56 protein-coding genes (2 of these 56 running past the window's edge) are annotated in these 57,671 nt (G+C 42.3%); 31 read left to right on the top strand and 25 right to left on the bottom strand.

Going from position 1 to position 57,671, the window contains the following annotated elements:
• Both ACE5CV_RS10330 and ACE5CV_RS10325 read right to left on the bottom strand, forming a co-directional pair.
• Nucleotides 1–12: the start of a LytR/AlgR family response regulator transcription factor gene (locus tag ACE5CV_RS10330; protein WP_374950084.1), read on the bottom strand. Its footprint begins 720 nt before the window's first position; 12 of the gene's 732 nt are visible here — the first part of the coding sequence; its start codon is at nucleotides 10–12; the stop codon falls past the left edge of the window.
• Nucleotides 9–1,064 carry a sensor histidine kinase gene (locus ACE5CV_RS10325; protein WP_374950083.1) on the bottom strand — a complete coding sequence of 352 codons (1,056 nt, stop codon included), beginning with the start codon at nucleotides 1,062–1,064 and terminating at the stop codon, nucleotides 9–11. The genes ACE5CV_RS10330 and ACE5CV_RS10325 overlap by 4 nt, the downstream gene beginning before the upstream one ends.
• Before the next feature lie 120 nt (nucleotides 1,065–1,184).
• Between ACE5CV_RS10325 and ACE5CV_RS10320 the strand changes: the two genes are divergently transcribed.
• The 18 genes from ACE5CV_RS10320 to ACE5CV_RS10235 all read left to right on the top strand — a co-directional run bounded on the left by ACE5CV_RS10320 (nucleotide 1,185) and on the right by ACE5CV_RS10235 (nucleotide 16,276).
• On the top strand, nucleotides 1,185–1,358 hold the full coding sequence (locus tag ACE5CV_RS10320; protein ID WP_374950082.1) for a hypothetical protein: 174 nt from the start codon (nucleotides 1,185–1,187) through the stop codon (nucleotides 1,356–1,358).
• Nucleotides 1,359–1,453: 95 nt separating this feature from the next.
• A complete protein-coding gene (locus ACE5CV_RS10315; RefSeq protein WP_374950081.1) occupies nucleotides 1,454–2,608 on the top strand; it encodes a hypothetical protein in 1,155 nt (384 codons plus the stop codon).
• A gap of 98 nt (nucleotides 2,609–2,706) precedes the next feature.
• Nucleotides 2,707–3,540 carry an RteC domain-containing protein gene (locus tag ACE5CV_RS10310; protein ID WP_374950080.1) on the top strand — a complete coding sequence of 278 codons (834 nt, stop codon included), beginning with the start codon at nucleotides 2,707–2,709 and terminating at the stop codon, nucleotides 3,538–3,540.
• A 154-nt stretch (nucleotides 3,541–3,694) separates the two neighbouring features.
• Nucleotides 3,695–4,258, top strand: a complete 564-nt coding sequence (locus tag ACE5CV_RS10305; protein WP_374950079.1) for a hypothetical protein — start codon at nucleotides 3,695–3,697, stop codon at nucleotides 4,256–4,258.
• A gap of 63 nt (nucleotides 4,259–4,321) precedes the next feature.
• Nucleotides 4,322–4,609, top strand: coding sequence for a DUF4134 domain-containing protein (locus tag ACE5CV_RS10300; RefSeq protein ID WP_374950179.1), 288 nt, complete (start codon nucleotides 4,322–4,324; stop codon nucleotides 4,607–4,609).
• 59 nt (nucleotides 4,610–4,668) lie between these two features.
• The gene (locus ACE5CV_RS10295) at nucleotides 4,669–4,983 is read left to right on the top strand and encodes a DUF4133 domain-containing protein (protein ID WP_374950078.1); all 315 of its coding nucleotides are present in this window, start codon (nucleotides 4,669–4,671) and stop codon (nucleotides 4,981–4,983) included.
• 2 nt (nucleotides 4,984–4,985) lie between these two features.
• Entirely contained in the window at nucleotides 4,986–7,430 is a 2,445-nt protein-coding gene (locus ACE5CV_RS10290) for a TraG family conjugative transposon ATPase (protein ID WP_374950077.1), read from the top strand.
• Nucleotides 7,431–7,441: 11 nt separating this feature from the next.
• Entirely contained in the window at nucleotides 7,442–7,810 is a 369-nt protein-coding gene (locus ACE5CV_RS10285) for a hypothetical protein (RefSeq protein WP_374950076.1), read from the top strand.
• A gap of 56 nt (nucleotides 7,811–7,866) precedes the next feature.
• Entirely contained in the window at nucleotides 7,867–8,550 is a 684-nt protein-coding gene (locus ACE5CV_RS10280; RefSeq protein WP_374950075.1) for a conjugal transfer protein TraI, read from the top strand.
• Nucleotides 8,537–9,229: a hypothetical protein gene (locus ACE5CV_RS10275; protein ID WP_374950074.1), complete on the top strand. Its 693-nt coding sequence runs from the start codon at nucleotides 8,537–8,539 to the stop codon at nucleotides 9,227–9,229. Before ACE5CV_RS10280 ends, ACE5CV_RS10275 begins: the two co-directional genes overlap by 14 nt.
• 10 nt (nucleotides 9,230–9,239) lie before the next feature.
• Entirely contained in the window at nucleotides 9,240–9,887 is a 648-nt protein-coding gene (locus ACE5CV_RS10270; RefSeq protein ID WP_374950073.1) for a TerB family tellurite resistance protein, read from the top strand.
• A gap of 8 nt (nucleotides 9,888–9,895) precedes the next feature.
• The gene (gene traJ, locus ACE5CV_RS10265; protein ID WP_374950072.1) at nucleotides 9,896–11,098 is read left to right on the top strand and encodes a conjugative transposon protein TraJ; all 1,203 of its coding nucleotides are present in this window, start codon (nucleotides 9,896–9,898) and stop codon (nucleotides 11,096–11,098) included.
• Between the two features lie 22 nt (nucleotides 11,099–11,120).
• Nucleotides 11,121–11,741, top strand: a complete 621-nt coding sequence (gene traK, locus ACE5CV_RS10260) for a conjugative transposon protein TraK (RefSeq protein ID WP_374950071.1) — start codon at nucleotides 11,121–11,123, stop codon at nucleotides 11,739–11,741.
• A gap of 2 nt (nucleotides 11,742–11,743) precedes the next feature.
• Nucleotides 11,744–12,073, top strand: coding sequence for a hypothetical protein (locus ACE5CV_RS10255; RefSeq protein ID WP_374950070.1), 330 nt, complete (start codon nucleotides 11,744–11,746; stop codon nucleotides 12,071–12,073).
• Between the two features lie 4 nt (nucleotides 12,074–12,077).
• A complete protein-coding gene (gene traM, locus ACE5CV_RS10250) occupies nucleotides 12,078–13,178 on the top strand; it encodes a conjugative transposon protein TraM (RefSeq protein ID WP_374950069.1) in 1,101 nt (366 codons plus the stop codon).
• Between the two features lie 18 nt (nucleotides 13,179–13,196).
• Nucleotides 13,197–13,613, top strand: a complete 417-nt coding sequence (locus ACE5CV_RS10245; protein ID WP_374950068.1) for a hypothetical protein — start codon at nucleotides 13,197–13,199, stop codon at nucleotides 13,611–13,613.
• Nucleotides 13,614–13,627: 14 nt separating this feature from the next.
• On the top strand, nucleotides 13,628–14,392 hold the full coding sequence (locus ACE5CV_RS10240; protein ID WP_374950067.1) for a hypothetical protein: 765 nt from the start codon (nucleotides 13,628–13,630) through the stop codon (nucleotides 14,390–14,392).
• Between the two features lie 369 nt (nucleotides 14,393–14,761).
• On the top strand, nucleotides 14,762–16,276 hold the full coding sequence (locus ACE5CV_RS10235; RefSeq protein ID WP_374950066.1) for an SIR2 family protein: 1,515 nt from the start codon (nucleotides 14,762–14,764) through the stop codon (nucleotides 16,274–16,276).
• A 568-nt stretch (nucleotides 16,277–16,844) separates the two neighbouring features.
• On the opposite strand, the gene ACE5CV_RS10230 is transcribed toward ACE5CV_RS10235, so the two are convergent.
• A complete protein-coding gene (locus ACE5CV_RS10230; protein ID WP_374950065.1) occupies nucleotides 16,845–20,087 on the bottom strand; it encodes a hypothetical protein in 3,243 nt (1,080 codons plus the stop codon).
• 129 nt (nucleotides 20,088–20,216) lie between these two features.
• Between ACE5CV_RS10230 and ACE5CV_RS10225 the strand changes: the two genes are divergently transcribed.
• The gene (locus ACE5CV_RS10225) at nucleotides 20,217–21,578 is read left to right on the top strand and encodes a hypothetical protein (protein ID WP_374950064.1); all 1,362 of its coding nucleotides are present in this window, start codon (nucleotides 20,217–20,219) and stop codon (nucleotides 21,576–21,578) included.
• 129 nt (nucleotides 21,579–21,707) lie between these two features.
• Here ACE5CV_RS10225 and ACE5CV_RS10220 read toward each other — a convergent pair whose 3' ends face one another.
• Nucleotides 21,708–22,466: a hypothetical protein gene (locus tag ACE5CV_RS10220; RefSeq protein WP_374950063.1), complete on the bottom strand. Its 759-nt coding sequence runs from the start codon at nucleotides 22,464–22,466 to the stop codon at nucleotides 21,708–21,710.
• A gap of 144 nt (nucleotides 22,467–22,610) precedes the next feature.
• Here ACE5CV_RS10220 and ACE5CV_RS10215 point away from each other — a divergent pair, with 144 nt between their 5' ends.
• Together ACE5CV_RS10215 and ACE5CV_RS10210 are read left to right on the top strand one after the other, a co-directional pair.
• Entirely contained in the window at nucleotides 22,611–23,819 is a 1,209-nt protein-coding gene (locus ACE5CV_RS10215) for an ImmA/IrrE family metallo-endopeptidase (RefSeq protein ID WP_374950062.1), read from the top strand.
• A gap of 4 nt (nucleotides 23,820–23,823) precedes the next feature.
• Nucleotides 23,824–24,402 (top strand): P63C domain-containing protein, encoded by a 579-nt coding sequence (locus ACE5CV_RS10210; protein WP_374950061.1) that lies wholly within the window; start codon nucleotides 23,824–23,826, stop codon nucleotides 24,400–24,402.
• On the opposite strand, the gene ACE5CV_RS10205 is transcribed toward ACE5CV_RS10210, so the two are convergent.
• The 4 genes from ACE5CV_RS10205 to ACE5CV_RS10190 form a co-directional block, all read right to left on the bottom strand.
• Nucleotides 24,399–24,617 (bottom strand): hypothetical protein, encoded by a 219-nt coding sequence (locus ACE5CV_RS10205; protein WP_374950060.1) that lies wholly within the window; start codon nucleotides 24,615–24,617, stop codon nucleotides 24,399–24,401. The genes ACE5CV_RS10210 and ACE5CV_RS10205 overlap by 4 nt on opposite strands.
• A 200-nt stretch (nucleotides 24,618–24,817) precedes the next feature.
• Complete coding sequence (locus tag ACE5CV_RS10200; RefSeq protein WP_374950059.1) at nucleotides 24,818–26,482, bottom strand: DUF6035 family protein; 1,665 nt, start codon at nucleotides 26,480–26,482, stop codon at nucleotides 24,818–24,820.
• A 239-nt stretch (nucleotides 26,483–26,721) separates the two neighbouring features.
• On the bottom strand, nucleotides 26,722–26,859 hold the full coding sequence (locus tag ACE5CV_RS10195; RefSeq protein WP_374950058.1) for a hypothetical protein: 138 nt from the start codon (nucleotides 26,857–26,859) through the stop codon (nucleotides 26,722–26,724).
• Between the two features lie 66 nt (nucleotides 26,860–26,925).
• On the bottom strand, nucleotides 26,926–28,437 hold the full coding sequence (locus tag ACE5CV_RS10190) for a hypothetical protein (RefSeq protein WP_374950057.1): 1,512 nt from the start codon (nucleotides 28,435–28,437) through the stop codon (nucleotides 26,926–26,928).
• 212 nt (nucleotides 28,438–28,649) lie between these two features.
• Between ACE5CV_RS10190 and ACE5CV_RS10185 the strand changes: the two genes are divergently transcribed.
• The 3 genes from ACE5CV_RS10185 (at nucleotide 28,650) to ACE5CV_RS10175 (ending at nucleotide 32,474) form a co-directional block, all read left to right on the top strand.
• Nucleotides 28,650–29,957: a HEPN domain-containing protein gene (locus ACE5CV_RS10185; RefSeq protein ID WP_374950056.1), complete on the top strand. Its 1,308-nt coding sequence runs from the start codon at nucleotides 28,650–28,652 to the stop codon at nucleotides 29,955–29,957.
• A 7-nt stretch (nucleotides 29,958–29,964) separates the two neighbouring features.
• The gene (locus ACE5CV_RS10180) at nucleotides 29,965–31,017 is read left to right on the top strand and encodes a hypothetical protein (RefSeq protein ID WP_374950055.1); all 1,053 of its coding nucleotides are present in this window, start codon (nucleotides 29,965–29,967) and stop codon (nucleotides 31,015–31,017) included.
• A gap of 233 nt (nucleotides 31,018–31,250) precedes the next feature.
• On the top strand, nucleotides 31,251–32,474 hold the full coding sequence (locus ACE5CV_RS10175; RefSeq protein WP_374950054.1) for a YozE family protein: 1,224 nt from the start codon (nucleotides 31,251–31,253) through the stop codon (nucleotides 32,472–32,474).
• 327 nt (nucleotides 32,475–32,801) lie between these two features.
• Here the strand turns inward: ACE5CV_RS10175 and ACE5CV_RS10170 are convergent, their stop codons facing one another.
• Entirely contained in the window at nucleotides 32,802–33,083 is a 282-nt protein-coding gene (locus tag ACE5CV_RS10170; RefSeq protein ID WP_374950053.1) for a helix-turn-helix domain-containing protein, read from the bottom strand.
• A gap of 316 nt (nucleotides 33,084–33,399) precedes the next feature.
• Between ACE5CV_RS10170 and ACE5CV_RS10165 the strand changes: the two genes are divergently transcribed.
• The 6 genes from ACE5CV_RS10165 (at nucleotide 33,400) to ACE5CV_RS10140 (ending at nucleotide 41,135) form a co-directional block, all read left to right on the top strand.
• On the top strand, nucleotides 33,400–33,981 hold the full coding sequence (locus ACE5CV_RS10165) for an RNA polymerase sigma-70 factor (RefSeq protein ID WP_374950052.1): 582 nt from the start codon (nucleotides 33,400–33,402) through the stop codon (nucleotides 33,979–33,981).
• 102 nt (nucleotides 33,982–34,083) lie between these two features.
• A complete protein-coding gene (locus ACE5CV_RS10160; protein ID WP_374950051.1) occupies nucleotides 34,084–34,281 on the top strand; it encodes a hypothetical protein in 198 nt (65 codons plus the stop codon).
• A gap of 257 nt (nucleotides 34,282–34,538) precedes the next feature.
• A complete protein-coding gene (locus tag ACE5CV_RS10155) occupies nucleotides 34,539–35,654 on the top strand; it encodes a FecR family protein (protein ID WP_374950050.1) in 1,116 nt (371 codons plus the stop codon).
• A gap of 227 nt (nucleotides 35,655–35,881) precedes the next feature.
• Entirely contained in the window at nucleotides 35,882–39,181 is a 3,300-nt protein-coding gene (locus ACE5CV_RS10150) for a SusC/RagA family TonB-linked outer membrane protein (RefSeq protein ID WP_374950049.1), read from the top strand.
• Between the two features lie 10 nt (nucleotides 39,182–39,191).
• On the top strand, nucleotides 39,192–40,571 hold the full coding sequence (locus ACE5CV_RS10145) for a RagB/SusD family nutrient uptake outer membrane protein (protein WP_374950048.1): 1,380 nt from the start codon (nucleotides 39,192–39,194) through the stop codon (nucleotides 40,569–40,571).
• A gap of 9 nt (nucleotides 40,572–40,580) precedes the next feature.
• Nucleotides 40,581–41,135 (top strand): TlpA family protein disulfide reductase, encoded by a 555-nt coding sequence (locus tag ACE5CV_RS10140; RefSeq protein WP_374950047.1) that lies wholly within the window; start codon nucleotides 40,581–40,583, stop codon nucleotides 41,133–41,135.
• A gap of 51 nt (nucleotides 41,136–41,186) precedes the next feature.
• On the opposite strand, the gene ACE5CV_RS10135 is transcribed toward ACE5CV_RS10140, so the two are convergent.
• From ACE5CV_RS10135 to ACE5CV_RS10090, 10 genes are all read right to left on the bottom strand, one after another.
• Nucleotides 41,187–41,489, bottom strand: a complete 303-nt coding sequence (locus ACE5CV_RS10135) for a hypothetical protein (protein WP_374950046.1) — start codon at nucleotides 41,487–41,489, stop codon at nucleotides 41,187–41,189.
• Nucleotides 41,490–41,622: 133 nt separating this feature from the next.
• Nucleotides 41,623–42,075 carry a MauE/DoxX family redox-associated membrane protein gene (locus ACE5CV_RS10130; protein ID WP_374950178.1) on the bottom strand — a complete coding sequence of 151 codons (453 nt, stop codon included), beginning with the start codon at nucleotides 42,073–42,075 and terminating at the stop codon, nucleotides 41,623–41,625.
• Between the two features lie 198 nt (nucleotides 42,076–42,273).
• Nucleotides 42,274–44,223: a conjugal transfer protein MobC gene (gene mobC / locus ACE5CV_RS10125; RefSeq protein ID WP_374950045.1), complete on the bottom strand. Its 1,950-nt coding sequence runs from the start codon at nucleotides 44,221–44,223 to the stop codon at nucleotides 42,274–42,276.
• 12 nt (nucleotides 44,224–44,235) lie between these two features.
• Nucleotides 44,236–45,483: a relaxase/mobilization nuclease domain-containing protein gene (locus tag ACE5CV_RS10120; RefSeq protein ID WP_374950044.1), complete on the bottom strand. Its 1,248-nt coding sequence runs from the start codon at nucleotides 45,481–45,483 to the stop codon at nucleotides 44,236–44,238.
• Nucleotides 45,450–45,860, bottom strand: coding sequence for a hypothetical protein (locus ACE5CV_RS10115; RefSeq protein WP_374950043.1), 411 nt, complete (start codon nucleotides 45,858–45,860; stop codon nucleotides 45,450–45,452). Before ACE5CV_RS10115 ends, ACE5CV_RS10120 begins: the two co-directional genes overlap by 34 nt.
• Nucleotides 45,861–46,026: 166 nt before the next feature.
• The gene (locus ACE5CV_RS10110) at nucleotides 46,027–46,305 is read right to left on the bottom strand and encodes a hypothetical protein (RefSeq protein ID WP_374950042.1); all 279 of its coding nucleotides are present in this window, start codon (nucleotides 46,303–46,305) and stop codon (nucleotides 46,027–46,029) included.
• A 168-nt stretch (nucleotides 46,306–46,473) separates the two neighbouring features.
• Nucleotides 46,474–47,079: an AAA family ATPase gene (locus ACE5CV_RS10105; RefSeq protein ID WP_374950041.1), complete on the bottom strand. Its 606-nt coding sequence runs from the start codon at nucleotides 47,077–47,079 to the stop codon at nucleotides 46,474–46,476.
• A gap of 34 nt (nucleotides 47,080–47,113) precedes the next feature.
• Nucleotides 47,114–47,452: a helix-turn-helix domain-containing protein gene (locus tag ACE5CV_RS10100; protein ID WP_374950040.1), complete on the bottom strand. Its 339-nt coding sequence runs from the start codon at nucleotides 47,450–47,452 to the stop codon at nucleotides 47,114–47,116.
• Nucleotides 47,453–47,615: 163 nt separating this feature from the next.
• A complete protein-coding gene (locus tag ACE5CV_RS10095) occupies nucleotides 47,616–48,419 on the bottom strand; it encodes a helix-turn-helix domain-containing protein (RefSeq protein ID WP_374950039.1) in 804 nt (267 codons plus the stop codon).
• A gap of 135 nt (nucleotides 48,420–48,554) precedes the next feature.
• Nucleotides 48,555–49,970: an aldehyde dehydrogenase family protein gene (locus ACE5CV_RS10090; RefSeq protein ID WP_374950038.1), complete on the bottom strand. Its 1,416-nt coding sequence runs from the start codon at nucleotides 49,968–49,970 to the stop codon at nucleotides 48,555–48,557.
• Nucleotides 49,971–50,567: 597 nt separating this feature from the next.
• Between ACE5CV_RS10090 and ACE5CV_RS10085 the strand changes: the two genes are divergently transcribed.
• Complete coding sequence (locus tag ACE5CV_RS10085; protein WP_374950037.1) at nucleotides 50,568–50,693, top strand: hypothetical protein; 126 nt, start codon at nucleotides 50,568–50,570, stop codon at nucleotides 50,691–50,693.
• Between the two features lie 144 nt (nucleotides 50,694–50,837).
• Here the strand turns inward: ACE5CV_RS10085 and ACE5CV_RS10080 are convergent, their stop codons facing one another.
• From ACE5CV_RS10080 to ACE5CV_RS10055, 6 genes are all read right to left on the bottom strand, one after another.
• Nucleotides 50,838–51,557 carry a LytR/AlgR family response regulator transcription factor gene (locus tag ACE5CV_RS10080; RefSeq protein WP_374950036.1) on the bottom strand — a complete coding sequence of 240 codons (720 nt, stop codon included), beginning with the start codon at nucleotides 51,555–51,557 and terminating at the stop codon, nucleotides 50,838–50,840.
• On the bottom strand, nucleotides 51,554–52,513 hold the full coding sequence (locus ACE5CV_RS10075; RefSeq protein WP_374950035.1) for a sensor histidine kinase: 960 nt from the start codon (nucleotides 52,511–52,513) through the stop codon (nucleotides 51,554–51,556). Before ACE5CV_RS10075 ends, ACE5CV_RS10080 begins: the two co-directional genes overlap by 4 nt.
• 74 nt (nucleotides 52,514–52,587) lie before the next feature.
• On the bottom strand, nucleotides 52,588–54,003 hold the full coding sequence (locus ACE5CV_RS10070) for an alpha/beta hydrolase family protein (RefSeq protein WP_374950034.1): 1,416 nt from the start codon (nucleotides 54,001–54,003) through the stop codon (nucleotides 52,588–52,590).
• Between the two features lie 139 nt (nucleotides 54,004–54,142).
• Complete coding sequence (locus ACE5CV_RS10065; RefSeq protein ID WP_374950033.1) at nucleotides 54,143–56,716, bottom strand: ATP-binding protein; 2,574 nt, start codon at nucleotides 56,714–56,716, stop codon at nucleotides 54,143–54,145.
• Between the two features lie 247 nt (nucleotides 56,717–56,963).
• Complete coding sequence (locus ACE5CV_RS10060; protein ID WP_374950032.1) at nucleotides 56,964–57,389, bottom strand: DUF937 domain-containing protein; 426 nt, start codon at nucleotides 57,387–57,389, stop codon at nucleotides 56,964–56,966.
• A gap of 24 nt (nucleotides 57,390–57,413) precedes the next feature.
• A protein-coding gene (locus tag ACE5CV_RS10055; protein WP_374950031.1) for an SH3 domain-containing protein crosses the window boundary here: on the bottom strand, nucleotides 57,414–57,671 show its 3' portion. Its footprint extends 159 nt past the window's final position; 258 of the gene's 417 nt are visible here — the last part of the coding sequence; its start codon lies beyond the right edge, outside the window — the gene reads right to left on this strand; it ends in the stop codon at nucleotides 57,414–57,416.

Here is a 57,671-nt window from a genome sequence, read left to right as displayed (position 1 = left end):
GATAATATTCATAGATCAATAGTTAGATTTACAGCAAACAGATCGTCTTCATCATGAATCAGGAATTTATACCGCCCCTGGTAATAATTGCTGAGCCTTTTTTCAATATTCCTCAGTCCTAATCCGCCTTTAGCATAAAGATTCGTATTTCGTTTTAAATTTCGTGTTTCAAAAATCAACCGGTTTCCTTCCAATTCGAGCGATATATGGGCGGGGTGCTTTTTGTCACCCATATCGCCATGCTTCATTACGTTTTCGACCAGCGTGACTAGCACCAATGGCATAATCTTAACATCGGAAATTTTTCCTTTTCTTTTGAATCGAAGGAAAAACTGTTCCCGGAACCGCATTCGGCAAAGCTCAATAAGGTTCTCCAGTTGTGCTGTTTCCTGACTTAACGAAACGGTCATCGTCTCATCCGCGCTAACCAGGGAGTAACGCATCAGGTCTGATAAACGCGAAACACTGTTTCCTGCATCGGCAGACACCTTATATACTTCATTATGGATGAAACTTAATGAGTTAAATAGTAAATGAGGGCTGATCTGATTTTGCAGGTACGCATTTTCAACAGACATATATTTATTTTCCAATTCAAGCGTTTTTGCTCTTGACTTTAATTGCTCGATTTCCATTTCGTGATTACGATCTTTAAATCGAATCATGTAAAGCATTGACCAATAGGCAATGCTAAGTCCAATAAAGTAAATTCCCCGCCAGATATTGGTTACCGCATACAAATCATTCAGTGGAATATGTCCAGCGATTGGATGAGCAGGATCAGCTATTACACAATCAATGGAATATTTGATAATTAAATATAACGGTAATTCAATTATCGTAAGACCTATAGCAGTAAGATACGGTTTTGATGTTTTGAAAAATGCAAAATGCAATAGGATATGGGCATTGACGTAGAACAGCGTTATGTTAAGGGTATAGAATACGACAAAATTTGTTAAGCGGCCGAGTGTTCCTACGCTGAAATGTATAAACGTCAGCTCATAACTGATAAAAATTATCCAACATAAAACATGACGAAGCAAAGTACCTTTTTTGATCATATGGTTAAATCATGTCATTAAGAATTCATTCTGTACTTTCTGCATAGAGCAAATAGCTCTAAACGTAACAAAGTTGGTTAGCTCTTTCCGGCAAAATAATTTTGGTTAAAACTTTTAGCCATGAAAAACGACAAATCAAAAAAACTAAGTAAACAGATCAATACCATCTGCGATTTTAAATCACCAACATCGAGAAATGCGTTCAGCGAAACCGGGACTGATCCTACCAATGTTACGATTATCACGCTAACGACTGTTAATACGCATTTAGCAGGGCAAAAGTTAACTGCATAGAAATATTAATTTCATACAGATCTTCAATAAAGCCCCTTGAAGCGCGCTTAATGCACAATTCGAATTAACTATATGTTAACCAACACTTTTGAGATTTGCTTAGATCAGAATTATATGAACTTGAAAAATTTGTCGATTCTATTCTGAAAATCGAAGGAATCGCAACGAGCTATCCCGACTTTACAGCTAAACAGGTTGGGCTTGTAAAATCGCTATGCGCTGACCTAAAGAAGAAGTGGACACATGATCTGTTGAGCAATGCAAAGGATCAGGTGATCAAGCGTTATGTGCAATATCACCAAGCCGGCATTACCGGGCTGTCGGATAAGACCAGCAGGTATATGCCGGCTTTGGATTTAAATGAAACTATAAAAGCCGATCAGAGAACTGCTTTCCAAGAGCTGGTCACCGAACTTGAAAACCTGTTAGATTTTCTTCACCGTCAATTTTATACCTATTTTGATATAGATCACAAAACCACTATATATCACTGCGAACTTCTTAATCAACAAATAAAGTATTTCGAAGCAGCGTTAAAAGCATATCAATCTGATCAGGTACAAAAATCCTTAATCTTATGCATCCTGGCATCGGCAGAAGAGGTTGCTACAGAAGGATTGGTTGCAGGTATATCTTACCGGCAAAGCGAGCAATGCCTTAACGTCGTGCGCATGTTGCACCAAATGTTGATTTTCGGCACAAATACCACAACAGAGAAGCTTGTTTTGGACTTATACCGTCAGAACGCGAATTCGTTATATTTTTTTAATTGGCATCAGGAATTTATTGCAGATCAGCTCGCTAAATATAATGACAAAAAACAGCGAAATAATTTTTTAAACGACCAGATCAAGATACTTGCAGCAATTTTTGTACTGCCCGAAAAGGCGATACAGCCGGAACTTCCTTCAACCGATGCTTTTATATTACCATGGCTTCAAGAACAGATTAACACAGATGGAAAACATACAAGTTTTAAAGCACCATCTTTACAATTACCACTAAATTTATCTGTTCCGCAATTTGCGGTATTCATCCGGATCTGTTACAAAACAGGATGTTTCCCGGTTGAAAATATCGCAATGATCATCCGCTTTTTCACCACGAATTTTACAACGAAAAAGCAGCCGCATATCTCCCATAAAAGCTTTGGCCGTGCTTTTTACAATCTGGATCAATCAGCTGCTGCTGTTGTACGTGACTATCTGCAAAAGATGCTCAACTATTTAAATAAAACCTATTTCCCATAACTAAAGCGAAATCTATGAAAAATTGATACGCTCAGGCTTTGTTTGAAACACCCGTTTCTGTTAACAGGTGGCGAAGCTTTTAATTTAACGCGATACCGATGATAACTAAATTTAGCGATCGCCTTTATGCTGATATGAGCAGGGATCTCAATGCCCTGATGTTGGAAGATGAGCAGGTGATAAAAAGGTTGGAGAAATCGATCCATGTATGTTTAAAATCTTTGCGTAAGCTAAAAGATTACTGTAAACTGAATGACCCCGGAACACCGGGAGAAGAAATTCAATTCTTCAAAAAAATAAAGCCAAAATTTAAATCTAAACTGATATTTTATCAGTCTTTGCTTAACCTGGAGATCCGAAAGCCCATTGGAGACGGAAAGGTCGTATCAGATTATTTCACCAATGAGATAAAGATCCTTTACCATTTTTTTGAAAGCAATTTATCTTTTTATCAATATGTCAGGACTCAGGCCACTTACCTGGATGAGTACTATTTTGTTCGTGGTAACTATGACGTTCATCTGGACCCGGACCAGTGCGTTATAGATTTTGATCCTACTTTCAGCACTACGCATGATCATAAACTAGCACAGGTTTTAGCGAGCGAACTTTTGCAGGAATATCTTGAGCAGGCCATTCAGAAGATAAATCAGAAAGACGCCATCGTGCAATTGGATTCGGAATTCCGTGACTTTGATTGGAAACAGACCAAATGTGCGTTGATCGAATTGATCTATAGCTGGCATGCCACCGAGGCATTTGGGAAAAAGAGCCTGAAGAGCATTGTGAAATTTATTGAAAGATCTTTCAATGTCTCGCTTGGCAATTTCTATGACACCTATGACTGGCTGTGCGGCCGCCCAAGCCCCACGGTATATATTGACGAAATGAAGGAAGCTTTTCTGCTACGAATACAGAAAAAACTGAAATAAAATGATACCAGGAGCGGCTATAGGCCGCTTTTTTTATGAAAAAGTGAAAATAGTTGCACTCCGAGTCGGACAAACTCGGAGTAATATTGGCAGGTCTTTCCGCAATTTTGTCTTGTCGCCGGCAGCAATGGAGCTGCGGCAAAAACCAACTGTTATGCTTCACCAAATCTCATGGATCACCTATTCGGTCAGCATCATGTTATTGGCCGTCATGTACTACCTGTATGTAGGAGTGACTTTTTACAGACATGAAATCCGGACAGTATTTCAAAAATTCACCGGCAGACAGCCTGCTTTAAAAACGGCAATAACCGGAGACCTGCAAATTCCCGATTATGATATCATGGGAAAAGCACAGGCGGAGGATGTGGACTTCGTTTCCCAGGAGGAACTATCATTTGCACCTGCCGATTACCCGGATGATGCAATACCAAATGAAACCTCACCGATGGAAAATACGGGCAAGCTGATCGGATACTTTTCAGAAATGATTTCAGAGGTTAAAACCCTTATTAGAGTGATTAACGAATCCAGTGAAAGCAAAGAGAATTTCGAGATGCTTTTTCAGCTGATCATTCAAAAGTATCCGGAACTGGCCGGCACCCCCTACCAAAAGCAGATCAACGATTACCTGCTGTCAGAAGGCGCCCCGGAATTTCCGTTTTCCCTAAATGAAACCGACTTAATTAATTATTGGCTAACCGAACAACAAAATTAAACAGCTATGAAAACCAATCAAGTAAAAACAGTAATGCACAGCATCAACTGCAGGTTAAAATCAATGAGCGTGTTGATTATCCTGATCATGATCAATTTGCAAATCGCTTTCGCACAGGACGGTAACGCAGGTATCAACCAGGCAACTTCCCAGGTTAAAAGCTATTTCGATACCGGAACCAACCTTATGTATGCCATCGGTGCCATTATCGGACTGGTGGGTGCAATAAAGGTATTCAAAAAATGGAACGATGGCGAACACGATACCGGTAAGGTTGCTTCCAGCTGGTTTGGCAGTTGCATCTTCCTGGTGGTGGTCGCTACAGTTCTGAAATCGTTTTTCGGAGTTTAAAGTCGACAATGATGGGCTTCAACAAATATTGCAACTAAAAAAAGAAAGGTGATCAGGCAATGCCAGTATATCAAATCAATAAAGGGATCAATAAACCGATTGAATTTAAAGGGTTAAAGGCCCAATACATCGGTTACCTGGCGGGCGGCCTTGTCAGCCTGCTGATCCTGTTCGCAGTCATGTATATCTCCGGAATGCCGGTTTATATATGCTTTTTAACAATTACCGCTTTAGGTATAGGATTGTTCTACCAGGTATACAGGCTCAGCCATAAATATGGCCGGTATGGCCTGATGAAGCGTACCGCGCTACGATACATGCCAGGATATCTCAAATTTAATTCACGCAAACTATTCACTCGTTTAAAGAAATAATCATGGCTTTATTCACCAAAGCAGAACAGGTTTTTCCTATCTACAAAGTGGAACATAACTGTATGGTATCAGTTCAGGGTGATATAACCGTGGCCTACGAGGTCACTTTGCCCGAGATATTTACGCTTTCGGACGAAGATTATGAGACCTATCACCAGTCCTGGATCAGAGCAGTTAAGGTACTTCCAAAACACAGCATCCTTCACAAGCAAGATTACTATATCCGTAATCGGTATTCCGGCGCGCAGGGATTACCGGAGAATTTCTTAACCTCCGCCGCGGACCGACACTTTAAAGGCCGTCCGTTCCTGGATCATACCTGCTATTTAATGCTGACTAAAAAAGCAGAGGACAGGAAACAAGCGAACAGTGGCTTTTCGGGTATTATGCGTAAAAGCATTACTCCAAAACAAACGACCAGCAAGCGTGCGTTACCTGAATTTCTGGAAAAGGCCGGACAGTTTGAACGTATTCTTTGTGATAGCGGATTTATCAGGCTCAAAAAGCTGACAAACGATGACCTTACCGGGACGGCACATAAAGCCGGCCTGCTGGAGCAATATTGTTTTTTGCAAAAACAGGATGAATTGCCTATAATAAAAGATGTGCATCTTAAAGACCGGTTACAGATCGGTGACCAGCATGCGCGGTTATTTACGCTCGGGGACGCAGAGGACCTGCCCGCTTTGTGCGGCAGCCGGATTACGTACGACAAATACAGCACTGATAAAACAAAATTCCCTTTGGGCTTTGCAGCGCAACTTAACCTTTTGCTGGACTGCAACCATATTTATAACCAATATTTCTTTGTCGGAGATACCGCTAAAAGCATTAAAGAACTGGAAGCAAAGAAACTGCGCTTACAATCGCTGTCCGCCTACAGCCGGGAAAACGCGATCGGCCGGGACGCCACGAACGACTTTCTGAATGAAGCGATCAGTCAACAGCGCCTTCCGGTTAAGGCTCATTTTAATGTTTTGGCCTGGACCGACAAAACTGAAGAATTGCAGGATATTAAGAATATGGTCGGTTCCGCAATGGCGCAGATCGGCGCCAGCAGTAAGCAGGAGTCGGATGGTGCCGCACAGATCTGGTGGGCCGGTATTCCAGGTAACGCGTCCGACTTCCCTGTCAACGATACATTTGATACTTTTCTGGAACAAGCTACTTGTTTTTTAAACCTGGAAAGCAATTACCGCAGCGACCCGCCTGCAAGCGGCATTCGTTTTTGTGACCGTTTGACCGGTAAGCCTACTTATGTAGACCTTTTTGACGCGCCACGTGATCAAGGCATCACCTCCAATATGGGTATGCTGGTTTGCGGGACTTCCGGAGGCGGAAAGTCAATGACCGTAAACCATATTCTGCGGTCCCTGTATGACCAGGGCGCTCATTGTGTGACGGTAGATATCGGCGGCAGCTATAAAGGATTGTGCGAACTCGTAGGCGGTTATTACTTTACCTATGAGGAAAGTAAGCCGATCAGGTTCAACCCCTTTTATCTTCCACAAGCGCAATCGCTGGATACTGAAAAAAAGGAAAGCCTGAAAGCGCTACTGGTCACCTTGTGGAAGCAGGAAGACGAAAGCCTCCTTCGAAGCGAGTACGTAGCGCTTTCGAATGCGCTTCAGGGTTATTATCAGCATTTGGCTAAAAACAAAGAAGTATTCCCAGGATTCAACTCGTTCTATGATTATCTGCAAAGCCACTATGTTCAGATCCTGAAGGATCAGCGGGTGAAGGATAAGGATTTTGATATAGATAATTTCCTTTACGTTTTGCGCCCCTATTACCAGGGCGGTGAATTCGACTATCTGCTGAACGCCTCTGAAAACCTGAACCTGCTGGACCAAAGGTTCGTTGTTATCGAGCTGGATTCGATCAAAGACCATCCTATATTATTTCCGGTGGTTACGCTGATCATCATGGAAATGTTCCTGTCCAAGATGCGAAAGCTGGAAGGGATCAGAAAAGTTCTGACCATTGACGAAGCCTGGAAAGCCATTGCCAATTCCGGCATGGCTGGATTTATCCAGTACGCTTTTAAGACCATGCGAAAGTTTAACGGGGTGCCTAATGTGGTTACCCAGGAACTGGATGACCTGATCAGTTCCCCGATCATTAAGGATGCGATTATCAATAATGCTGATATCAAAATATTAATGGATATGCGCAAGTTCATGAACAATTTTGATAAGCTGCAGGATACGCTCGGGATGTCGGATAAGGGAAAACAACAGGTCTTATCGGTCAACAAAGATAACCGGGAGATCTACATCGATCTTGGCGGACAGGTTATGAAGGTCTTCAAGAACGAGCTATCACCGGAAGAATATTACGCTTATACAACCGAAGGAAAAGAACGTGTGAAAGTTCAGGAATTTGCTGCCCGGTATGGGAATATGGAGAAAGGAATTACAGCACTAATTGCCCATAATAAAGTATAACCAAAAATCATATGAAAAAACTGATGTTATTGATCCTGATCGGCTGTTCGCTGATCTTCATCGCATGCCATAAAACTGAAAATTCTGTCTCAGGTGTGTATGTAATGCATTTCAAAAATGAGTTCAGTATAGCCACCGACACAATTATTATTACAGCTTACAATCTAGCCGCAAGTACTTTTCAGGTGGAAAGAAGAGATGGTTATCATCGTATACGGGAGGGGAAGATTCTGGCGAAGGAATTTAAGCAGGAACACTGGATGGCTACGTTTGATAAAGAAAAGCAACGTCTTTCAGAGTCTGAGTTCGGAAAACAGATCTATTTAAATATAACCGCCGGTACGTTGTCTTTTGGCGGAACCTACCGAAAAATTAAGTAAACACTATTATATCATCATTTAAAATCGATCTGCTAACAAGCGGAAAAGGAGGTGCTATGAAAATTTTAAAAGTAACGTTACCCGTGAGCCTGGCCATTGTGCTGGTCTCCTTCAATGCAAAAAAAGCAAATGCACAGTTTGTCGTCAGCGAAGTTATTAAGTTAACGGTGACCAAGGTCATCAAAGCAATAGACCTGAAAGTGCAGCGCATGCAGAACCAAACGATCTGGCTTCAAAATGCCCAAAAAGTATTAGAGAATCAGCTATCCCGCTTAAGACTTACAGAGATCTCCGATTGGACCAGCGGGCAGCGGCAATTATACAGCGGGTATTATGATGAACTATGGAAGGTTAAGGCCACTATAGCCTATTACCAGCGCATCAAGGATCTTACCGTAAAACAGATCGCTCTTGTTACGGAGTACAACCGTGCCTGGAATTTGCTTAAACAGGATAAGCACTTCAGTCGAGCAGAATTATCGGAGATGCAAAAAGTTTATTCCGGGATACTTTCTGCAAGCGTGCAGAATCTGGACCAAATTCTTTTAGTAGTAAATCCAGGTAAAACACAAATGAGCGATGAGCAGCGCCTCGAATTGGTCAATCACGCAGGTAATCGCCTGGACGAGAACTATAGCGACCTGCATCGTTTCAATACCCAAAATCAGATCCTCAGCCTGCAGCGCAGTAAGGAAACAGGTGATACCAAAACAACACAATCGCTTTATGGAATCAATTAAGGAAATTAAAGCAAGGTCTGCCGGGATCAGGCAGCGGGCCAGGTCGCTGTTATTGTTTTCGCTTTTTTCGGCGATCAGTGCGGGGATGGCTGCTAATGCGGACGCTCAAACCTTTGCGGAATGGTTCTCACAAAAGAAAACGCAGAAGAAATACCTGTTACAACAGATCGCTGCCTTGCAGGTTTATTCCGGTTACCTCAAAAAAGGTTACGGCATCGCTTCCAATGGGTTGGGCAGTATATCAGGTTACCTTAAATCGGAGAACAGCTTGCACACGACTTTTTATAGCCGTTTGAAAACGGCCGATCCTGTTGTGAAAAACAACCCGATGGTCAAAGAGATTATGACCTGGCAACAAGATATCCTGAAGAAAACGCAGGAGATCTACGGGATCAGTGAAATGACCGCAGCAGAGAGAAAGTACTTGTCCAATGTGCGTGTTGCCGTCTTAAATGACTGCGACCAGCAGTTAAATGCATTGCAAAACGTCATTAGTGACAACAAATTAGAGATGAGTGATGCAGACCGGTTAACACTGCTGTCTAAGATCCATGCTTCCATGCTGGCTAATTATAAATTCGCCACCGGCTTTTCCGAACAGGTAAAAATATTGGCTATAAGGCGTGAGCAAGAACAGGATCAGGTTGTGGCATCGAAACGGGTTCATGGTATCAATTAAGCTAACGGTTATGAAAAAGCAATGTGGTATATATATAGTTTTCGGTCTTTTCAGTTTAGTAACTTTTCAATCAACTCCCTGTCAGGCACAAGGGCAGGAACTGCAGCAGCTATTGTTGAACATTGAAAAGCTGACCCAAATGAAAAGCATATTATCAGATATGAAAACCGGGTATCAGATCTATCAGCAGGGTTACGGAACGATCTCATCGCTGTCCAAAGGCAATTTTAACCTGCACAGCGTGTACCTAAACGGGCTGATGGCTGTCAGTCCTGGAATCAGGAATTATGGACGTGTCGCAGAGATCATCTCTATGCAGTCAACTTTAATAAGCGAATACAAAAGAAACTTTAAGCAATTCCGACAAAGCGGGACTTTCAGCGCCAGCGAAATCAACTACATGAGTAATGTCTACAATAAGCTGATAGTGGAAACCCTGGATAATATCGGGGAACTTACTAATGTCATCACCGCAAATAAACTGCGTATGTCTGACGCCGACCGGATCAAAGCCATTGACCGTATTTATGCGACCACTGCCGATAAGTTTCAGTTTCTCCGGTCATTTAACAATCAGGGAATTACGCTATCCCTGCAGCGCAGTAAAGCAACGAATGATACCCGAACGCTTAAACAGCTTTATGGTATAACTAACTAATCAATCTTATGAAAAAGACAATGATCACAACCGCAACGCTTGCGGTAACAGGGATACTTTTTCCTTTATTTTCCCGGGCGGACGGTCTTGCAACCGACATTCACGGCCTGCAGGGCACATTAGACGGCGTATATAATGATATGCTGCCCATGTGCAGCCAGTTGATCGGCGTGGGACAGGCGATAGCCGGTTTTGGTGCGCTTTGGTATATCGCGGCAAGAGTGTACCGCCAGATCGCAAGCGCAGAGGCGATAGACTTCTATCCTTTACTCAGGCCATTCGCACTGGGGCTTTGTATCCTGCTTTTCCCCACGGTTATCGCGGTCATTAACGGGATTATGTCGCCTACTGTAAGCGCTACCGGTGGTATGGTTAAAAACTCTAATGCCGCTATCGAGAAATTACTTAAGGCTAAACAAGCTGCCGTTGAAAAGACAGAAACGTGGCAGATGTATGTAGGTGAAAGCGGCAATGGCGATGAAAATCACTGGTACAAATATACCCATCCCAATGATAAGGACGGGAGTGGCAATGCAGGTGTCTTTGACAGCATAGACCAGGGTATGAAGTTCTGGATGGATAAACAATCGTATAATTTCAGGAACAGCATAAAGCAATGGATGTCAGAAATTTTGCAGGTGTGTTACGAAGCCGCCGCCTTATGTATCAATACCATCAGAACATTCTACCTGATCGTCCTGGCCATACTCGGCCCTATCGTATTAGGTTTGTCCGTATTTGACGGCTTTCAGCATACCCTGACTACCTGGCTGGCTAAATATATCAACGTTTTTCTCTGGTTACCGGTGGGAAACATTTTCGGCGCTATCATCGGGAAGGTACAGGAAAACATGCTGAAGCTGGACATCTCTCAAGTTCAGTCCGCGGGAGATACCTTCTTCAGCTCAACAGACACCGCTTACCTTATTTTCCTCATCATCGGCATCATCGGATATTTCACCGTGCCGAGCGTCGCCAACTATATCGTTAATGCAGGTGGCGGTAACGGTTTACTTCAAAAAGTAAATACGATGGTCAGTCATGCCGCTAACACTACGGTGCAGGCGGGATCTGCTACAAGCGGCAGGATGCAGCAAGGGGCATCTAATCTTTTGAGTGCACCCGGCAATTTTATGGATGGGTACAACGGGGCAGGTACCAACGACAGTAAAGCAAATCAATACCAGGAGCAAAAGCTTGCCGGTAAATAGTTCACCACTTAATCATTTAGCCATGTTCACTCATCTCAAAAATATTGACACCGCATTTAAACATATCCGGCAATTCAGCATTTTCCTGATCATCGGCAATGTGTTTACCATGTGCTTTTGCATTTACAAAAGCAATCAGGTCATTAATCAGGCGCAGAGCCGGGTTCATATTCTGTATAACGGGAAAGTATTAGAAGCCGTCGCTGCCGACCGAAGCAGCAACCTGCCTATAGAATTGCGCGACCATATCAAAACATTTCACCAGTACTTTTTTGATCTAAGCCCGGACGATAAAGCGATACATGCTAATATATCCAAAGCGCTTTACCTGGCCGACGAGTCCGCCAAAAGGCAATATGATAACCTGCAGGAATCAGGGTATTATAACAACCTGATATCTGCCAATATATCACAGGAGATCAAAATTGATAGTACAGCGCTGGACGGAAAGCAATTCCCCTATTTGTTCACCTGCTACGCGACCGAGAAACTGGTGCGATCCAGCGGTACGGTTTACCGGAAGCTGGTGACCCAGGGCGAAGTAAGGGATATCCAACTGCAAACAGATAATAATCCGCACGGCTTCCTGATCCAACACTGGCAGATACTGGCCAATCGTGACACCGTCATTCAAAACCAATAACCATGGCCAGGAAAACGCATCAGCAACCAAATCATGCAAGCGAGCAACTCGCAAAAACGATCGCTTTGAAGATTATCAAGTGGCAGTCATCACTGGCAATTACTTTGAACAAATGGTTCAATCAGTTTTCGAAAAAGCAACAGCAATGGCTGCTGATAACATTCTGTGTCCTATCGGGATGCGCTTTGACCCTATGCCTGCTTGTTCCTTACGGCAAAATGGCAATGAATAACCCGATGAAAAATGACCAGCCAATGCATATTGGACTGCCATCAAACAAACCGAACCATGCACCACTAAAGCCAACAGATTCATTAACCCTAAAAAAATAGTAACATGGAAAATCCACAGCAAACCGGCCAAACACCGGTACACACCGAAGAATTCTTAAAAAAACGCAAGTTTTATCTCGCCATACCCATTTTGATCCTGCCTTTCCTGACCATGGCGTTCTGGGCATTAGGCGGCGGGAAAGATGCCGGCAGATCAGCAAACGTTATTACTGAACGGGGCATAGACATGGCGCTTCCATCCGCCCAGTTTAAAGACCATAAGCAAAAAGATAAAATGGACATCTATCAGGCGGCAGGTAAGGACACATCAGCCACCGAAGATGGCGTCAGTAAAAGCTTCGTACAAGCGATGGGCTTTGATCCGAAATCGATAGCACCGGCTGACACCGCTGAAGTTTCCAAGATGACTTCACCTGTCAGCAATGCTGATCAACAATCCGCAAAGATCGAAGCCAAACTGGCCCAATTAAACAGGCAGCTCAACCAGCCGCAGCCAACGTCTTATACCGGTCAGGCACCCGACCCGGAGGTGAAGCGATTGCATCAAATGATGAGATCAATGAAATCCTCCGGTGGAGAAGACCCGGAGATGAAACAATTGAGCAATATGTTAACAAAAATCCAAGCCATTCAAAATCCGGAAGTGGCTAAAGCTCAAACTGCTAAGAATAGAGAAAGTGAAAATGCTTTTCGGGCGATACCTGCGATCATAGATGGCAGACAAAAAGTGAAGGATGGTGCAGCCGTCAAATTAAAATTGACCGATACGGTGACATTAAAAAATCAGCTCCTCCCAAAAGGTCATGAGCTATTCGGAGTCTGTCAGGTCTCCAACCAACGACTGTTACTGACTATTCAGAACATCCGACTGGACAAGCAGATCATCCCCGTCAACCTCACTGTATTTAGCCTTGATGGAATGCCTGGTATTCCTGCGTCAGAGGCCGAACTGGGTGGTGCGGCATCTTCCGGCGCAGACAATGCCCTTCAAAGCATGCAGTTTTTGAGCATGGATCAAAACCTCGGCGCGCAAGCGGCTGCCGGAGGTGTCAACGCTGCCAAAAGCCTCTTCAGCAAAAAGATCAAGAAAATCAAAGTAAAATTAACCGACCAATACCCGGTCCTGCTGAAAATCAACAAATAAACATTTGCAATGGACAACATGAGCAGAAAGGCGACCTGGATGGATGCCAGCATCAATTTTTATGAGCTAAAAACGCAGCTGGCTGACCTTGGTTTCCATGATCCGACAGTTGTCGATCAATTACGCAGGATCATCATTGGCAATCATCAAGGCTACCCGAATATTAAACAAACCAAGTCGGCCGACAGCGGTCAAGCTGATTTCACGCTGTTTTTTGACAGAAACAATGAAGGACAATATAGGCTCCTTTCTATTGATTGCTCAATGGGTAGCCTAATTAGTCCAGGTAGCCAACACATGCAATACTTCCAGCCGGATGTAACAGCGGAGGACGCGATGACGCTGGTGCAACTGGTCATGCTTCAGCCAGCAATTACGCGGGATCCATTTCTGCCCCTTAACCTCACAGAAACGAAACAACAAATTAATTACTAAAAACCAAAATGATCATGAACACACAAAATTTAGAATTCTTAAAGAAAAGCCTGTTAAACCTTGGATTCGGCGAACAGGTAAATGCGGCCTTAGAAAAAAACATTGATAAGAAAGTGCCTGAATTTACGCTTGCTGCCAAGCATGAATTCAACCAGCAAAAAGTGGATTACACGCTTCATTTTAAAGGGGGTGAAAACCTGGAAAACTATTTCTTCAACAAGTTCGACACTACCCTTAAAAAAGGTAAAGAAAACGAAGAAAATCAAACGTTTTATATCAACAAAGGCAATGGCGTCACTGCCAAGGAAGCCTTTAACCTGATGGAAGGACGTGCCGTTTATAAACAACTATACAACAAAGAAGGAGAAGGCTACCATGCCTGGCTGCAACTTGATAATAACAATCAAACCCAAAATGGCAATAAAGAGATCAAACGCTTTAATGAAAATTACGGCTTTGACCTGGATCCCGTTTTAAAGGGTAAAGGCATTAAAGAACTCAACACTCCGGATGGCAAGGAAAACCTTTTTCGTTCCCTGAAAAAAGGCAACACACAGCAGATCACCGTCGAACGCGGCGGTGAAGACAAAAAATACTTCATTGCCGCCAGCCCACAGTTTAAAACCGTGGACCTATTCGACCACCAAATGAAAAAGATCAAGCGCGAAGAATTGCTGCAACCAGAACAGAAAGCAAGCAAAACCCAAAAACAGGTTGAGCAGCAAAAGGAGGGCGCTCCTGCAAAAAAGCAAAGGAGTAATAAAAAAGTAACGGTTTAATAGCAAAAGGAGCCTGGTGACCAGGCTCCTTTTTTACTTTCTGGAATCTAACTGTACCACCTTGCCTGTACACACACGCATGCAACCGATAAAGAATCACATTGAGATAACGCAGGAATTAAGTGTATAAATCACTCACTGAAGCAGCTTTATACTTACAAAAAGAATTTTAGCTAAAACTATGATCAGTAACAATTCATGTCCACCACTTCATTCCGAAACTGTACGTAACCAGCGAATACTTGATAATAAATAGTTATCTATTATTTATTGTTACTCATTACAAACCCTTAATGTTTAAAATCCCGAAATATTCCAATTATTAGGGCTTTAATAGTGTTATATTAGCTTTTATTGAAATTACTCACCATGACCAAGGAATCGATCATTGAAGAAATAATAGAGGGAATATTAAGTTTTAGGATTATCCCATTCTTTGGAGCGGGAATGAGTATTCCGGCTGGAGCAGCAGACTGGCCGGGCCTGATAAACGAACTGAGGTCTGGCATCCAAACCGAGGAAACGGACTATTTGAAAGTAGCTCAATTGTATGAAGAAAAATTCGGTCGCCCCGCTTTGCTGGAAAAATTGATAAAGCTCTGTACACTACAGGAAAAATCTTCGTCCACTCTCAGAAATCATATGCGTATCCTTGTCATGAATCCACCGATAATTTATACGACTAATTATGATGATGCGCTGGAAACTGCTGGGGAACTATTAAAGCGGGATTATTACCGGATCATAGGCTTAAAAGACATTGTGAATATGCCTCATGGTGCCAGACAGATTATCAAATTTCATGGCGACTTTTCCGACCCGGATAGTATTGTATTTACCCAGCAGGATTACGACAAACGCCTGAAGATTGAAAGAAATCCACTGGATGTGTTGTTCCGGGCGCATATTCTCGGTAAAAGTGTACTTTTCGTGGGTTACAGTTTTTCTGATAAAAATATCGATCATATATACAGTCTGCATACTGAGCTTTATGGATCGCAGGCTCTGAACCGTTCTTACATTATTTCCTTTAGACCCAACCCTCAACGGGAAGCAGAATTGAGAGCTAAAAATATAATTACACTGGTACTGGACTCGCAGGATGAATTGGCAGAATTATTAAATAGAATGGGTGAAGTGGTCGCGGAAAAACGTGTAGACAGATCCTTCGATGATATGAACGCGTCCTTCGTTACCACTGTTGTTACCGATTTCGAACTATCGGATATCAGAAGAGTTTTCGAAGAGGGCAATCTTCCAGCAGAAAATTTAGCTGAAAAGCTGAGGATGTGCATTGAAATGCGCGAAATCCCTAGCGATGTTGAAAATGAAATGGTCGAATTTATCGTTAAAGTTTTAGAAGGTGATTATGACCGAGAGATCAAAAAGCAAATTGCATTTGCCTTCCATAACATTCAATTCAAAAAATCGGAAAGTGTGCTAAAGGTAGGCTTTGGGTTGATCCCGCTGACGGAATTCGACGATTGTAGGGTCAGCCTCGAAATTCCGTTTGGCTTGGATGTGTTAATGATGATCAGCATGAAGTTTGGTGACGCATTCAACGCTGACGAGAGTCGAAGGTGTATGGCTGTCGTAATTCTGACCTATTTAGAAGCATTACGAAGTGAGCATGCAAAAACCGAATTCCGCCATATAGACCGCCTTTTAGATGCCTTGAAAGAGACCGGTTATGAAGACTTTGACGAAACCGAACTGGCCGGGTTTTCACCAGAAAATGTTCAATCGTTACTGAACTATTATTTTCAGACCCATGGAAACACTCTAAAAAACCGTTTCACATTTAAGTCCTTTAGGTCAAGAAAAAGTGGTACTGATATTCAAAAGCATATGTTATCTATGTTGCCGACAAATATCTTTAAATAGCTTAACGATTTGAATAATTATAAAAAAGGCTGAATCAGGTTCAGCCTCAATCACAAATAACAGTGATTTTAACATTCCTATAAAGTGCGCGTTATTATTTAATCCAACTCTTGATAGTGTTTGCTATCTGCATCATGTTAGCGATAACTGAAATACAAAGCCAAAAAGTAGCATAACGCCTCCTTTTTGAAATGATTAAGAACTCGATCAAGGTGTCCGATTTCCTAAACTTGCCAGAACGGCAATAAAGGAGTGTACGATGCTGTTATCCTTACACCACAAAGGTAAAGTTAGAATTTCAAAGTAAAGAATCGGTCGATTTTACGATGAAGTGTGCAGGGATATTCTATCAGGAGTATGCCAAATCATTAAACATATTGTAATTGTTCATCAATATGTTGTAGATCTTCGTTCGTTTAATATTGAGTACCTAAGGGCCTAAAGTATCCATTATTTTGCCACGCTATATAGCATGGAGAGGACGATAGGATTAAAGTTCCCTCAAAACCTTTATATGATAACACCAACAAAAAGCCCGTCATTCTTTATTTCGGACTTTTTGATTTCCTTACTTAAATTGGGAAAGCTTAAAATTATCGTAAACCGACTTTAAGCTTAAATCACCCGTGGCCGCTACAAAATGACAAATCTCATCAGCGATATCTATGTTTCCTTCTTTATAAAGACGCTCTACAAATTGTTTTAGCTCATCACTCACAAACACATGAATACCGCTTTGCCTCCAGATCTTTAAAAGCAATTCACCGGGCTTCTTCAATTGATCATACGGTTTATCCAACAGATCTTTTACCAAAAAATAGGTTGAGGAAGCGTTTGTCAAATGTGGAACAGAACTTTCCAGTAATTCAAAAGCCTCATCTTCCATTTGATAAACCATATTAATCAAACGGACCAATTCATTAAGCACTTCAGCATATTTCCCGGGATCTTTCAACGCAACTTCCGCAAGGGCCTTCCATAAAATAAGTAACCTTTCCTGAGGCACGCTCCCCAACTGGCAACACACAGCGACCAACTTTTTGTACTGGGTAGGCTCTTGATGAGCAATAAGCTCCGCAATTAGCGACTTCGGATCCTCCAGGGGATTATGGCTCATATCAAAATAATCCACCAGTGCGTATTTGCAAATTTTACCTAACTCGCCGGTATCAGCCAGATATCTTTTTACCACATAATCGTTCAAGCCTGTATCCTTCAGATATTGAACGACATTTTTGTAGATAGATGTGTAGGGAGAAAACAAACTGCTTAGCGCATAATCCTTATGCAGCGGACTGGCGTCCGGAAAGATTGCCCCGAAATTTTTCTCGCACCAAGCCTTATGTGCATAAAGTATAAACGCAAAATCATAACCAAGTCCCAGCGAATAGGCCTTATCCTTTTCCGACGTCCGTGATAAATTTCGCTCTAAATAGGCAGCGACAGAGGGTGGCAACCGTTGCTCGATGCCTTCCTCCAGTTTTTGCGACCACAATCTGCTAAAATTAATGACCGCCGAAAATAGCTTGCCATCCATCGTATTCAGGTGATAATTCATAAAATCCTTTTCAATATGGTCAAGGTTCTTGAATTGCTCCAGCTCCAAAATCTGTATAGCGGTACCTGCCAAAAAATCCAGTTCATCCTGATTTAAATGATATTCACTGTCATGTTCACTTATTTCTAAAATAAAATCCGCAAGGTGATACACTACCTCCTCCGCATATCTCGCATTGGCTTCCACCTTAAAATCATCCTGACCGATCCTTGCCATAAAGGCCGCTAACAAGGGTTTCCAGTCCTGGACGCCATTGTTCTTTACTACAGTCGCGAATCCGCTAAACACGGACTTGATAAACATCAGCGGAAGCGATAACAGTCCCGGCAGATCACGGATAAACTTTTCCGGGTCACCGATGATATACTTGGAAATCAAAAGACCCAGGCCATTAACTGAAAAATCAAATTTGTCCTTCTTTTTGTGCGCTGCAAGTCTTTCAACTAACTCCTTAACCGACAATTGTTCCAGGTCATTAGCATCATCCGGCACATCGTAGCCATGAGAAAACGTTGAATAACTATCAAATTCCGGATGGGGATTATGTTCAGGGGTTAAGGCCCCGTATTTATCTAGGTATTCATTAAGAATTGTTTGCTGTTCCTCACCTTGAGGCTTTAATGCATAAAAGTATCTTTGAATACGGTAAATACGGTGTTCCTCTTTTTCCTCGTTACTGAGATGGTGACTTTCTACACGAATATTTGTTATCCACTTGAGTAGCAGTACCAGGTTTTCAACGGAAATCTGTGGCGATATATCAACCAGCAACAGGTACAATTCATGTATTGATAACTGTGCATTTAACTCATGTTTTTGCAGGTAATCCCAAAACAACGGTTCAAGCACTACGCGGTCTGTTCTGATCAGATGAAATGCGATACGTTGCAGGATTGGCGAATCCGCTTCCAGTAAAAATTCTACAAACTCTTTTTTCTCATTTGCATCCAGTACTTCACCGGATAAACTCACCATATCAATCAATTGGTAAGACCAGTCACCATATCGTCCTGCTCTTTGCTCAGAATCTTCAATAGACGGAATGCCGTCTACTTCATAACCGTTATCAATAGCCAATGATTTGAGAATATTTGTCAAATGTTTAACCAAGGCTAACCCACCCAAATTTATTACTTCTTTTAAATGCTGCTTTAAAAACCAATGGTGGCCGTCCCGGGTATTTGGGACCACCCGGTTGTTGCTAAACTTTGCGAATTTACCTTTAAGCGGCATGCCTTGGTCCCGTTTCCGGTACCCAAATGTAAAATCCAGTACGTTTAAAAGCCCCTCGGCCGACCCTGCCTTCAGGTATTTTTCAACCATATCTTCAGACAATACACTTTCAAAGGTCACATGATCTATCGGCCAGTAGTTTCCAAAAGCTATCAAAAAGTCTGCATCCTCCTTCTGAAAAATGTACGTTGGGAGATCATGAATTATCTTCGTAACCAGATAAACGGAATGTTCGTCCAAAACGACCTTGCCCCCGGCAACCGCAGATTGAAGGTCCCTGATAATCGCGACAATAACCGCCTCTTGTTTTTCATCAACCTTCCCTGCTGTATTTGCAAGGTAACGCAAAGGAAGCCACTCCGGAAACCTTAAGGTCTTGGGTTCCGATGGAAGCTTCGACATGGGCAATACTTTAAATAAACCCTGCTCATACAATGGAATAAGCCAACCTGGCTTATCCAGGGTCCTATACAACAGAAATTGATTATTCGGGTCTTTCAAAAAATAAGGCAGAGAGCCTAGCATCTCCTTAGTTGGCACATCAAATCCCGCAAGATGGGCTATTCGATCCTGAAAAGCATATTGTGAACCTAACAGTACACCCAAAACCTTCTCATACCGGGTCCATAATTTATAATACTCTTTTAGCGTCCTCGTTTTTAAACCATGACGGTGAGCGAAAGACGGAAATTGTTTGGCAATGCTGAACCATTCATCGGCCAATTGCTTATTCTCAAATCCCATCGCTACTAAAATGGAGGCATAGTTTCCACGGCCTTCTTTTGCTTCAGGATGCTCATCCGAAACTTCCTTTGGCGCGAAAATCTTTCTGAACGTCGAATCGATCTCCCGTGTTAAGTGGGCCACGAGGTTTACCTTGGAAGTTAATAAACAGTCATTATCCATGATCAGCAGCGCGTCCTGATAAAAACCGGCAGCTTCATCACTTAACTGTTTTAAACCCGCAAGTATCTTTTCCTGCTCCTTAGTTAGCTTTTTTAATCCTTTTAACATGAGCATAATTTAGGGTGATTGGTAAAGGTATCTGGTATTTACAAACAAAGTTAACGTTATAAATAATCTCTCCACTGACCAAAAATTCTACTAAGTCATTTCGTATATTGCTCCGAAACCTATATTATTCCATATATGAGGTGGCCAGAATTTCAAACCGATTTAGCCGTTGCAGCGTCAGAGGATATTTTCAAATTTGTAGCATCAGAAAAGCTGGTTAAACTAATGGATCAAACCGTTATTACCAGCGAGGTGATCGATCTTGAACCAAAAGAACAATACCCTGATGGCGGTTATATCTACAGTCCGTCCTGGTTTTCCTTTTTCATCAGCAACAGTTTTCTGCAGCTTGGCGATGAGGAAAAAAAATCATTCTTTGCAACGCTCACTGATTTCTATGGCTCATTCTCCCCAATGTACGACGGGGAAGAAAGTTTCTCTGCGAGTGGTTCCACTTTTAACTTCTTTTTCCGGCTGGAGGATGAGCAAGTCCTGATGTTTCCGCTCTCGCTGCAAACAACCGAGATCCTGTTAAAACGAACAGAGTTGATCCTGCAAATTATTTCGGGCATTGCAACTTCTATAGATGGGCAGAGGTTAACCGATATTGAAAAAGTTTATATTCAAAGTAATAAAGTCATCTACCTGGTTTTTAATGGAGAAACATTCGTCGTCAAAGACCCTTTACAGGAAGCAGCCGACCGCTATAATAAGCGGTATATGGAAAACACTGACAGGCGCGTAGCCAAGCCGGATATTATCCTTCATGAAGAAAACCTTAACAAGCGGTTTACTTTCAGCGCCAATTGGGTGCTGCAATTTGATGGCTTACATACCATGATGGTCCAGCCAAACGACGTAAGTATCTATGCCAGCATTTGCGAAAAACACCTCCAGGAGAGTAAACGGTTCTATGAGAAGACCATCATCCCACGCCACGAGAAATATTATGGCAACTTCCCGGCAATGGAAACCCAGATAGAATACTATGAATACTTTGAACTGATCACCACTGCGCTTATATTTTCGATAACAGCAATAGAAGCGCTGGTCAATTCTTTGATACCGGACAATTATACGTTTACCACAGCGACAGGGAAGGTGAGAGACAAGGCCCATATAGAACGTAATGCAAAATTGCGGGAAAAGTTAAAGGATCATCTTACCACAATTTATCAAACTGCTGACCCTGAAACGGAAGCCTGGTGGGGGCGGTTTATCAACCTGGAAGAACTCAGGAACCAAACTATCCATACAAAGCAACACCTCTCTGAAGAACGCTACAGCAAGCTGTTAGAGATGGAGATCTTTAACATCATCGGTGTCTATAAAGAAGTATTTAATTTTTACGGACCGGTCATTGCACGCGATCCCTCCTCAATGATCAACGAGTTTCCGTACAACTTTGGTTTTGACGCTGTGCGTCCTAAACTGATCAATGACGCAAACTACAGGAAGCTTTACAACAACCTCCATAATCCTCATAATCCCTTGTAGGCTGTTTTGCGCTTTACGCAACCACGCTATTCGCTGTATCTGCCATGCAGGATGCCGCTGCTTTCGTTAACAGAGATAATGAAAAATAAAAATAAATTCCCCCAAACAACTTCCTGAGGATTCTTTACCTTATTTTAGCGCTATCAGATCTTCAATACTCATTAATTTGGTTGTCAAACCCGCTCTCATCGCAGGAGTAGCACCGCCGGCTTGTTCCCTACAAAAGTTATGATAAACACAGTGTAGGGAAAGTGAATACCAAAGGCTCATCACTTTCTTGGACATTTTGTTTAAATAAGAGAATCCGTTGACGTTTTCAGAAACTTTTTGCAAACCTGCTGCCAGGGAAGTTTCAGTCTGACCATGTCTAAGCTCAGGTATTCCAGGTAATTTATCTTTCAGTGCAGAAAAACTAAGTTGGTTTTCAATCCCATCGGATATAGATTCCTTCGCCGCCTCCGTAAAACTTGCCGGCCCAATGGTAGCAACCTCATAGTTCGCAACCACCCTTAACCGTACATCTTTTAAAATAGCCATTGCCGATTCTATATTACAAGGACTTACGGAGAAAGTTATTATAAGCTGGTTTTTATTATCCTGGGCAACCCAGGTCCAATAATCATCTGCCGTTCCGTTTGCAATAGCAGGCTCTTCCTGACTGCCCAGGTTTGCAAAACTCCAAATAAATTGGCATGCCACTTCCTTAGTCATGACCAAACTTTTGACCGTGTTTTCGTGATAGGCCAGGCAAGCTTTACCCAGATCCATCTGTAACTTGGTCACAGTGTTAATGGACACATCAGCAAGGATTGATGTGTCTTTTAAACTCATTCCATTTACCAAACATTCAACGATCTGGACTTTTTTGCTCAGGGGTATTTTATTCATTGATCAAAGGTAAAAATTATTGTTAAGCATATAATTCATTATGATATTTTTTGATGTTTTTTTACATCTACAATTATTATATGTGAAAAAATTCTATATTTGTAAGTAAAGAAGTGAAGTATTTTTGCATCTCTTATTATCCAAATGGGCAAACACGACGAAATAAATTCATTATTAGAGAATATCTTCAAAGAAGTTGGGTTAAGGCAATTATTTGAACGGCGCCTCCATGAATTGAAGACCACGCAAACGGCAATTGAGCGTTGGTTGGGCGTTAGCCACCGGACCCTTGACGGGCTGTTGGATGGTACGCAAAAAAAAGTGGATTACCTGGTACTAACTAACGTGGCCCTCTTTTTAAATATGACAACCGAAGAAGTTATTGAGATCCACTTGAAGCAACTTGAAGAAAACTTCGAACTGCAAAACACAACTGCTAATAAAAAGAAGTTCATTAAAGAAAGCTTCGACCTCATCGCTTTGCGTAAAGCCGGCGTTATCAAAACATTAAACGATTATGTCGAGATCGAGAATAGCTTAAAACGATCTTTAAACTTAAATTCAATTTTTGATTATAAAAAAAGAACATTTATCACTGCTTTTTGGGCTGGGAACGTTTCTACAAAAAATACTGCTAAAAATGCCCTGACCAGGGATTATTGGCTTACCCGGGCAAGGACGATACTTTCCAAACTGGATAATCACTACCATTATGACCGGGAGGAACTTATTAAATATTTCCCACAAATAAAATGGCATTCAACCAATGTTGAATTCGGTTTGGTACACGTGGTCAAGGTGCTTTACCGATTAGGCGTTACAGTAATTTTTCAATCACCACTATCTTCCTTACACCTGCGTGGAGCAACCATTGTGTTCAACGACAAGCCATGCATAATTCTGACTGACTATAAAGGGTTTTATCCAACGCTTTGGCATTGCCTCTGCCACGAGCTATATCATGTGCTATTTGACATGGACGAAATAAAAAAAACCTCTTATCATGTGTCCGAGGATATTGAAGAGTCCCTGACCCTTAATGAGCAGGAAGCAGAGGCCGACGAGTTTGCAAGGCGTTATCTATTCGCTGAAGAAAAGATGCGGATTGCCGAAAAATACATCAGGAATGACGCCTATGTAAAAGAGGTAGCGCGTGAAAATAACGTTCATCCAAGTATCGTGCATATATATTACGCTTACGATCACGGAAAAACAGATCGCCTTGCCTGGGTAAGGGCTAGACGCGAAATGCCAAAAATTGAAAAGGCGATCTATCGCTTAGAGTTCCCGTTGAATGAGGAGCACACCATAGATGAAATAGTAAAAAATAAAAAATTGGAAATATATAATTAAAAAAATGGGAGATTTAGACGAAAAGGATGCCTTAAAAGGCCACAACCAACAGGAAGAGAACCTTAAAAAAATACCCTCGAAACAAGAGGATTTGGCGAGGATATTTGAAGAGACCGAACTTCGCAATAAAAAACCTGACACTGAGAAAGAGAAAATAATTATCCGCCTGATCAATGGAGAAGAGCTGGATTTAAATGTTCTCGCATCAACCATACAAAAACATGGGCCTCAGTTCTCACAGGAATTCTACAACCAGATATACCGAGTATATAGTTTAAATGGCGACCCCAAAACATTCCGTAAAGACAAGGTGTGTGCCGATCTGACGATTGAAGTAATCTACAGCAGATTTAATAAGGAAGTTTTACCGACAATCCAGATTCAGAACAAATACAAAGGATACATGGAGCGGGAACACAAATACTACCAATTTTTGACTGATGAAGGTATATTGATGTTACAAGGTTTCATAGGAGACGCGATTGCGGCCTTAGAAAAGTGTAATACCGCTTACGAATTTAGAAAGCTGATGTTTGATGACCATAAAGTTGCCTATCAAACTGACCTGTTCAGACAAAACTAGGACCCGCTTTGCCAGCGCTTTGCGGCAGCCATTTTTGCTAACTCCTTACGCTGCTTCGCGGTCAGCGTTGCAGCCTTCCTCATTCCACCAATTTTTCCACCGGCGCGACCTTTAACAGTCGCACCGGGCTTTTTATCTTCATTAGGATCACTGACACTTCCTGTTGCAATATCTATAATGAATTTAGCTAACTGGTTGATATCCTTTTTTGCCATACCCAAAGTTAGGCAATTGAAAAAGAAATTGACCCAATAAAGATTAAACGACGATATCAACATCATCATCAAATGCTATCCGGTCTCTAACCGTTTTTACAGCATCGCTCGGGTATTATATTGCCAGGCGCCATTCTCCAGCTTTTTTTACCAGCCTTAATATGGAAATAATTTGCGGTGCCAAAACATGATTTATTTATTCAGGCAATATCCCAATATAATTCCCGCATCAGCAGGTAGGTCCGGCTTAAATCCTGTTCAGGCTGTTCCTCCGTAATTTTTGCGACTTGCTTTTGAAAGCTTTTGTGCTTATCATTTGCGACCAGGATATCCCAAAGTCCAAACCGTCTAAAGGCCCGTTCGATATAAACCCAGTTATCTCTATGTTTTATAATGGCCTGCACAGCGAAGCTGATCCAGTTTTTATAACCGAATCCGAAAATCTCCTTTCGCCTGGCACTCTCAACGGCAAACAGAAAAGTCAGATGGTTATACACATCATCCACAAGTTCCTTAGTTTCAAGTTGATCACACCACTTTAACGCCATCAATTCATGGGCTTTATCGCCCTCATGCATATCCAGTAGACCATGTTCCTCAATGTCCCCATCGGCAAGCCGATAACCTCTTTTAAATAAACTCTTGATCAGCGGCTGTCGGTAATCCAAATTACGGTTTCTCATGATCTGCTGGAATGTGGTCGTGCCATCATCATCCACAGCGTTCACATCCATGACGATGCGCTTATCCCCCAACAAATATTTGATAAAAGAAAACTGGCCCTCCGGGGTATTCGCTATATAATAGTTAAGTAACGTTAGACCCTTCGGCCGCCTGGTATCAAAACCGAAACGCTCATTAAGCACCTCCAAACCCATGTAGGACAGCCGGTCGAGTTCTTCATGAAACTTATAAAAATCCCATTTCCTGGCCCTGTAATCTTTCAACTTTTTAATGACTGTCTCTGCGCTCTTCTCGGCTGCTTCCCGGTTTACACGCCTGCGCTCTTCGCGCTCTTCCTCAGCATCCTTCTCAATTTTCTTTTCAAGCGTCAATTGGGCCTCTTTTAATTTCTGCTCATAATTCAGGTAATATACCTGGTATTCGCGCCCGCTAAACTGTATTTCAGACATGGCAACTGACTTTGTTCGCCAGGGTGAAAGAATCGTATTTTCTTTGGTGATAAAAGTGGATTTGTACGTACAGGACAGTTTGAAATCATGCACCGATTCATCCAACTTAAAGAAATTTTGCGATGGGGTTAGGTATTTAATATCGCGTTCCATTTTTGACTGGCCCTGCACGTCAAAATTATCGAGGATCCATACCAGGTAAATTCCCTTCCCCTTATAAAAATTATGCCGGCCTAGAAGGTAGCGCTGTGAGAGGTTAGACAACTGGATCTCAAACGCCATTTTTTTTCCTTTATAAACCCCATAAACATCAGGCCTGCGCTTCTCCACATCGCTGAAAAAAAATTGGGTATCGGCCGCAACCGAACCGGGTTCAACGCCTTCGGTGTCGTTAAGCAATTCCGCGATCCTGTTTTTAAGAAATTTATGTCTTGAACTTTCCCGCGCCCGAAGGATGTCATTATACTCCTTAACTTCCTCATTGGTCATGCCGCCATCTTTTAAGGGGCAATCATTAGCGTTAGGAAAATGCTTGAAATGCAGTCGGTCGTTTTTACTGTCGGAAACGATCAGCGCCTGGTCGCATTTACAGCAATTAATCTCCAGCTCGCCCGCATTATAACGGCGCCTGATCTCATAACCTTCCTTAGCCGTTTTAAAAAGGCTATGCGCGTCGTACTGCTCGCCCGTTTGTTTATCATAAGCAATATCTATCGAGCGCTGGTAAGCCATTTTATAATCCGTCGCAGTTTGAGGTTTTCGAGAAGCTTAAAGGTACAATAAAATGGATTTTTAACTTCAAAACAGGCAAAAAATAAACCCAAACACTTGCTGTCAGGGGCGTTCAACCTAAACCTTATCACAATTAGCCGTTAGGTTCCGGCTAAGACTGATGCAAGCTAAGAAAATTTCCAGGTTTAAAACTTGCACCATCAAACCCAATTCATTTCCATAGGGCGTTAAGTGCCATTTCACACAAACAGCTTTATTATTTCTTCTACTATCTTTCCGATTAAAACGATTTGCCCAAGGACTTTAGCCCACGCTAAAACTTCATTGGTTCTCCCAACTTTTAAACCCTGTTTATCTCTTTTATTAAATGATTTCATACATCAAGTGTTATTACTTGATGCAAATCTGGTGGGTACGTCAGAACAGTAACCGGTTACAACTGGTTACAAAGTTGAATCAGCTTGCTCAATTGCTGTACGCAAACTTGCTAAATCAGCTTCAATTTTTGGTTTTGCTGTCTCATCGCTTATTAAATAAATGTGCACACTTTCAAATAAATCGAGTTTGTTTTTATTCTTCTTCTTTGTGTTTTCTGCCCCAACACGGTTTGCCTTACTTCTGTAATGGGAAAAGGTGTTAAACAACCTGTCACCCGAAGTATGGCCATATTTTTCAATAATAGAATTGGCATTTGACCTGGTTACCATGCAATCAGTGTAATGACAGATCAAGGCGACTTGTTTTATGGTGAGATGTGGCGTATTTATTTGTGCGGCTGTAGTGTCAGGAATGTATTTTGCAGGTGTTGAGGTTGCAGCCTTTTTAGTTTTGAAAGCCAAAAATTCTGTGAAAACATCTTTATTAAGGAACATTTGATACTGCTCCTCATTGCGATATTCCCAATTTTTATGCTCCTGCAACCATACATTAAATTGGTAGTTGAAAGCACCCTGTGCAATCAGGTAATCTTTTTTGTTAGTGTAAGTTTCGATCACGCCATCTTTTATGGCAGCGGCAAACAAATCTTCAAAGTTGTGGAATACCACATCTTCTGGCTCATCCGTTTCCATTGCAGACAGTACCTCGCTAACGTCGATACCATGATTGATCGCTGTTGTAAAAGCAATGCCGTACCTTTCAAATTTGTTTCTCATTTTCTGATCCACCTTACAGTACTGCTTTTCAGGTGTATCTCCATTAAAACTCAGAAACTCGCTTTGTATCAACTTTAACGTCGCATTGAGTTCTTCATTCATATTATTGACCGGATATCCACCAAACCATTTCAGGATAAAACCATACAAGCTGTGCGTTGCACGGCCAGACAATGGAAGACCTTGAAAATGTTGCATTACAATGTCACCGTTATTGTAATTCAGCATTACAAAGTTTTTTTGCTTATCGATCAGATTTAATATTTCAAGCGGCGTAAACAAACCTTTTCCCTGGCCACTTTCAAAAAAACTGATCGTTTCATTAACCAGCTTCTGATTTGGAATCACCTCTTCATTGGTAAAATGGCTCAAAGGGCGGTCGGAAGAAATATCCTTTAAAACGTTATTTGGAGATTCTTGCTCTTCTTTTTCTTCGACTACCAGAACCGTTTCATTTATTAATACTTTGATTAAGCTTTTTAAATCAAACATTCCTTTTCGCCATTCTCTTTTGATATGCTCCCGGTCATTAGTTATGATTTTAAAGTCTCCAATTTTCGTATCAAAATCTATTTCATTCCACGCTCTAACATGCCTTTCGCATTTAGGGAATTTAATATTGATGAAGGCCGCTACTTCCTTTAAAATATCATCAAGTTTTGAGTAGGTATCAAGTAACAAAGCCTTGTCCTCATCTGTTAACTGATAGCCAAATTCTGCCGCACGTAGATGGAGAATATCGGGCAGGTTTGCTGTTCGTTGTTGTAAATCATCAAGAATTTTAAGGTCTTTAACTGTCATTGGTTTGTGCGAAAATCTAAAATTAACCATTCGCAGATAAATAACAATGTGCAGACCGACGCGACTTTAGTATATGTGTAATTCTATGGCTTCAAGTGTCCAAGTCCACTAAAAGAGAAAATGCAACTCCTATAATCATCTGAAACCGTTCCTTAAATTTGCATCGTCTTGCCGGAAAGCCATAAACCTAATCAACGGCATACTATAAATAAATGATTGACGCTGTTGAAATAAAAGGATACTGGTTTTTACCTGATGACCCGGAAAATAGGATTGCAGGAATTTTAACTTATCTGCCGAACCGAAAAATCACCTTGGAATTAATCGGTTCTTTCAAAGACCCTCATGATTATATGTTCGCTTTAGCACAGGATGACTCCAAGCGCACTGATATTATCCTGGGAGAAAGTTCTGATGCCGAAAGTATTACATTGCTCAACTGTTCGTCTTACGGCACCCTGAATTTTAGCTGCTCTTTCCCGATGCAAAAGTTCAACGTTCAATATTGTTTACAGGGGATACATTTAAAAAGTCTGCAAGATGCGGCCTTTAATCAGGTGACGGTTAAAATGCCTGGCCTGACTAAATGGGTAAATCACTATTGCGTAAAATACTCCATACCATTTAAGAACGACAAGGTTAATGGTTTCAACCTAAGTTTTGATCGTGATAACAGCAACATTATTTCGGTTCAACTCGGCAATGATTTAGACTTGGAGTTAGAATTTACATGCTCGCCGCCAGCGACTCCTCATGATGAAAAACTGCTCGTCCGGCAGGCATACCAATTAAACATCCTTTCAAAAAGTAACCTGCCATTTCGGGAATTGCTTTCACAGATTTCAAAATTCAAATCGTTTCTCACGCTTGGTACGCTAACCAACATTGGTTATCAATCCATCGAATTGTACTCACCCAATGAATATCAGGAGTTAATGGATGGCGAGAAAATTCACCATCCTATCAACTTTTATTATAATCAATTAGATAAGGTAAATGCGGATAAGATAAACACCAAAGACTTTTTATTTACTTATGACAGTATCGAAGCTTCTTTTGAAGATGTAATTAAGAATTGGTACGGTTTTGATGATTTAATGGCGCCGATCATAAAACACCTTATTGAGAGCATTCACGAAAGAAACATATTCAATACCGGAGATTTCCTGATTGTCGTACAAGCTTTAGAGGGTTATGCAACCCGGTTCAGGCCGAACATCCCGGCGAGTGGCAGGTTTGTTACACTTAAAGAGCAGTTAACGTTTTTACGCGACCAGTTTTCTTACGTGCAACTGGTTAAAAACACCTCACTATATCTGGATATCGTGGTCAATTCCCGACATTACTATTCTCATTTCTTTCACAAAAAGGCAAATGTGCATGTGGCTACGGGGATAGAACTGTATGAACTTACACAAAAGCTTAAAGTCATATTGGTTTGCTGTGTACTTAGTCAGGTCGGCTTTGCACAAAATGATATTATTACCATCATGAAAGCCTACCGGGATCGGGTTAATTGAACAAACGATGCGTTACATAGATCAATATATAGCGGAGCAAAGTGTTGCTATTAGTGAAGCGATTGCAGGCCGTAAAATCATTTATCTCGATTTAAAATACTGGATTTTGCTTAGGGATGGGTTAAACAGTGGTCAGGAAACCACCACGTATAAGCTAGCCAACAAGCTCATTGAACTTTACGAAAGTAAGAAGTGTATTTTCCCGGTTAGCGAGGTCGTGTTTTGGGAGATGATGAAGCAGTACGACAAAACTTCATTGCTAAAGACATTTCAATTGGTGGAAAAGCTTTCCGAGGGGATAGCTATACTCAGCGATAAGCAACGAGTAAAAATTGAATTTTCTTGTTGGTATTCCACTAATGTAGCAACAGACAAAAAGCTTATACTTAACCAGTTTGTATGGAGTAAACTCCCATTAATTTCAGGCTACTTATTCTATTCGCATAAAGTGGAAGAATTACCAGATGCTCTGAAAATGTCGTTCCTTGATTTTGTATGCCATATGCCTTTGTCTGTGCTTATCGAACAACCACAATTTTCACACAGCCCTTTCACCGGTCGCGATAATGTGAAGTTGATGAACAGCGATAAAGAAAAATATAAGCACGAGAATAAAAACCGGACGGAAATGTTTTTTTCGGAACTGTGGGGTGTTTTAGATTGTTTTGGCGATCAGTTTAATGAGGTTATACAGGAGCTTTATCAGAAAATGACCTGGCATCTCCCTACCGCCGAAGAGATTGCCAACACTGACAAAACTTCGTGGCAAAAACTAATTTATCAGTGTTTTAAGCTTGGCAAAGTAACAACGCAGTTTCCTACAGCTAAAATAACCGCGGCCTTAGCCGGTTCGATGCGCTGGAATAAAAACAGGAAATATACAGACGGGAACGATACGTTGGACATCATGCACGCAGCAATTGCGTTGCCGTATTGTGATTACTTTTTCACCGAGCGCGAATTGCATACCATTATCGGACAGGAGAAATTGGATACCCTATTCCAATGCCAGGTAGAAAGTATGCCGGAAGCCATATTGGCTACACTAAACGCCTTATAGTAAATGCCCTGCCTTGTTCTCAATAAACCTTTTTGATTTTCTTACTTGCTTTTTGATCCTTTAATTTTACCTTAGTGATAAGGAATCGAGCGCCGTAGTTGTGAGTGACTGAAACGCGAGGCTAATTCATATTTGACAAGCCTACAGCAAAATTTTGTTAAATCCGCTGGTATAGGTTGTGTTTAAACACTCTCGACAATCATTTAAAGTCCAGCCTTTAACTTAAAATTGCTATGGAGCACATTACTAAATTATGCGCCGATTCTCTGCGCGCATTTTGTCTTAACAAATTCGGTATTCAATTAAAATCTTCGCACGCCCACGAGCTGGTAGCGGCTTATTTTGGCTATGCCTCACGTGCAGCTTTACTTGCTGACACAAAAGGTTCAATTGGCAATTTAAGAGATGCCGAATTTATTGTTCTAACCCCGACAGCCCAAATTAGGGAACGTAGAAGCAAGCTCAACGGACTTCCGCAAGATCTGCCTGAAGATTTGGCGGAAGGGGTTTACTTAACTCTATACGATGAAAAACTGATTTTGCATTCTGTTTGGCCAACATTGGAAGAACTCGGAAAAGCCCTTGCCGACCAATATCTGAAGTCAAAACCTGCTTGTTTTAATGACCAGAAAATCCAGCGACACGGTGTGAAGTTAGAATTTGAAAACGACGAACTGGCAATAGTAGTTTTTCGTGAATACGTTTCTTCAAACCTTCTATTGTCCTTTCAACAAAGTAAGCGGGGTGTTGTCGATGTATTCAATATGAAACGGGTAGCTGGCCATATTGGCTATGTCAAAACTAACCACCATTCTGCGGAAGCGGAAACCTTGGATGCGGCGCTAGTAAAAATGAGAGATGCCTATCATCAAATAATTAGTAATGCACAACCTCTTAACGACGTTCAACCGATTGAAGAGCGCGAAACTAATTTTACAGAATGGTTAGCAAAGCAGAAAAACAGAGATTCTCCGCTAGGCGATTTGGCAAGAGATATGATGGACGATAAGACATGGCCAAACCATTCAACGCTGGATGATTATCGTGATTATTTATATTCAAGAAGAGCAAGTTGGATGGCTATAGAAACATTAGAGCGGGCATGGAAAACCTACAAAGCGTTCATAAAGCGGAAAAGCGTCATTATCTCGAAAGAACAAACTGCAAAAAGATCGTCGCCAAATAAACCTGCTACCCGGGCTATCGTATCTGTTAAAAAAGCGATTCCATTACATTTCAACAAACGAACGATAGAAAAATTTAATCGCGGTGATCCAGCATGGATTTCCTGGGACGGAAAGAATGCTATTCCGGTGAATGTTGTTGGAGTTGACGAAAGGCACTATACAGTACAAATCGAAAGTCCACGTAAAAAAGCAGGAAATGAACACAGCCTATTTTTGGATGAAGTAAGAAGTAGTCCTGAACTTGCTTGTGCAAATCTCGTAACACTTTAATTGAAAGAGCCCCCACCCGATGGTAAGGGGCTTTCAATTTTAATAGGACTTTCTTAACGTCTGCCAGCTTATTAAAATTAGTGCCCGTACACTAGGCCCGAATCAAAGTATTCATTAAATAATGATTGGATTTCCTTTAACCATTAAAATATAAATTTTGCATCAATAAAGGATAACTGAACATTATAGATGGTTGATTAAACGCATTTGTTAAAAAGTTTCAACTAATCAATCGTGAGAATTTCTTGCGTTAAGGATTGTGTGAAAAGCCCACAGCAGAGCGAGGACTTGCAACGAAAGCCTGGGCCGAAGGCAACGCCCTATAGATTATAGATATTTATTAGCCTTTTCCGGAAGAAAATCTTTTGGCGAGAGTCCAAAGTGGTCAGCCAATTTATCAATGTGATTTACATTGTATTTTGCACGCTCCTTCTTATCCTCAACTTTATTTACGAAGGACCTTCCAACGCCTATAATCGTGGCAATATCTGCTTGAGTAAGTTGCCGTTTGAGTCGCAACTCAGTTACAAAGTCGATTATATATTGTTCTATAGCTGAAATGTTAGGATTCCCCGGCATCAGCCATAAAAGAATACAAAAAAAATCCACGATATACCCTACATGTGGGGTATATTTTTTAACTTAGCTTAAATCATAGATTTTAAATTATTTTTGCAGCTTCTTATATTGATAATAAGGACTGCTAACGAGCCTCGCTGCGAAATCTGGTAAATTAACCCGCGATGGTAAGTGTTGCTTCCGTTCCCTATACTTATAGGGCCGGAGCTCGCTTATGTCATGTGGGTACCCTTGCAAAAGGATGGGCTTTACCAGAGCCTCGCAACATGACGGGTGAGTTCCGGCCATATTTGGTCGGCTCAAACTATGCAGAGGCTCATTTCGGTAAAACGAAACAGGTAGGCCAATGCAGAATTATTCAACCCTTCCCGACAACGAACTCCTCCAACTGCTAAAACAGTCAGATCAGGCTGCGTATAGCGAAATTTACCATCGCCATTTTTACCTGACCTATATATACGCTTACAAAAAACTACGTGACGAAGAGCAGGTAAAAGATATTGTCCAGGACCTGTTCACTTCACTCTGGATCAAAAGAGAATTTGAACTACCAACCACCAATCTTCCGGGTTATTTATTTACCGCTGTAAGAAATAAGCTCTTTGACCTTTTCGCACATGAGCAAGTAAAAACGAAACACCTGGACTCCCTTCAGGAATACCTGAGCAAGTCAACCAGCGCGCCAACAGATCACCGTGTCCGTGAAAAAGAATTGAACGCTTATATAGAAAAGCAGATCCAGGCGCTGCCGCCGAAAATGAGACGTATTTTTGAATTAAGCAGGAAAGAGCAGTTATCTTACCAAGAAATCGCACAACAGCTTGATATATCTGAGAACAATGTTTCCAAGCAGGTCAACAATGCGCTCCGTATTCTGAGAACAAAGCTGGGGTTCATCACCATTATCCTGATGTCCGTTCTCAGATAGCAAGAAGAACAGCATTGGAGTGAATTTTGGAAAGTTCGAAGGAGTTACTACCTTTGCCCATCCATTTCAGCAATTTAAAGAAAACTTAAACTAAAAGACAACATGACAGAATCCAAAAGCAAATATGAATTGATGCTTGAAGATATCGCAGCTAAGTCCAAAAAAGTTTCTTTTACAGACGCCGAAAATTTCCAGATCATCCGGGAATTAAATGATGGAATGGAAGATTTCCTGTTAACACAAAGGAAGATAGAAAAGAACTCGGCAAATCAGCTGCGAGGCATTTGCTTAAATGCATAACATGAACAGCATCTCATAACAAAAAAGCTAACCCCGGAGGGTTGGCTTTTTTTGTTAACGGCCGGACCGGTTCACACCTCTTTGTACGGCGCCGGCCTTCCTGGCTGCTTACGGCACCTTCTAACCCAACTATCTAATAGATCGGTTACCGATCTATTTCTTCGCAGTTTTAAGACAACTCCATAAAAAACATATAAATCTTCCTTTTTAACACAGATAGCCGTCATGATTGATATTGACCATCCTCCATATCAATCATGAAAAAGGAAGAATTACAAAAACTCTTTATAAAATACCACGAAGGTACCTGCACTGAAGAAGAGAAAGCATTGCTGGAAGCATGGTATTTAGAATTCAACGAACATGACCTTGATATTGCTCCTAAACGAATTATATCAATTGGTCAAAGAATATTTAGAGAATTACCAGGCAACCATATCTCTTTTCTAAATATCGGGGTAAAACTTGCTATAGCTGCCGGGATCATTGGCATGATAATCAGCATCACCGTGAAATTTATCCTGCCGACAGCGCATCCACAGAAAACTGTATCTATTTATGATATTAGGCCCGGTGGGAACAACGCGGTGCTTACCCTTTCCAATGGTCACAAAATCAACTTAAGCGCAGCAACAAACGGACAGATCGCAAAGCAAGCCGGTATTGCCGTTTATAAAACCGCAAAAGGTCAGATACTCTATAAGTCTATTGTACTTCCTGTCACGGGTGATAGTATCACCACCAACAATATTTCAACACCCAAAGGAGGTCAATGGCAAGTGCTGTTACCGGACGGCAGCAAGGTTTTGCTAAATTCAGCATCGTCTCTGAGTTACCCAACCAGCTTTCAGAACCAGCATGACCGAATTGTCCAGCTTACCGGCGAGGCCTATTTTGAAATCGCCAAAGACAAGGCGCATCCGTTCATTGTCAAAACTCACCAGCAATCTGTCCGGGTATTAGGAACGCATTTTAATATCAACGCCTACCCGGATGAACCGGCTATTAGAACAACATTAGCAGAAGGAAGTGTCAACGTATTATCCAACAATGGCAAATCCAAAAGACTGTCACCTGGCCAGCAATCCATATTACAACAGGGAGAACTCACCCGAACATCGGTAAAGGTTGAAGATGAACTTGCCTGGATAAAAGGCTCATTTCATTTCAGCGACCAAAATATTCAAAGCATCATGCGCCAGCTTTCCCGCTGGTATGACATTGAGGTTCAATACCAATCCAATATTTCTTACGGCGGTATTCACGGCAGGATTTCACGAGATAAGAATCTAAGCCAGGTACTCAGCGGCCTGGAGGCAACCCAATCCGTTCATTTTAAGGTGGAAGGAAGGAGGATAACGGTAATGAAGTAGAAGTCAGATCAGTTAGTTAATTAAAAAGCCAGGAGCCGAACGAGTCGGCGACCTGGCTTTAAGCTTGGCTACCCCAATTCAATTAAATTATTAATGAACCGCGAAGCGCCCCTCGCATCTTGGAAAATGAACAGGCGCGACGCATAACCATGCTCCATCAAATGTACAATTTTTACCCTAAAAAATTGGTGCAGCCGCCTGGCTGTGCCCCAAACCTCTTGTTGATCATGAAGCTAACCACCCTAATGACGATCATTGGATTTCTTCAGGTTAGTGCCGGCACCTTTGCACAAAAGATCACCCTTATTGAAAAGAATGCTCCATTAAACAATGTTTTTAAAAAGATTAGCGATCAGACCGGTTATGACTTTATAATTTCTACAGAAAATCTCAAAAGGTCGATCCCAGTCACCGTTGATCTTCGAAATGAAGAATTAAAGTTTGCATTGGATCAAATATTCTACAGACAACCGCTCACGTTTGTGATACAGGAAAAAATGGTCGTCGTATTAAAAAAGCCAGATATCATCACAACTAAGTATAACAGCTATACAGCTTGGAATATTTCCGGAAAAGTCACAGATACGACCGGTAACCCGCTTCCCGGCGCAACTGTAAAAATCAAAGGCAAACCCGCCGTTGTGATCACCCAAAAAGATGGATTGTTCACTATCACTGCCGAAGAGGAAAATGTAGTATTAATGGTAACATTTATAGGTTATCAGACTAAAGAGATAATTGTACGGAAAAATTCTTCACCTTTTACTATTCAAATGATTGCAGCATCTGGAAGCCTCAACCAAGTTCAGGTAATCGGCTACGGTACCACTACCAAGAGACTCAATACCGGTAACGTGACAACCATTACCGCATCAGATATTGCAAACCAACCAGTCAATAATCCATTGGCGGCACTTGAAGGACGGGTGCCCGGTATGGTTATTACCCAAACCAGTGGTGTTGCCGGATCTTCTTTTAAAGCGCAGATACGCGGTCAGAGCGCATTGGATCCTACCTTATCGCATAATGACCCGCTTTTCATTATCGACGGGGTACCTTTTGAAAGCGGTATTACCGCGTCTAATCAGATCAATAATGCCGCAAATAACCCGACGTCGATCAGTACTGGTGGTTTAAGTCCATTGAATACGATCAATCCCATTGATATTGAAAGCATCGACGTGCTTAAAGATGCCGATGCGACAGCTATATATGGTAGCCGCGGTGCCAATGGCGTCATTTTGATCACGACGAAAAAAGGGAAAGCCGGTGCTACAGTATATAATTTAAGCGCTAACACCGGCATAAGCAAGATAGGACGTACTATGAAAATGCTCAATACGGCGCAATATCTTGAAATGCGAAAAGAAGCATTTGTCAATGACGGATTGACACCAAATAATATTGCCGGTGATCCGGGCTTTGCTCCAGACCTGACCTTATGGGATAATAACCGTTATACCGACTTTAAAAAATTACTGATCGGGGGTACCGCACACCGTTCTGATGTGCAAGGATCCGTTTCAGGCGGGAGCGCAGCCACGCAGTTCCTAATCAGTGGCGCTTACCACAGGGAAACCTCGGTGTTTTCTGGGGATTTTTCAGACAATATCGCTTCGCTGCATTTTAATATTACTCATAATTCAGCGGATAAACGGTTCAATATCACCTTATCCGGTTCTTACGGTAATGACAATAACCGTTTGCCCCGCTACGATATGACACGTTATATCAATTTACCTCCTAACCTGCGGCTTTACGATGACGCCGGTAAATTGGCCTGGCAGGACAATGCTGTGGTCTATAATACACTTGGTACCGATATTATCAACCCGCTTTCCCTGCAGTTGGAGAAGTACCGCTCCCTGAACGAAACGTTGAACAGCAACTTGAAATTAAGTTACCGTATACTTCCTGGATTAACCTTACGTTCAAGTTTTGGTTACACGACTTTCCGTTCCGATGAACAAACAGCTGCCCCTTTTTCATCATTGGACCCGAATACGGCCACCCTTCCGTCCTTGTCGCTGGCTAATGCATCAAATAAGAGCTGGATCGTCGAGCCACAACTACAATATACTAGGACAACCCGTAATGACCGGTTAGATGTGCTGATCGGTAACACCTATCAGGACCGGTCAGGAAGGCAATCTTCGATATATGGCAGCAACTACAATTCTGACCTCCTTTTAAATTCTATCGCGGCGGCACCTACAGTTAAAGCATTCAATGACGAAGTACAATATCGTTACACTGCATTTTTCGGACGGATCAATTACACGTATCATGATAAGTACATCCTGAATTTAACCGGTCGAAGAGACGGGTCGAGCAGGTTCGCCCCGGAAAATCGGTTTGCCAATTTTGGGGCCGTCGGCGCGGCCTGGTTATTTGGCAGTGAAGATGTCGTCAAAAATCTTTTACCGTTCCTGAGTTTTGGCAAACTCCGTGGCAGCTATGGTGTAACCGGCAATGACCAGATCGGGGATTACAAATTTCTAAATCTGTGGACCAACACTTCAAATACCTATTCCGGCCTCGCTGGACTTTATCCAAGAAGTCTCTATAACCCAGATTATCAATGGGAGATCAATAAGAAAATGGAAGTTGGACTAGATCTGGGCTTTTTGAATGATGATATCCTGTTAAATATCGCTTATTTCAGGAACAGAAGCGATAACCAGCTCATTAATTACATACTGCCGAACCAATCCGGTTTCAGTAGTGTAACCCGAAACTTTCCCGGACTGGTACAGAACACCGGACTGGAATTAAATCTTGTTACACGAAATATTCACAAAGCGCATTTCAGCTGGACTACCTCCCTCAACATTACTTTCCCTAAAAACAAATTGTTGGCGTTCCCTGGCCTCGAAAGTTCCAGCTATTCTTCACAATATGTGATCGGTCAGTCTTTGAATCTGATCAACGCCTTTAAATATACCGGCGTTGATCCTCAAACTGGCCTATACACCATAGCAGATTTGAATAAAGATGGTCAACTTGACCAGGCGGACTATCAGGTACAGGGCAACACAGATCCTAAATTCTATGGCGGGCTGCAAAACAACCTTTCGATCGGTCCAATAGATCTTAGTTTTTTCTTAGAATTCAAAAAGCAAACGGGTCTCAGCTATCTTGCACAATTGGCAGGCAGCAACGTACCTGGATGGATATACAATCAACCAGAGATTGTGTTGCAACGTTGGCAAAAACCAGGCGACATCACCGATATTCAAAAATTCACTTCCGGCTTTACGGATACTTATACAGCTATTGCCTATAAATCCCTTTCCGGCGGGCTGTATACGGATGCCTCCTATATCCGGCTTAAAAATGTCTCATTAGCCTACCATCTGTCCAAAAAATGGCTGGATAAATTGCATATCAGGGATATAAGGGTTTATGCCGAAGCACAAAACTTACTGACCATCACCAATTACAAAGGCGGTGATCCCGAAACCCAGAATTTCTATATAATGCCGCCGCTTAAGACCATTATCGGCGGTTTGCAGTTCACATTTTAACCTTATTGAAATGAAATTAAAACTCCTTACAACTAAATGCTGGCTGCTGCTGGTCATACCTTTTAGTCTTTTTTTTTCGTGCAGAAAGTTCATTGACATCGCGCCTCCGGCTACACAAGCCGAAGCCTCAAAGGTTTTTGCTACTGATCAAACGGCAACGGCGGCAGCGATCGGGCTTTATTATCAAATGATCTCTGCTAATCTCAACTTCATGAGCGGTGCAATGACCATCTATCCGGGCCTAAGTTCAGACGACCTTGTCAATGTTTCATCCAATAGCGACTACGATGCTTTTAAAAATAATAATATTCCTATCACGAGTTCAACTGTAAATTCCAAGCTCTGGGGTAACGCCTATAGAAATATTTATCAGGCCAATTCGGTACTTGAAGGACTAGTGGCTTCGAATTCCCTATCAACCCCGATCAAAGAGCAATTGGAAGGAGAAATGCTATTTACCCGGGCGCTGCATTATTTTTACCTGGTTAACCTGTTCGGCGATGTTCCTTACGAAACAGCAACGGGTTACCGCGAGAACAGTACCTTGCCACGAACCCCAGCGGCGACCATCAACGCGCAAATGATCAGTGATCTTTTGCGGGCCAAGCAACTTCTGAGGGGCAGCTATTCTGTCTCAACGAATTCCAGGCCTAACCTAATGTCGGTAACCGCCCTGCTTGCCCGTTACTATTTATTTCAGAATGATTGGTCTAATGCTGGAAAGCAGGCGGATGAAGTTATCAGCTCGGGCAATTACCGCCTAGAAAGCAATCTAACCAACGTTTTTTTAGCGACATCGGTAGAAACCATTTACCAACTGGCACGGCCTACCAATAATACGGTCGAAGGTTCAGTTTTTATCCCTATTTCCGGCACCGTGAGGCCAGCCTTCACCATTACGTCATCCTTACTGAGCAAGTTCGAGCCGAATGACAATCGTAAGACCAACTGGTTAAAAAGCAACATTGTCAGCGGAGTAGCTCATTACTACCCTTATAAGTACAAGGTCAGGAGCAGTACTACTATTACCGAAAACTCCGTAGTTATTAGGCTGGCAGAAATATATCTGATTCGAAGTGAAGCTAGGGCACAACTCAACGATCTAACTGGTTCCAGGTCTGACTTAAATATCGTTCGGACAAGAGCAGGTTTAACCACAACAACCGCCGTTACCAGGCCGGAACTTGTTAGTGCAGTACTAGAGGAACGCCAACTGGAATTTTTTGCGGAATGGGGACACCGTTGGTTTGACCTGAAAAGAACGGGGGCCGCGAATACCATTCTCGGCGCGCTCAAAGGAAGCAATTGGCAACCAGAAGATCAATTGTATCCGATTCCACAGGCGCAAATATTGCTGAACCCTGTATTAACACAAAATAAAGGCTATTAAAATAATAAGATGAAAAAATTACACCTAATTGTGTTGCTCCTTGGGGTCGCATCTATCAGTAAAGCGCAAAACGCTTTCTATCCTAAAGTTGATCAATCCTGTCCCGACATTTATTTTTCCGAAGTTGCTTTTGATGAAAAACCGACATTTTCGTTAAGTGACTACAAGGGTAAATGGTTGATTCTGGACTTTTGGAACCGCTACTGCAGCACATGCCTTGATCATATGCCTGGAAAAGATTCCTTACAAAAAAAATTTCCTGATCAGTTAAAAATTGTACTCGTCGGTTATACCGGTTCCAGATATACGCATCGGAAAGACGAGCATGAGATAAAAAAATTATATGACCGTGTCCGAAAAGAGTCGGCCATTGATCTGCCTGTTGCCTACGATTCGGTCCTGTTCCATCGTTTGGAGATCGGGCCTTGTCCATACATTATAGTGATCGATCCGCAGGGTATTGTCCGCGCTATAACTACCGATATTGATCAGCGACAATTTGCCGCGTTATTGAAAGGAAAAAGGCCCAAATTCGACAAGGCGGTAAATCGAAAGGGTATCTAAACAAAAAGCATGGACATCGTCCTTGCTTTTTGTTTTAATTGTGCCGCTTAATTATGGCTTTTTGATATTATCGGTGCCCATCGCCGTAGAAGGGAAAGTACTTATCTGGTTTGAGAAACCGCGCAGACAATCTTTCGAGGTACCGGGATCACAAGGTGAAGCCACATTGGCCTTCTCATCCTGTGTGTAAAGATCACCGGATGACAGTACGGCACCAGTAGGATGTCCAGCATCGTAAGTAACCCGGTACCAATACAAAGATGCAGTTTTGTGCATAGGTGTTTTCACAGTGGTAAATGCGCTGGCGCTAACGGCAATTACGATAGCGATCAATCCAAGGATTTGCTTTTTCATTTTGAACGAATGCTTTATTACATCAAAAAACATTCAGAAAAACTTTGGTAAAAAAAGTAATTAAACGAATATTTCGGCATCCGGCTTTACCCGTTGGTCCTTCACCTGGTTTCACGGCCAACAACTTTTTTAATCAATGCCAGGCCGTCCTCCTTTCCCTGTTAAAAATATATATGCCAAGAATACTTAACAGCAAGAAAAATATGTTGAACACAAAATGTGCTTTCCATCCCAAGATTTTGATTACCCCACCACAAGAACAAGGTGTCTGCTCGAAGTAATTGATCAACACCAACGCGACGTAGCCCGTAAAAAGAGTCATCAAAATCGCCGATAAATACAGTCCGATCAAACGAGTATGTGTGAAGGCTAACAATAAGCCGGTAATGATTTCAACACCCGGTAAAAACAATATCAGTATCTGCTGCATCCAAACGGGTATCGTTTGTAGTTTCATCTGTCGTTGAAACTGATCGAAATCTGAAAGCTTGCTAACAGCAGTGTAAATAAAAAGCAGGATCAAGAAAAATGCGATCCCGTCCTGCCAGGAAATTTGATTATGATTTGACGAAGACTTCGGTTGCATGACGATCGATGATTTATTCAAAAATCGCCTTTATATTGAATGCCAAACAGGTACAAAAGGGTTGCACCTTTCGGACTATATATTTGTTATTTTCACTAATACTTCATGCTTGGCCCTTGCAGCTTAAACCTAAACGGACATCTCAAAACAAATATTCTTATAAATGCGATACAACCCACTACTCCCCCTGGTTGTGGATTAATCGTCAACGATAGCCGTAAGTTCCTTTTTAATAATGCCGTCTATCTCTTTTTTAATGTTCAAATAATTGGCCATAATCATATCACTATCAATCTGCCTCACCACAGGCAATTCTTTGTAAGTGCTTTCTTCATATTTAATAGCTTGGTGATCATTAATGATCTCGTTATGAAACACCTTCAATGCTATCTTATTATCGGGGTCATCCGCAACTAACCCTACAAACTCACCGGAAGATAACGTCGCAATTTTTGAGGCAGGTACGGCGAAATCAAGTTGTGTCGATTTACTCACTGAAGTATCCTGGCTATTAATTGTAATACTGTTTCTTTCTTGCATGATCTTCCCAAATCGTTCACTAAGTTGCTTGGCAGTATCGCCGGTTACCTGGCCGGATAAAATATTGCCTATGATATTCATGATCACTTCTGCCTGTTCTCGTCCGTAATCTTTCTTCAACTGGCTGTAATCCTGAACCGCCAAAGTAGTGGCGACTTTATTTGACCTGGCTGTGGCGATCAAGCTATCAATGTTATTAAAGTAAATAGTAGGAAACTCATCAAAAATAAGATTGCACTTTACTTTGTTTTTCTGGTTAACTAACTTAATAGTCCGGGATATATATAAACTCAGCACTGCTCCGTAAACCTGCTGTTTTAAAGGATTATTACCCATGCAAATAATCTTAGGGTCAACTGGATTATTCAAATCCAATGAAAAATCATTACCTGAAAGCACATAGTATAATGATGGAGAGACCAACCTGGCCATACTGATCTTAGCGCTGGCGATCTGACCTTCCAGTTGATCATAGGCCTCATTTTTCCAGGCAGAAATAAAGGGATTGATCAAGACCTCGATCTCGGGCTCAGTTATCAAAAGTGCGAAGAGAAATTTGTAATCCACCTGCGCTAATTCAATAACATGTGGCAGAGTACAAAACCTCCCACCTTCGTATTTTCTCAGAAACCATATTAAGGCCGTGACAAAATTGATCGGGGATTCTACAAAGAAGTCACCTTGCTTTTTAATCCATTCCCTGTTTAAGCCTAACATGAATGTTCTGGATGATTCCATGGCATCCGTAATATCCCACATACTTGCCGGGTCAAGCGGATTACAGCGATGAGACCTGTTGAGGTCTTCAAAATTGATCACAAAGAATTTTGGCTTTACCTTGTAGGCCTTGCTATTATTCAACAAAGTATTGTAGGCGATCCGGCTTAGATCGTCGTACTTAAAATCGTAAAGGAACATGGTGAACCCTTTTTTAATATGTTGGGTAATGATATGTCGAATAATGAAATAGGATTTACCTGCACCAGGTGTACCCATTACGAGCGAGCCCCTGAACGGGTTGATCACATTTATCCAGCTGCTGCGGTCTTTACCTTTCAGCCGATATTTGGCAGGCAGGTTTATAGAATATTCATTTTCAAGTTTACGCTCTTCCTGTGGGAACGTTTCATTCTCGTGATTGAAAATATCATTACTTAAATTAATATTGATGATTCTATACATTCTACTGACACCGGTCAGGAAAAGCAAAAACCCAATACTTGTAACTGATATGTAGGCCGTTGCCAATACAAGCTGAGAAACTTGTAATTTAAATAAGATGGCACTGGAAAAGTACAGCACCAATCCCAGCAAGGTATAGGTAACGGCATTCCCTAACTTGATATTTTCATCCTTTTTTCCCTTAGTTCCGATCAGCGAAATGATTAGTAAACCTATCGCGACCAATTTAACGACCAGCACTGTTTTAAAAATAGGTAGCCGATAAATATTAACCAGTATCCTGTCTACTATCGCATAGTTGATATGCAATTCTTTAAATGCGCCATAGCAACTGAAATAGAAATGAAATACCAATACCAGGACTCCCAGAAACCTGGTGAAGTCGATGATTTTTCGCAATGCTTGTTCGTTTTCTCCTGTCTGCATGATTTCTAGGTTTTAGAGATTTAGTTTCCTGCGTTTCTTCTTTTTCTTAGGTCCGAATTGACTTGGCATAGCTTGATTATTTTCCAGGGGATTTAATAAATCATCAAGCAAATTCCGGCCTGTATAATGATTGAGTGTTGATTCACTATTGGGAGTTGTATTTTCCGTTTTCTCGAATGTCCTCTCAGCTGATACTGTATCGTTCCTGCTACTTTTTGATTGCAAGACGTTGACGACAGCTCCGGCACTATATCCTTTTCCAAGATCACTTCCGTTAAATACCACTTTATCTAAAAGATCGATAAAGCTTAAACCATATATCCTGCCGTCAGCGTTTTGCCTGATCACCATGTTTACCTGATCTTTTATTAGCTCTTTTTTGAATTCCTCAAATGACATTGACTTATTCATGGCTCTATCGATCTTAGCTTTCAATTTTTCTTTATATGGCTTACGCAGACACTCATTGAGTTTAAACCGTTTCTCCAGTAATTTAATGGTTGGCTTTAGATAGATGCTGCTGGCTTTAATTGGCGCCCCGATCTTACGGCCATTTTCATCCGTGATCCAATAATTCAGGCCGCCATGTTTAAACATTACAGATTCTTTACTGCCCTTATCTGCCATCACGTTATATTGATTTAGGATAGCATTCAATTCAGGCAGGCTGGTGAACTTGTAGGTTTTGGCAATTACATTGACGATATTAGTGATCGCCCTTTTAGTATCCGTTTCACCATAATTGACGGGCTTGAGTTTGAGGTCAGCTGGCGCATTAATCGTTAATGTTTTATCGCTGGCTTTTACAAGTCCGAATTCAATTTCTATTGCTTTCCTAGCAGGTTCAGACTTCAAAAGTCCGATGTTGTTTAGGCTAATCCTTTTGCCATCCGCCTGAATGTTGGTTGTAACGATATGGACATGTGGATGACCGGCATCAAAGTGCTTATAAGTCAAATACGGCTGAAATTCAAAGCCGATTCTTTTCATATACTCACCCACGATTTCAACCAACTTATCCGTCTCAATTCTTTCATCCAAATCAAAGTTTAATGATAAGTGTACCGTGTTGGTTTTGGTCCGGAGGTTACGTTCAGCCAGATCCGTCAGTCTAAAAAGCTTTTCTTGAAATGATAGCTTATCATCACTTTTAGTATAGCCGTTTGTAGAAATCATCTTGGCTTTTCCCGACTTAACTTTGTTCTCATTATAGATCAAGGCACCTATCAGGCTTTTCCCGCTTTTAATTTTTGCGACCATAAATCAGCGTATTTATTCATCCTGTCCTTGATCTGAGTGATGGATGGTTCCAGTTTTCCATTGATTACGGTTAATAAATTCATCCATAAACTTTTGTCAGGAAACCCGTGTGCACTGTTAATATTCCTCACCGCCTGGTTTAAATTGTTGCCAATAAAATTCAGTTCGCGCCGGAGAATAGCAAGTTCCTCTAATACTTCATCCATCGATTTATCCCGGTGAATAACGGTTACCGGCTCACCTAAGATCATGGCTCTTCCAAATTCACTGAGATTTTGAAATGTGGATTTTTTGTATCGCTTATTCAGCAATATTTCTTCGCTGGGTTTAAGTCGGATCTTGATCCATTTAGACCGATTTTCATTGTTTTCTTCCATGATTGATAGTCTTTAACAAACCGACTCCGGAGGGTTTGACAATGGCCCGTAACGACTTTGGAGGGGAGGGCAAGATTCGTTTGTGGTACAAACGTACATCTTGCTAACTGCAAAAAGACAGCAGTTTGATCCCTTTCCTATTGTCATAAGTTCCTTCGCGATCCGATTAATCATTTCCGTTTTCCTTCAAAAATTGCTGTAAAGCCTGTATCGTTATATCCTTTTGCGAAATATCATTTTGAGCTCCGTAGGCCTTTATTTTTCTCTTAAGGCCTTTAGGTATCCAGTTGTTGAATCGCGCCTCTTGATCATCTGCTGGCACTGCTGAAGTCTTTACAGGTAGCACCTGTTGTATCGGCGTTTGCGGCGTTTCGCTTTTGATCTTACTGGCCAGGTTGCCCAGCTTCTTTTTATAATCATCCATAGCTATATCCTTAATGAACATTTGAATAATTGTACAAGTGCAGCAATGAATATTTGAACATTTCTCCTATTGAATATTTGAACAGATCTGCATTTGTAGCAAGCTACAAATGCAGATTTAAACAAACCTACATTTGTTAAATTGCAGGTTTATTCAAATGAACATTTGTACAAATGTTCATTGCTACATTTATACACTGATCAGGTCTACTATCTCCTCCGCAAGAAAGGTTACTTCCTCGATTGCTTTTTGATCAGTACTTTTTAGAATGCCAGAGGTCATGGATGACCTTGCCAGACTTACCCGGTCATAAACGCGGGTGTTCAATAAGGGAGTGCCCAACGTTTGAATTAGCTCAACAACCTCGGCTGTAATGCCAGACCTTGGCTTCACCATATTCAGCACAATGCCTGCCTTTAAATTATGATTTTGGGCCTGGGCGAATTTGATCAAAGCGAGTGTTGATTTGATCGCCATGACATCGAAAAATCCAGCTTTTGTCGGTACCAGGACATAATCTGAATAACCGAATAATTCATTTAAGCGATTAGATAAGTATGGAGGGGTATCTACGATGATCAAGTCATAATCTAAATCGGGAATCTCACCGATCTTTTCCGGTGCGAGGATATCCAGTTCCGGGAAATCTTCTTTTAAATGATAGATACTTCCCTGCAGATCGGAATCGATCAGGGCTACTCTTAATTGGTCTTTAAAACATAGTGCCAGGTTCAATGCCAGTGTGCTTTTGCCGACGCCTCCTTTTTGGTGCGCCAATGTAATGATCTTTGCCATGATGCTATTTATTAAATTAATAAGTCGGTAGTTGTTATCGCCGTTGGCTCCGCCTTGTCGGGATCAATTTCACGGTATTGGCGATTTCGGCCAGCGTACTTTTCCGTCCAGCACGAATCCAGTCAAGTAATTCCGTTTTATCGAAGTAAAGTTTTTTTCCTTGCTTGCTTACCGGGATCTCACGGCGGCAAACCTTGCCATAAATCGTGGAGATCGATAAATTGAGAAAGGCAGATGCTTGCTTGATAGAAAATAAACTATCCGCATTTACTTCTTTAGGATGATCCTGACTAAGGATATCCTCGATCTTAGATACTTTTTCTAAAAGCTCGCTTACCGCTTTAGGTAGTTGATCAAATGTTAATATTTCCATAACAGTTTTTTTTAGTTTGTTATGGAGGCAAAACTATTTAGCCGGAGCGTGACATCACTCCGAGATTGTCCGAGTCGGACAGCAAGAAAATCAAAATAAAGGCAATAAAGTCGGCAATTAAGTCACAAAAATATCAAAACAAAAATCGATAGATTTGAATGAATCAGGCGCTAAGACGGGAAGGTGAAGTGCCGAACTTGCTCTTAAAAGAACGTGAAAAATGGGATATATCTTCGAAGCCTAGCATGATGTAGACGTTGGACGGTGTATAGCCGTGATGCTTGATCAAATTATAAGCCTCCTTCAATCGTCTTGAAAGCAACCAGCGACCCGGAGAGATACCAAATACTTGTTTGAAATCACGCTTAAATGAAGAAACACTTCTACCAGTCATATAAGCAAAACGCTGCATGCTTAAATTGAACCGAAAATTTTGTTCCATATAGTCGGCTATATCGATCTTTGCAGGTTCGCTAAAATCGAAAAGGATATCTTCTAAATCCGGCTGTAACTTCAATAGTGTAAGAAGCGCTTCTTTAATCTTTAGATTTATGATGGAATCATCTAAGGTAGCATCCGATTGGAGAAATGGCGTTAATGACGTAAAATAATCCTGGTAGTGTTTATACTGCTGAAGTAAGATCACCGAATCATGTACATGACGCCGGTGCGCCTTATAACTATATTCCAAAGCGAACTCACGCAGCAAAGCTTGGCCAAAAACAACTGAAACAGAATGATACTCGCCGGCGGACGGTACTTGCTTTGTGAATTTTGCAAGTTTATTCCTGATGCTAAGTCTAAACTCTCCAGGCTGAAAAGTTTTAATTGTCTTACCGTCGTTGATTATTAATGAACCGGAATACTGATAACTAAAGAGATGATCCTTAATAAAATTCTCTCCGCTCCGGTTGCTGCTGGCATAAGTTGATGATAGTATTACAGGTTCCTTATTTGAAAGTTGCATGCGATTAGGTAAATCAAATTTACTACAATCATAGTGCTAAAGTACGTTTTTTAACGACCAGTATATCAATTCCTTTTCATCCAAAAGGCTGATCACTTTATGATCAGCCTCCTTAGTTTACGGGATTATTAATGGTTATAGCGCAATAACCTTTGGTTCTACATATTCTGCAAGCCCGTAAACTCCCGAAGTTCTTCCGATGCCCGATTGTTTAAACCCGCCAAAAGGCGCTTTGGCTTCCTTGTTTATCGCAGTGTTGATCAATACCCTCCCGGACAATATCTGTAAAGCAATTTGACGAGCTTTATCTATATCACATGAGCTAACATAAGCTGATAACCCATAAATAGTGTCATTGGCAATCTCAATTGCCTCCGCTTCCGTTTTATAGGTTAAAACTGCTAGTACCGGCCCAAAGATCTCTTCCTGGGCAATGGTCATTTTTGCATCTACATTTACAAAAATAGTTGGTCTGGCATAAAAGCCACCCAGGCCTTCAGGGTGGCCGAGGCCTCCCACTAACAGCTCAGCACCTTCTTCTATACCCGACCTAATATACCTTTGAACGGTTTCAAACTGCTTTTCACTCACCATTGGCCCTATGTAAGTATCAGGGCTATGCAAATCTCCAATCTTCAAGGCCACGGTATATTTTTTTAGAAGGGGTTTTATTTCCTCGATCCTACTATCCGGAACAATTAATCTTGTGCCGGCATGACAAGCTTGTCCGCTATTACTGAAGGCAATATCAATTGCAAGCGGTATGGCTTTTTCAAGGTCCGCATCTTCCAGCAACACGTTTGGCGACTTGCCGCCCAGTTCTAAAACTACTCTTTTCAGGCTTTCTGTTGCACCGCGTTCGATCTGCTTGCCAACATTTGTAGAACCAGTAAAGGTAACAAGCGCAACGTCAGTGTGGCTTGTCAGTGCTGCTCCAACGATCAAACCTGTACCATTTACAATATTGATAACCCCGACCGGCACATTTGCGGCATCAAAGCATTCGGTTAATATCTGTGTTTGAATCGCACTTAATTCGCTTGGCTTAATCACCATTGTACAGCCTGTCGCAATGGCGGGTGCGAGTTTGCTGCAGATATGAGTATAGTCCGCATTCCAAGGCGTTATGGCAGCTATCACCCCTAACGGCTCGTTCACAACGACCGCATGTTCCAGTTGGGTTTCAAATTCGAAACTTTCCATAGCTTTTTTAGCGTCCAAAAAAAGCTGAGCCGAATACCGCGTCCGACCTTTGGTAGCTGTAATAGGTGATCCGTATTCTTCTACAGCTGCAGCATTAAGATCTTCTTCCCGCGCTATCATCGCTTCATATAGTCTAACTAAAATCTCCCCACGCTCTTTAAGCGAAGTCTTTGAAAAGGTCTTGAAGGCCTTTTTTGCCGCCTTTACTGCTTCATTAACATCAGTTTCATCGCCTAAATAAACTTCACCGATACGGTTGCCGGTTGCCGGATTAAAAAGTGGCAGAATCTCTTTTCCATGCGGGTTGGTGAAAACACCATTAATATAAATTTTGTCTATCGTCTTCATTGCATTTGTTTTAAAAGTTTATAACCATTTAAAGCTTCTAATTGGCGCAAAGGTAACCCGAGACAATCTTTTAAGCTTGCCCGAGAAGCCCAAGTTTACTTGACTGATAAGTCCAAGAACACGGACTTGGTTTCTAAAGTTGTCTCTGCCTGTTGAACTTAGTGCAGAACAAATCATGCCAGACATTCAGCTTATTCGGTATCAACTAAATGTAACTTTTAAGTTTCTTCAGAACCTGCGTTATTTTGCTTTTAGCTTAGGAGTATGGAATACCAATAATCATTTTTGGAAACATTGTTTTCAACCTGGATTGTCAGGCAAATCTCCTTTTAGCAGATCTTCCGCGCAATTTGTATTTTCGCAACCGCCTGCATACAGAGGACGTTTTTTTGGTAGGCAAATCGCAACATTAAGTGAGCCGCCGGCCGGAGATGTGTTGACCATACAGGTAGCAGCGCTATTTCACGACACCGTACGTATATTATTCTGCGGGTGATGAGGAAAAAAGTCAGATCATCGCGTCTACATTTTCTGCTGCAGGAAAGGTGAAACGAAACAATGATCAACGCTGTGACCGACGCTATCCACGCCACCAGAATGCCGCAACCATCGGAAAATGAGATCCAGCGTATTCTTTGCGACGCTGATCTGGCCCAACTCGCGATATGGATTACACAGCCTATGCACAGCGGCTACGTAAGGAATGGCCCGCCAACGGGATAGGCAAATATTCAGACCTGGCGGGACAAAGGATTGCCTTAGGTTTATGCGGTCACACCGTTATTTTTGCTGTCAGATATAGTTTTGTAAGGTATATCCGTAATTAATATCTTTGTCATCATCGTCGGAACCGGGTAAGATACAGACTTATAACCTGTACAGTTCCTGAAACTTTTGTACCTGCCTTCGCGAAACCTCAACTGTTTCGCCCGATGTTAAAGCCAGCATAAGCCGGTTGCCCAGTGCCTCGGCTACTGTTCTGATGTAACTTACATTAACGATCTGTTGGCGGTTTACCCTGATGAACTGTCTGCTGTCAAGCGCCTCATCCAGTTGTTGCAAGCTTTTCAGTACCATGGGGCTTTGCTTTTGGAAATAGAGCTGCGTGTAATTGCCACGCGATTCGAATAGTCGTACGTCTTTGAGGTGTATAAACCAGCACCGGCTGCCGTCTTTGACAAATATCCTGCTTTCGGCGTTTAAACGGTTTTGCAAAGGTTGAACAGTTGTTGCCGGACGAAGCGTAGCAACTTTGCTGATCGCAGAAGCCAGCCGTTCGGGCACGATCGGCTTTAACAAATAGTCCAGTGCATTATGCTCAAATGCCTGCAGCGCATACTGGTCGAAGGCGGTAGTAAAGATCACTTTCGGAACCTCATCAAGTTGCTGCAGGATCTCAAAACCGTTCTGTCCCGGTAAATGGATGTCCAGGAATGCCAGTTCCGGTTTTAGCAGCCTGATAAGTTCTACCGCTGACCGGGCCGAATCAGCCTCACCGATGAGATTAATTTCCGCGTGTTGCTTTAAGAGCTCTTTCAATTCCTGACGGGCGAGCCGGGAATCTTCAATGATGACAGCGCTTATCATTTTTTGATATTTATATTAACGTATACCATGTCCGCTTCTTCCCTTATGGACAAACTGGCACTCAAGCCATATAACAGCTCTAACCGATTCTTGATATTCGGAAGTCCAATTCCAAGGCTATCTTCAAGGTCGTTCTTTTGCAGTAATGTTCCGGTGTTCGTTACGATGATGTCCAATTCCCTGTCGCTCCGGCTGATCCGGACGCCGATCTTGCCGCCGCCCGGAACTACTGCGATCCCATGCTTGACAGCATTCTCCACCAACAGCTGCAGGATCATGGGCGGAACCATTTCCGGTAGCGCGTTAGGATCGACGTTCAGCTCAAATAGCAGTTTGTCTTCATACTGGACTTTTAACAGATCAACAAATTGCGTCAGAACCTGCAGTTCTTCTGTCATGGTCACTTCTTTTTTATCTCCGTGCTGCAGAGCATACCGGAACAGTTCTGAAAACCGGGTAAGCATTTCACGGGCAAGGTTCGGATCCTCCAGTATCAGCGCTCTGATATTATTAAGCGAGTTGAATAAAAAGTGCGGATTGATCTGCGCTTTCAACACGCCTAAGTTGGCCTTTTGCACTTCAGCTTCCAGTTTCCATTTCTCGATCTCGGTGATATGATAGCGCCTGATCAGGTGATAGCTCAAATAGATCAGGTTCCATACCAGCAACAGCACCATCAGCGGAACGATATTGACAAGCAGTTCCAGGTAAGGTACGGGGTATTTAGCGGACAGTGGCAGGAACATTAATACGAAAATGACCAGCCAGCCGAGCGCCTGTAAAACCGTGGCAGCTAATAGCGATCCGACGAAGCGCAGCGGGTTCAGCTTAAAGTTGTGTCCTCTCCTTTTCAGGTAATACCGGAAAGCGCTGGTCACGACGAGTCCCCCGGTCGTTAGGCCGATACTATTCAGGTAACGGATATCCGTGTTGATCGGTAACCGAAGCTGAGCCATAAGATTCAGCACCCCGGTGATCAGCCAGGCACTCACCTGCACAGGCCAGAACCACCGCTCGTGTTGCTTTCCTTTCATAACCGGTTGATCCAGCCTGTTACTTTTTCCAAGGCTAAAGGATTAATTGTTTCTGAGATTTCCGCATACTCCGATATATTGCCGGTTTTTGCCTGCTGGAATAAGTGATTTAGGTTATCAAGCGGTATCACCTGAACACTTTTATTGCCGGCTTTTTGTAGCGATGCTTTTATTGCCGCCAGGTTCGGGCTGCAGCTTACCTGCATATCCAGCGTTCCGTTAAGCGCCAGTACCGGGCATTTGACTTTAGTCAGGTAATCGGCGGGTTTAAAAGCAATGAAATACCTGAACCACGGCTTGCATAACTGGGCCAATGTTTGCTGGCTGATTGCATCGATCGTTTGTCCCTGCAAATCTTCCGCTGGATAATTGCGAAGTTGTTTATGCAGGAGCGTGTCCAAATTCATTTGCAGCTCATTATTTGATAAGGACTGGTGGCCAGCCATAAATTCATATAGCTTTTTATTTGTTGCAGATGAACGTGCGATAGCAGCGTCCGGCGCGCCGCTCAAACGCATTTGGTCAGCGGACTGCTGCAACATAAGTTCGGTGATCGGTACACCGGGACCGGCGAGTAACACGATAAATTTAACGCGGGTATCACGGGCAGCCAGCATCGGTGCGATCATGCCCCCTTCACTGTGCCCCATCAGTCCAACAGACATATTTTTCAGGTCTGCTCGTGATTTGATAAAGTTAACGGCCGCTCCCGCATCATCTGCAAAGTCGGCGCTGGTCGCAGCAGCGAATGCGCCCGTAGAAGCGCCCACGCCACGATCATCATAGCGAAGTACAGCGATGCCATGCCGGGTAAGCCAGTCGCTCCAAACTAAAAAAGGACGGTGGTTAAATTGCCTGATCTCCTCATCCCTGTTCTGGGGGCCTGAGCCGCTGATCAGGACTACGATTCTGCTTGCCTTTCCGGTTGCGGGCAACGTCAGGGTGCCTGCCAGGCGATTACCCGCCTTCATATTGATGAATGATACTTCTTCGCGCCTGTAAGCAAAACTCTTAGGGTCCTGCGGACGGACCTGCGCTTTTGTGACAGCCGATACCGGTTTGTTTGGATATAAGTTCAAAGGCAGATTTCCGGGACCTTGCGTAAAAATGCCTTTGATCATGTTGCTGTCGGGCAAATATGTACCTGTATATTTGATCTGGAATTTCGCAGCTTCCATCTTAATTTGATCTCTGTCGATGGTGGTTGCATCGATCGGCAGGCCATTGGCACCTTGATCCGGGCTGTCCATTGTGGCCAAATAAACCGTCCCTGATTTATTAATGTGAAACACGACTGCCAGATGATTGCCGCCGGGTAGTTGTAACGTGCCATACCAGGTGCCTTCGATACGCTGCGCTGACAGGGCGCTGGTCATCATTAAAAAGGTGAGGAGGGATAAAATTCTTTTCATGGTTATTTTTTTTGTAAACAAATATGAATAGCCATGATTGTATGAAAAAGTAAATTAGGATGAGCGGTAAAAATAAAGGATAAGCGGCATTACGTATTCATTTTTAACAGGCTTCTGACAATCTTTTAATTATTTGTAATTACAAAGGTAAGGTGAACCAAAAAGTACTACCGTTTCCAAGTTCACTTGCCGCACCGATCTCGCCGCCGTGTCGCTGGATAATTTCTGCACAGATGTACAGACCCAGGCCAAGACCTGATGTGCTTATCCCTGAATCATTAACCCTGTAATAGCGATCAAACAAATGTTCTAATTTTTCAGAAGGAATGCCGGGCCCCTGATCAGTTACCGATACTTTTACATAATTACCGGCCGTTTCGAGACTAACATCTATTTGCTTTGATTCGGTAGCATATTTAACGGCGTTTGTCAAATAGTTGGTGATCACCTGATCGATCTGATGCTCGTCGGCATGAACGACCAGTTCCAGCTCACCTGTGATCCTAATACTTTTCTTTGCTGTAATACTGACAGGATTGGCACATGCATTGATCAGCTCGGAGAGAATAAAATCAGTTTTATTAAGCGTTATTTTGTCCTGTTGCAGCCTGCCGATATTAAGCAGATCATCAATTAGCGTGCTTACCCTTTCTACACTTCTGCGCGATTGAAAGATTAGTTTAGGAATCATCGGGTGGGACGGGTTGTCCTTCAGCTTGTCAATCAGTTGTAAGGCAGCTTTCAAACTGGTAACAGGCGTCTTCAGTTCGTGACTTGCAATGGTAATAAAATCATCCTTGCGCCTTTCCATTTGCTTTTCAATATTGATATCTACCACAACCCCGTAAAATCTTATGGCTTCACCGGATTCAGAACGAAAGGTTTTACCGACAGAGCGATACCAGATGCGCTCATCAGTTTGCCTTAGGATAATCTCATATTGCACGTCACAAAGCTCACCATCTACAACAGAACTATCCATCGCGTTTTGAACAATGTTGACATATTCAGGAGCGATAATGTTGGAAATCATTTCCCGGTCGGGTTCTTCGTTCGGGTCAAGCCCGAACATGGCGAAGCAGCGTTCGTTCAATTGTACGTTACCGCTTAAAATATCCAGGCTGAACGTCCCTAAATTCGCTGCTTCCAGCGTCAGGCGAAGATCTTCTTCGCTGGTTAACAATTTTGCGTTCGAAGCAAGCAGTTTTTCCTGCGCCTGGCGAAGCTCCCCGTTTACGGCCTGTTGTTCCTCATTAATCGCAGTTAACTCTTCATTGGCTTCCTGCAATAAGGCTTCACTTTCCCGGAGCCTGTTTTGATTTTCTCTTAATTGGGTGATATCCATAAATGTGGCAACGCCGCCTGTTAATTTCTCGTTATGGTCAAACAGCGGAGCCGCGTTTATCAGCATAATTACCAATCGATCATCGGGCATTTTTAAGGTAACTTCTTGTCCCGCTAAAGCCTTTTTTGTTTTTAAGGCGACAAACATAGGGTGCTCTTCCGGGGGCATGACACTACCATCGGCGCGGAGATTTATCCAGCGATGATCATTATAGGTACGCCCGGTAACAGTACCCTGCTCTAATTCCAGCAACTCGTGGCCTTTCGCATTGAGGTAGTAAGTTTTTCCATTTTGGTCGAAAAGGCCTAAGCCTTCCGCTATAGTATCCAGTACAAGCTGATTACGGGCTTCACCCTTTTCGGCAACCACGCGCAATTCCGATTCCCGGTCTTTTGATTCCTGTAAATATTCATTCGTGGACCGGATTTCCTCGAGGCTCACATTAAGTTCCTCATTCATGGCAGCAAGTTCTTCATTAAGCTGTTGTAATTCTGCCTGGTGCTTTTTTGATTGGCTGATGTCCATAACGATACCAACAAAACGTATAGGATTGTCATGAATGTCGAAAAATACCTGGCCTTTTGCACTGACCCACACTAATGCTCCTTCAGCCGTTTGATCCAGCCGGTACTCGGTATCATATTGTCCCGCCGAAAGCACCCGGTCCCGTGAATACGCCAGGGCCTTTTTCACTTTAGAGCGATCATCAGGATAAAGCCGGTTAATCAGATCCTCGGGCCCAAGCAACCGCTGATCATCCGGAACAGCGAATATTTCCCGGGCCCGCGCGTCCCAATTGACCTGACCGCTTAACAGATCCCAGTCAAAGATGCCGATCCCGGCAGCTGATTTAGCTAAGTGTAATTTTTCATTACCGGACCGATATTGATCCAGCACGCTTTGCAATTCTTCATTCACCGTCCGCAATTCTTCATTCGAGGCTTCCAGTTCCTCCGTGATGCTCGACAAATCCTGATTCAAAGTATCCACTTGGAGTCTTTGACTAACCTCGGTAGTGATATCGACAGCAGTGTGCATCACGCCATAAATTACACCACTCCTGTCTTTAAGCGGCTTAAACGAAATTTTAAAGTAAACTGGTTCCTGCACTTCCTGATTTAGAAAACATACTTCTGTAAAGTGCTTTTGTTTACCGGAATTATGGATATTTGCTAGTTCGTCACCGTACGCAAAGCCAATATCATTCAGGACAACATCCACGGATTGATCAAGAATATCTTCAATTTTTGCCCATGCCTTTAGCATTGGTTCGTTGATGGCTGTTATAACCTGATCAGTCCCGGTAAAAACACATGCTGCGACCGGGAGCGTGTCGACCATGGTTTGCAAAGCATATCTGTCTAGCATGATTGTGCAAAGATATTAAATAGCCGCGAACCGTTACAGGGCTAGATAAATATCCGATCGAACAGCTGCTGGTATGGTAAGCAGAAATTTTGTGCTTAAATATCATAAAAAAGCCCGCTGAGACGTCCATATTCGCATCATCAAAATGTGATTAGCACTGGATTAATCAACTTTGACAGCAGCTATTGTTGCAATTCTAAATAAAAAAAGCCCTGACGGGCTTCTTTTATTTAGATAGAACGAATTGTTATTTAAACATACCGCCTAAGATGCCGCCAAGTCCGCCACTAAGACTGCTTTGAATGCTATCATGGGTTATGCTGGGGTCGTTAGGATCATTTGCTTTGTGCGCGAATTTCTGTAACAACCCGGGCAATGCTGCAGAGATCGCACCGGTAATTGCCGGAGATAAACCGAACCTGCTGCCGAGGCTGCCGACAAGGCCACCTTCAATGGCGCTGGCAACCGGACTGCCGGAACTTGCGGCATTTTTGAGGGAATCCAATAAACCGCCAACGCCGCCTTGCGCCTGTGCTTCGCTCTTAATACCGTTATCAATATGACTGGCAATCTCTTTATGAACCTCGTCTTCCTGGCCTGCAGGTAATGAAGAAGCTACTTGCGGATTACCGCCAATCTGGTCTTTGACCATCTTTAAAATTTCGTCGAACATGTTGCTTTGTTTAAGCATTGGTGATTATTGCTGCGTTAAATACTGGCTGTAGGCGTAGCCTTCTTCGCCCTTGTCGGTTCTGACCAAAGACCATAAGTTATTAGGACGGCTTACAACGGTAACAGTTGCACCATGTGCAGCTTTTCCGACAATGGGCTGGTCGGTGCCAGGGCCCTTGCGAATATTCAGATTAGAAGATTCGGTGGTTACCGTGGCCTGGGTTCCGGCAGCTGCAGATGCATCAATGTTTAAAATCAGATCACCGGCACGATAGTCCGGATC

The organism is Mucilaginibacter sp. (assembly GCF_964263795.1).
Taxonomy (GTDB): domain Bacteria; phylum Bacteroidota; class Bacteroidia; order Sphingobacteriales; family Sphingobacteriaceae; genus Mucilaginibacter.
This window is presented reverse-complemented; position numbering and strand designations above follow the sequence as displayed.

What these genes read in the sequence shown, in the direction of transcription:
- ACE5CV_RS10325 (WP_374950083.1), bottom strand. Translation starts at nt 1,064, where the DNA reads ATGATCAAAAAAGGTACTTTGCTTCGTCATGTTTTATGTTGGATAATT.
- ACE5CV_RS10320 (WP_374950082.1), top strand. Translation starts at nt 1,185, where the DNA reads ATGAAAAACGACAAATCAAAAAAACTAAGTAAACAGATCAATACCATC.
- ACE5CV_RS10310 (WP_374950080.1), top strand. Translation starts at nt 2,707, where the DNA reads ATGATAACTAAATTTAGCGATCGCCTTTATGCTGATATGAGCAGGGAT.
- ACE5CV_RS10305 (WP_374950079.1), top strand. Translation starts at nt 3,695, where the DNA reads ATGCTTCACCAAATCTCATGGATCACCTATTCGGTCAGCATCATGTTA.
- ACE5CV_RS10300 (WP_374950179.1), top strand. Translation starts at nt 4,322, where the DNA reads ATGAGCGTGTTGATTATCCTGATCATGATCAATTTGCAAATCGCTTTC.
- ACE5CV_RS10295 (WP_374950078.1), top strand. Translation starts at nt 4,669, where the DNA reads ATGCCAGTATATCAAATCAATAAAGGGATCAATAAACCGATTGAATTT.
- ACE5CV_RS10290 (WP_374950077.1), top strand. Translation starts at nt 4,986, where the DNA reads ATGGCTTTATTCACCAAAGCAGAACAGGTTTTTCCTATCTACAAAGTG.
- ACE5CV_RS10285 (WP_374950076.1), top strand. Translation starts at nt 7,442, where the DNA reads ATGAAAAAACTGATGTTATTGATCCTGATCGGCTGTTCGCTGATCTTC.
- ACE5CV_RS10280 (WP_374950075.1), top strand. Translation starts at nt 7,867, where the DNA reads ATGAAAATTTTAAAAGTAACGTTACCCGTGAGCCTGGCCATTGTGCTG.
- ACE5CV_RS10275 (WP_374950074.1), top strand. Translation starts at nt 8,537, where the DNA reads ATGGAATCAATTAAGGAAATTAAAGCAAGGTCTGCCGGGATCAGGCAG.
- ACE5CV_RS10270 (WP_374950073.1), top strand. Translation starts at nt 9,240, where the DNA reads ATGAAAAAGCAATGTGGTATATATATAGTTTTCGGTCTTTTCAGTTTA.
- traJ (WP_374950072.1), top strand. Translation starts at nt 9,896, where the DNA reads ATGAAAAAGACAATGATCACAACCGCAACGCTTGCGGTAACAGGGATA.
- traK (WP_374950071.1), top strand. Translation starts at nt 11,121, where the DNA reads ATGTTCACTCATCTCAAAAATATTGACACCGCATTTAAACATATCCGG.
- ACE5CV_RS10255 (WP_374950070.1), top strand. Translation starts at nt 11,744, where the DNA reads ATGGCCAGGAAAACGCATCAGCAACCAAATCATGCAAGCGAGCAACTC.
- traM (WP_374950069.1), top strand. Translation starts at nt 12,078, where the DNA reads ATGGAAAATCCACAGCAAACCGGCCAAACACCGGTACACACCGAAGAA.
- ACE5CV_RS10245 (WP_374950068.1), top strand. Translation starts at nt 13,197, where the DNA reads ATGAGCAGAAAGGCGACCTGGATGGATGCCAGCATCAATTTTTATGAG.
- ACE5CV_RS10240 (WP_374950067.1), top strand. Translation starts at nt 13,628, where the DNA reads ATGAACACACAAAATTTAGAATTCTTAAAGAAAAGCCTGTTAAACCTT.
- ACE5CV_RS10235 (WP_374950066.1), top strand. Translation starts at nt 14,762, where the DNA reads ATGACCAAGGAATCGATCATTGAAGAAATAATAGAGGGAATATTAAGT.
- ACE5CV_RS10230 (WP_374950065.1), bottom strand. Translation starts at nt 20,087, where the DNA reads ATGCTCATGTTAAAAGGATTAAAAAAGCTAACTAAGGAGCAGGAAAAG.
- ACE5CV_RS10225 (WP_374950064.1), top strand. Translation starts at nt 20,217, where the DNA reads ATGAGGTGGCCAGAATTTCAAACCGATTTAGCCGTTGCAGCGTCAGAG.
- ACE5CV_RS10220 (WP_374950063.1), bottom strand. Translation starts at nt 22,466, where the DNA reads ATGAATAAAATACCCCTGAGCAAAAAAGTCCAGATCGTTGAATGTTTG.
- ACE5CV_RS10215 (WP_374950062.1), top strand. Translation starts at nt 22,611, where the DNA reads ATGGGCAAACACGACGAAATAAATTCATTATTAGAGAATATCTTCAAA.
- ACE5CV_RS10210 (WP_374950061.1), top strand. Translation starts at nt 23,824, where the DNA reads ATGGGAGATTTAGACGAAAAGGATGCCTTAAAAGGCCACAACCAACAG.
- ACE5CV_RS10205 (WP_374950060.1), bottom strand. Translation starts at nt 24,617, where the DNA reads ATGGCAAAAAAGGATATCAACCAGTTAGCTAAATTCATTATAGATATT.
- ACE5CV_RS10200 (WP_374950059.1), bottom strand. Translation starts at nt 26,482, where the DNA reads ATGGCTTACCAGCGCTCGATAGATATTGCTTATGATAAACAAACGGGC.
- ACE5CV_RS10195 (WP_374950058.1), bottom strand. Translation starts at nt 26,859, where the DNA reads ATGAAATCATTTAATAAAAGAGATAAACAGGGTTTAAAAGTTGGGAGA.
- ACE5CV_RS10190 (WP_374950057.1), bottom strand. Translation starts at nt 28,437, where the DNA reads ATGACAGTTAAAGACCTTAAAATTCTTGATGATTTACAACAACGAACA.
- ACE5CV_RS10185 (WP_374950056.1), top strand. Translation starts at nt 28,650, where the DNA reads ATGATTGACGCTGTTGAAATAAAAGGATACTGGTTTTTACCTGATGAC.
- ACE5CV_RS10180 (WP_374950055.1), top strand. Translation starts at nt 29,965, where the DNA reads ATGCGTTACATAGATCAATATATAGCGGAGCAAAGTGTTGCTATTAGT.
- ACE5CV_RS10175 (WP_374950054.1), top strand. Translation starts at nt 31,251, where the DNA reads ATGGAGCACATTACTAAATTATGCGCCGATTCTCTGCGCGCATTTTGT.
- ACE5CV_RS10165 (WP_374950052.1), top strand. Translation starts at nt 33,400, where the DNA reads ATGCAGAATTATTCAACCCTTCCCGACAACGAACTCCTCCAACTGCTA.
- ACE5CV_RS10160 (WP_374950051.1), top strand. Translation starts at nt 34,084, where the DNA reads ATGACAGAATCCAAAAGCAAATATGAATTGATGCTTGAAGATATCGCA.
- ACE5CV_RS10155 (WP_374950050.1), top strand. Translation starts at nt 34,539, where the DNA reads ATGAAAAAGGAAGAATTACAAAAACTCTTTATAAAATACCACGAAGGT.
- ACE5CV_RS10150 (WP_374950049.1), top strand. Translation starts at nt 35,882, where the DNA reads ATGAAGCTAACCACCCTAATGACGATCATTGGATTTCTTCAGGTTAGT.
- ACE5CV_RS10145 (WP_374950048.1), top strand. Translation starts at nt 39,192, where the DNA reads ATGAAATTAAAACTCCTTACAACTAAATGCTGGCTGCTGCTGGTCATA.
- ACE5CV_RS10140 (WP_374950047.1), top strand. Translation starts at nt 40,581, where the DNA reads ATGAAAAAATTACACCTAATTGTGTTGCTCCTTGGGGTCGCATCTATC.
- ACE5CV_RS10135 (WP_374950046.1), bottom strand. Translation starts at nt 41,489, where the DNA reads ATGAAAAAGCAAATCCTTGGATTGATCGCTATCGTAATTGCCGTTAGC.
- ACE5CV_RS10130 (WP_374950178.1), bottom strand. Translation starts at nt 42,075, where the DNA reads ATGCAACCGAAGTCTTCGTCAAATCATAATCAAATTTCCTGGCAGGAC.
- mobC (WP_374950045.1), bottom strand. Translation starts at nt 44,223, where the DNA reads ATGCAGACAGGAGAAAACGAACAAGCATTGCGAAAAATCATCGACTTC.
- ACE5CV_RS10120 (WP_374950044.1), bottom strand. Translation starts at nt 45,483, where the DNA reads ATGGTCGCAAAAATTAAAAGCGGGAAAAGCCTGATAGGTGCCTTGATC.
- ACE5CV_RS10115 (WP_374950043.1), bottom strand. Translation starts at nt 45,860, where the DNA reads ATGGAAGAAAACAATGAAAATCGGTCTAAATGGATCAAGATCCGACTT.
- ACE5CV_RS10110 (WP_374950042.1), bottom strand. Translation starts at nt 46,305, where the DNA reads ATGTTCATTAAGGATATAGCTATGGATGATTATAAAAAGAAGCTGGGC.
- ACE5CV_RS10105 (WP_374950041.1), bottom strand. Translation starts at nt 47,079, where the DNA reads ATGGCAAAGATCATTACATTGGCGCACCAAAAAGGAGGCGTCGGCAAA.
- ACE5CV_RS10100 (WP_374950040.1), bottom strand. Translation starts at nt 47,452, where the DNA reads ATGGAAATATTAACATTTGATCAACTACCTAAAGCGGTAAGCGAGCTT.
- ACE5CV_RS10095 (WP_374950039.1), bottom strand. Translation starts at nt 48,419, where the DNA reads ATGCAACTTTCAAATAAGGAACCTGTAATACTATCATCAACTTATGCC.
- ACE5CV_RS10090 (WP_374950038.1), bottom strand. Translation starts at nt 49,970, where the DNA reads ATGAAGACGATAGACAAAATTTATATTAATGGTGTTTTCACCAACCCG.
- ACE5CV_RS10085 (WP_374950037.1), top strand. Translation starts at nt 50,568, where the DNA reads ATGCCGCAACCATCGGAAAATGAGATCCAGCGTATTCTTTGCGACGCT.
- ACE5CV_RS10080 (WP_374950036.1), bottom strand. Translation starts at nt 51,557, where the DNA reads ATGATAAGCGCTGTCATCATTGAAGATTCCCGGCTCGCCCGTCAGGAA.
- ACE5CV_RS10075 (WP_374950035.1), bottom strand. Translation starts at nt 52,513, where the DNA reads ATGGCTCAGCTTCGGTTACCGATCAACACGGATATCCGTTACCTGAAT.
- ACE5CV_RS10070 (WP_374950034.1), bottom strand. Translation starts at nt 54,003, where the DNA reads ATGAAAAGAATTTTATCCCTCCTCACCTTTTTAATGATGACCAGCGCC.
- ACE5CV_RS10065 (WP_374950033.1), bottom strand. Translation starts at nt 56,716, where the DNA reads ATGCTAGACAGATATGCTTTGCAAACCATGGTCGACACGCTCCCGGTC.
- ACE5CV_RS10060 (WP_374950032.1), bottom strand. Translation starts at nt 57,389, where the DNA reads ATGTTCGACGAAATTTTAAAGATGGTCAAAGACCAGATTGGCGGTAAT.